The organism is Nocardioides zeicaulis, assembly GCF_042432345.1.
GTDB lineage: Bacteria > Actinomycetota > Actinomycetes > Propionibacteriales > Nocardioidaceae > Nocardioides > Nocardioides zeicaulis.
In genome coordinates, this window is the sequence record NZ_JBHLXH010000002.1 from 797,995 (window position 1) to 849,495 (window position 51,501).

General features: G+C 73.8%; 50 protein-coding genes, 1 pseudogene and 1 riboswitch. Of the genes and pseudogenes, 25 read left to right on the forward strand and 26 right to left on the reverse strand.

The window, feature by feature from the left end:
• Nucleotides 1-41 precede the first annotated feature (41 nt).
• The 7 genes from ACFFJG_RS18405 to ACFFJG_RS18435 form a co-directional block, all read right to left on the reverse strand.
• The gene (locus tag ACFFJG_RS18405; RefSeq protein ID WP_378520231.1) at nt 42-401 is read right to left on the reverse strand and encodes a DUF3017 domain-containing protein; all 360 of its coding nucleotides are present in this window, start codon (nt 399-401) and stop codon (nt 42-44) included.
• The gene (locus ACFFJG_RS18410) at nt 398-1,252 is read right to left on the reverse strand and encodes a bifunctional methylenetetrahydrofolate dehydrogenase/methenyltetrahydrofolate cyclohydrolase (RefSeq protein ID WP_378520232.1); all 855 of its coding nucleotides are present in this window, start codon (nt 1,250-1,252) and stop codon (nt 398-400) included. Before ACFFJG_RS18410 ends, ACFFJG_RS18405 begins: the two co-directional genes overlap by 4 nt.
• 24 nt (nt 1,253-1,276) lie before the next feature.
• Complete coding sequence (locus tag ACFFJG_RS18415; RefSeq protein ID WP_378520233.1) at nt 1,277-2,458, reverse strand: MFS transporter; 1,182 nt, start codon at nt 2,456-2,458, stop codon at nt 1,277-1,279.
• Nucleotides 2,459-2,702: 244 nt separating this feature from the next.
• Nucleotides 2,703-4,271, reverse strand: coding sequence for a bifunctional phosphoribosylaminoimidazolecarboxamide formyltransferase/IMP cyclohydrolase (purH, locus tag ACFFJG_RS18420; protein ID WP_378520234.1), 1,569 nt, complete (start codon nt 4,269-4,271; stop codon nt 2,703-2,705).
• A 31-nt stretch (nt 4,272-4,302) separates the two neighbouring features.
• Nucleotides 4,303-4,380: riboswitch (ZMP/ZTP riboswitch) on the reverse strand.
• 2 nt (nt 4,381-4,382) lie between these two features.
• Nucleotides 4,383-5,015: a phosphoribosylglycinamide formyltransferase gene (gene purN / locus ACFFJG_RS18425; protein WP_378520235.1), complete on the reverse strand. Its 633-nt coding sequence runs from the start codon at nt 5,013-5,015 to the stop codon at nt 4,383-4,385.
• A gap of 10 nt (nt 5,016-5,025) precedes the next feature.
• Nucleotides 5,026-6,222: a YibE/F family protein gene (locus ACFFJG_RS18430; RefSeq protein ID WP_378520236.1), complete on the reverse strand. Its 1,197-nt coding sequence runs from the start codon at nt 6,220-6,222 to the stop codon at nt 5,026-5,028.
• 3 nt (nt 6,223-6,225) lie between these two features.
• Entirely contained in the window at nt 6,226-7,536 is a 1,311-nt protein-coding gene (locus ACFFJG_RS18435; protein WP_378520237.1) for a cell division protein PerM, read from the reverse strand.
• 101 nt (nt 7,537-7,637) lie between these two features.
• On the opposite strand from ACFFJG_RS18435, the gene ACFFJG_RS18440 reads away from it, so the two are divergent.
• From ACFFJG_RS18440 to ACFFJG_RS18455, 4 genes are all read left to right on the forward strand, one after another.
• On the forward strand, nt 7,638-9,515 hold the full coding sequence (locus ACFFJG_RS18440) for a hypothetical protein (protein ID WP_378520238.1): 1,878 nt from the start codon (nt 7,638-7,640) through the stop codon (nt 9,513-9,515).
• A gap of 37 nt (nt 9,516-9,552) precedes the next feature.
• Entirely contained in the window at nt 9,553-10,245 is a 693-nt protein-coding gene (locus tag ACFFJG_RS18445; RefSeq protein WP_378520239.1) for a hypothetical protein, read from the forward strand.
• A gap of 56 nt (nt 10,246-10,301) precedes the next feature.
• On the forward strand, nt 10,302-10,973 hold the full coding sequence (locus ACFFJG_RS18450; protein ID WP_378520240.1) for a hypothetical protein: 672 nt from the start codon (nt 10,302-10,304) through the stop codon (nt 10,971-10,973).
• Between the two features lie 183 nt (nt 10,974-11,156).
• Nucleotides 11,157-11,348: a hypothetical protein gene (locus ACFFJG_RS18455; RefSeq protein ID WP_378520241.1), complete on the forward strand. Its 192-nt coding sequence runs from the start codon at nt 11,157-11,159 to the stop codon at nt 11,346-11,348.
• A 6-nt stretch (nt 11,349-11,354) separates the two neighbouring features.
• On the opposite strand, the gene sucD is transcribed toward ACFFJG_RS18455, so the two are convergent.
• Both sucD and sucC read right to left on the reverse strand, forming a co-directional pair.
• Nucleotides 11,355-12,236 (reverse strand): succinate--CoA ligase subunit alpha, encoded by an 882-nt coding sequence (gene sucD, locus ACFFJG_RS18460; RefSeq protein ID WP_378520242.1) that lies wholly within the window; start codon nt 12,234-12,236, stop codon nt 11,355-11,357.
• 17 nt (nt 12,237-12,253) lie between these two features.
• Nucleotides 12,254-13,423 (reverse strand): ADP-forming succinate--CoA ligase subunit beta, encoded by a 1,170-nt coding sequence (gene sucC / locus ACFFJG_RS18465; RefSeq protein ID WP_378520243.1) that lies wholly within the window; start codon nt 13,421-13,423, stop codon nt 12,254-12,256.
• A gap of 119 nt (nt 13,424-13,542) precedes the next feature.
• Here sucC and ACFFJG_RS18470 point away from each other — a divergent pair, with 119 nt between their 5' ends.
• Nucleotides 13,543-14,865 (forward strand): cryptochrome/photolyase family protein, encoded by a 1,323-nt coding sequence (locus ACFFJG_RS18470; protein ID WP_378520244.1) that lies wholly within the window; start codon nt 13,543-13,545, stop codon nt 14,863-14,865.
• 137 nt (nt 14,866-15,002) lie between these two features.
• The gene (locus ACFFJG_RS18475) at nt 15,003-15,839 is read left to right on the forward strand and encodes a M23 family metallopeptidase (RefSeq protein ID WP_378520245.1); all 837 of its coding nucleotides are present in this window, start codon (nt 15,003-15,005) and stop codon (nt 15,837-15,839) included.
• Between the two features lie 240 nt (nt 15,840-16,079).
• Here the strand turns inward: ACFFJG_RS18475 and pcrA are convergent, their stop codons facing one another.
• From pcrA to ACFFJG_RS18505, 6 genes are all read right to left on the reverse strand, one after another.
• Complete coding sequence (pcrA, locus tag ACFFJG_RS18480) at nt 16,080-18,479, reverse strand: DNA helicase PcrA (RefSeq protein WP_378520246.1); 2,400 nt, start codon at nt 18,477-18,479, stop codon at nt 16,080-16,082.
• 69 nt (nt 18,480-18,548) lie between these two features.
• On the reverse strand, nt 18,549-18,908 hold the full coding sequence (locus ACFFJG_RS18485; protein WP_378520247.1) for a hypothetical protein: 360 nt from the start codon (nt 18,906-18,908) through the stop codon (nt 18,549-18,551).
• Nucleotides 18,909-18,934: 26 nt separating this feature from the next.
• Nucleotides 18,935-19,378 (reverse strand): universal stress protein, encoded by a 444-nt coding sequence (locus ACFFJG_RS18490; RefSeq protein WP_378520248.1) that lies wholly within the window; start codon nt 19,376-19,378, stop codon nt 18,935-18,937.
• A 1-nt stretch (nt 19,379) separates the two neighbouring features.
• Nucleotides 19,380-20,792: an APC family permease gene (locus ACFFJG_RS18495; protein ID WP_378520249.1), complete on the reverse strand. Its 1,413-nt coding sequence runs from the start codon at nt 20,790-20,792 to the stop codon at nt 19,380-19,382.
• A 66-nt stretch (nt 20,793-20,858) separates the two neighbouring features.
• Entirely contained in the window at nt 20,859-21,536 is a 678-nt protein-coding gene (locus ACFFJG_RS18500; protein ID WP_378520250.1) for a LuxR C-terminal-related transcriptional regulator, read from the reverse strand.
• Complete coding sequence (locus ACFFJG_RS18505; RefSeq protein ID WP_378520251.1) at nt 21,533-22,840, reverse strand: ATP-binding protein; 1,308 nt, start codon at nt 22,838-22,840, stop codon at nt 21,533-21,535. The genes ACFFJG_RS18500 and ACFFJG_RS18505 overlap by 4 nt, the downstream gene beginning before the upstream one ends.
• 144 nt (nt 22,841-22,984) lie before the next feature.
• Here ACFFJG_RS18505 and ACFFJG_RS18510 point away from each other — a divergent pair, with 144 nt between their 5' ends.
• Nucleotides 22,985-24,289 (forward strand): PspC domain-containing protein, encoded by a 1,305-nt coding sequence (locus ACFFJG_RS18510; RefSeq protein WP_378520252.1) that lies wholly within the window; start codon nt 22,985-22,987, stop codon nt 24,287-24,289.
• A 10-nt stretch (nt 24,290-24,299) separates the two neighbouring features.
• Nucleotides 24,300-24,575, forward strand: a complete 276-nt coding sequence (locus ACFFJG_RS18515) for a hypothetical protein (protein WP_378520253.1) — start codon at nt 24,300-24,302, stop codon at nt 24,573-24,575.
• On the opposite strand, the gene ACFFJG_RS18520 is transcribed toward ACFFJG_RS18515, so the two are convergent.
• Nucleotides 24,564-26,255 (reverse strand): aminotransferase class V-fold PLP-dependent enzyme, encoded by a 1,692-nt coding sequence (locus ACFFJG_RS18520; protein ID WP_378520254.1) that lies wholly within the window; start codon nt 26,253-26,255, stop codon nt 24,564-24,566. The two genes, ACFFJG_RS18515 and ACFFJG_RS18520, sit on opposite strands and share 12 nt — an antisense overlap.
• A 34-nt stretch (nt 26,256-26,289) precedes the next feature.
• Nucleotides 26,290-27,315, reverse strand: coding sequence for a glycerophosphodiester phosphodiesterase family protein (locus tag ACFFJG_RS18525; protein WP_378520255.1), 1,026 nt, complete (start codon nt 27,313-27,315; stop codon nt 26,290-26,292).
• Between the two features lie 66 nt (nt 27,316-27,381).
• Here ACFFJG_RS18525 and ACFFJG_RS18530 point away from each other — a divergent pair, with 66 nt between their 5' ends.
• From ACFFJG_RS18530 to ACFFJG_RS18565, 8 genes are all read left to right on the forward strand, one after another.
• The gene (locus ACFFJG_RS18530) at nt 27,382-27,924 is read left to right on the forward strand and encodes a YbaK/EbsC family protein (RefSeq protein ID WP_446686240.1); all 543 of its coding nucleotides are present in this window, start codon (nt 27,382-27,384) and stop codon (nt 27,922-27,924) included.
• Nucleotides 27,925-27,973: 49 nt separating this feature from the next.
• Nucleotides 27,974-28,639: an alpha/beta hydrolase gene (locus ACFFJG_RS18535; protein ID WP_378520257.1), complete on the forward strand. Its 666-nt coding sequence runs from the start codon at nt 27,974-27,976 to the stop codon at nt 28,637-28,639.
• 270 nt (nt 28,640-28,909) lie between these two features.
• Nucleotides 28,910-30,250 (forward strand): hypothetical protein, encoded by a 1,341-nt coding sequence (locus ACFFJG_RS18540; RefSeq protein WP_378520258.1) that lies wholly within the window; start codon nt 28,910-28,912, stop codon nt 30,248-30,250.
• 155 nt (nt 30,251-30,405) lie between these two features.
• The gene (locus ACFFJG_RS18545) at nt 30,406-32,118 is read left to right on the forward strand and encodes an ABC transporter ATP-binding protein (protein WP_378520259.1); all 1,713 of its coding nucleotides are present in this window, start codon (nt 30,406-30,408) and stop codon (nt 32,116-32,118) included.
• Entirely contained in the window at nt 32,115-33,863 is a 1,749-nt protein-coding gene (locus ACFFJG_RS18550; protein ID WP_378520260.1) for an ABC transporter ATP-binding protein, read from the forward strand. The genes ACFFJG_RS18545 and ACFFJG_RS18550 overlap by 4 nt, the downstream gene beginning before the upstream one ends.
• A 17-nt stretch (nt 33,864-33,880) precedes the next feature.
• Nucleotides 33,881-34,834 carry a hypothetical protein gene (locus ACFFJG_RS18555; protein WP_378520261.1) on the forward strand — a complete coding sequence of 318 codons (954 nt, stop codon included), beginning with the start codon at nt 33,881-33,883 and terminating at the stop codon, nt 34,832-34,834.
• 41 nt (nt 34,835-34,875) lie between these two features.
• Entirely contained in the window at nt 34,876-35,262 is a 387-nt protein-coding gene (locus ACFFJG_RS18560) for an EVE domain-containing protein (protein WP_378520262.1), read from the forward strand.
• A gap of 24 nt (nt 35,263-35,286) precedes the next feature.
• Nucleotides 35,287-36,327 carry an LLM class F420-dependent oxidoreductase gene (locus ACFFJG_RS18565; RefSeq protein ID WP_378520263.1) on the forward strand — a complete coding sequence of 347 codons (1,041 nt, stop codon included), beginning with the start codon at nt 35,287-35,289 and terminating at the stop codon, nt 36,325-36,327.
• An 8-nt stretch (nt 36,328-36,335) separates the two neighbouring features.
• On the opposite strand, the gene ACFFJG_RS18570 is transcribed toward ACFFJG_RS18565, so the two are convergent.
• Nucleotides 36,336-36,857: a hypothetical protein gene (locus tag ACFFJG_RS18570; protein ID WP_378520264.1), complete on the reverse strand. Its 522-nt coding sequence runs from the start codon at nt 36,855-36,857 to the stop codon at nt 36,336-36,338.
• 73 nt (nt 36,858-36,930) lie between these two features.
• On the opposite strand from ACFFJG_RS18570, the gene ACFFJG_RS18575 reads away from it, so the two are divergent.
• Nucleotides 36,931-38,079: an acyl-CoA dehydrogenase family protein gene (locus ACFFJG_RS18575; RefSeq protein ID WP_378520265.1), complete on the forward strand. Its 1,149-nt coding sequence runs from the start codon at nt 36,931-36,933 to the stop codon at nt 38,077-38,079.
• Nucleotides 38,080-38,092: 13 nt separating this feature from the next.
• Here ACFFJG_RS18575 and ACFFJG_RS18580 read toward each other — a convergent pair whose 3' ends face one another.
• Both ACFFJG_RS18580 and ACFFJG_RS18585 read right to left on the reverse strand, forming a co-directional pair.
• Nucleotides 38,093-38,785: a hypothetical protein gene (locus tag ACFFJG_RS18580; RefSeq protein ID WP_378520266.1), complete on the reverse strand. Its 693-nt coding sequence runs from the start codon at nt 38,783-38,785 to the stop codon at nt 38,093-38,095.
• Nucleotides 38,782-39,312: a SigE family RNA polymerase sigma factor gene (locus tag ACFFJG_RS18585; protein WP_378520267.1), complete on the reverse strand. Its 531-nt coding sequence runs from the start codon at nt 39,310-39,312 to the stop codon at nt 38,782-38,784. The genes ACFFJG_RS18580 and ACFFJG_RS18585 overlap by 4 nt, the downstream gene beginning before the upstream one ends.
• Before the next feature lie 170 nt (nt 39,313-39,482).
• Here ACFFJG_RS18585 and ACFFJG_RS18590 point away from each other — a divergent pair, with 170 nt between their 5' ends.
• The gene (locus ACFFJG_RS18590) at nt 39,483-40,409 is read left to right on the forward strand and encodes an oxidoreductase (protein ID WP_378520268.1); all 927 of its coding nucleotides are present in this window, start codon (nt 39,483-39,485) and stop codon (nt 40,407-40,409) included.
• A gap of 1 nt (nt 40,410) precedes the next feature.
• Here ACFFJG_RS18590 and ACFFJG_RS18595 read toward each other — a convergent pair whose 3' ends face one another.
• Entirely contained in the window at nt 40,411-41,271 is an 861-nt protein-coding gene (locus ACFFJG_RS18595) for a helix-turn-helix transcriptional regulator (RefSeq protein ID WP_378520269.1), read from the reverse strand.
• Nucleotides 41,272-41,381: 110 nt separating this feature from the next.
• On the opposite strand from ACFFJG_RS18595, the gene ACFFJG_RS18600 reads away from it, so the two are divergent.
• The 3 genes from ACFFJG_RS18600 to ACFFJG_RS18610 all read left to right on the forward strand — a co-directional run bounded on the left by ACFFJG_RS18600 (nt 41,382) and on the right by ACFFJG_RS18610 (nt 44,262).
• Complete coding sequence (locus tag ACFFJG_RS18600) at nt 41,382-42,173, forward strand: DinB family protein (protein WP_378520270.1); 792 nt, start codon at nt 41,382-41,384, stop codon at nt 42,171-42,173.
• A gap of 39 nt (nt 42,174-42,212) precedes the next feature.
• On the forward strand, nt 42,213-42,578 hold the full coding sequence (locus ACFFJG_RS18605; RefSeq protein ID WP_378520271.1) for a nuclear transport factor 2 family protein: 366 nt from the start codon (nt 42,213-42,215) through the stop codon (nt 42,576-42,578).
• A 79-nt stretch (nt 42,579-42,657) separates the two neighbouring features.
• Entirely contained in the window at nt 42,658-44,262 is a 1,605-nt protein-coding gene (locus tag ACFFJG_RS18610) for a RecQ family ATP-dependent DNA helicase (protein ID WP_378520272.1), read from the forward strand.
• On the opposite strand, the gene ACFFJG_RS18615 is transcribed toward ACFFJG_RS18610, so the two are convergent.
• The 3 genes from ACFFJG_RS18615 to ACFFJG_RS18625 are packed head-to-tail and all read right to left on the reverse strand — an operon-like array spanning nt 44,255 to nt 46,757.
• Nucleotides 44,255-45,202, reverse strand: coding sequence for an NAD(P)/FAD-dependent oxidoreductase (locus ACFFJG_RS18615; RefSeq protein ID WP_378520273.1), 948 nt, complete (start codon nt 45,200-45,202; stop codon nt 44,255-44,257). The genes ACFFJG_RS18610 and ACFFJG_RS18615 overlap by 8 nt on opposite strands.
• Nucleotides 45,199-46,443: a flavin monoamine oxidase family protein gene (locus ACFFJG_RS18620; RefSeq protein WP_378520275.1), complete on the reverse strand. Its 1,245-nt coding sequence runs from the start codon at nt 46,441-46,443 to the stop codon at nt 45,199-45,201. The genes ACFFJG_RS18615 and ACFFJG_RS18620 overlap by 4 nt, the downstream gene beginning before the upstream one ends.
• A gap of 38 nt (nt 46,444-46,481) precedes the next feature.
• A complete protein-coding gene (locus tag ACFFJG_RS18625) occupies nt 46,482-46,757 on the reverse strand; it encodes a hypothetical protein (protein ID WP_378520276.1) in 276 nt (91 codons plus the stop codon).
• 40 nt (nt 46,758-46,797) lie between these two features.
• Between ACFFJG_RS18625 and ACFFJG_RS18630 the strand changes: the two genes are divergently transcribed.
• A complete protein-coding gene (locus tag ACFFJG_RS18630) occupies nt 46,798-47,325 on the forward strand; it encodes a metallophosphoesterase family protein (RefSeq protein WP_378520277.1) in 528 nt (175 codons plus the stop codon).
• Here ACFFJG_RS18630 and ACFFJG_RS18635 read toward each other — a convergent pair.
• Complete coding sequence (locus ACFFJG_RS18635; protein WP_378520278.1) at nt 47,273-47,800, reverse strand: DUF2243 domain-containing protein; 528 nt, start codon at nt 47,798-47,800, stop codon at nt 47,273-47,275. The two genes, ACFFJG_RS18630 and ACFFJG_RS18635, sit on opposite strands and share 53 nt — an antisense overlap.
• 47 nt (nt 47,801-47,847) lie before the next feature.
• Nucleotides 47,848-48,150 (reverse strand): hypothetical protein, encoded by a 303-nt coding sequence (locus ACFFJG_RS18640; RefSeq protein ID WP_378520279.1) that lies wholly within the window; start codon nt 48,148-48,150, stop codon nt 47,848-47,850.
• Nucleotides 48,151-48,276: 126 nt separating this feature from the next.
• Between ACFFJG_RS18640 and ACFFJG_RS18645 the strand changes: the two genes are divergently transcribed.
• The 3 genes and pseudogenes from ACFFJG_RS18645 to ACFFJG_RS18655 all read left to right on the forward strand — a co-directional run.
• Nucleotides 48,277-50,130 (forward strand): AMP-dependent synthetase/ligase, encoded by a 1,854-nt coding sequence (locus tag ACFFJG_RS18645; protein ID WP_378520280.1) that lies wholly within the window; start codon nt 48,277-48,279, stop codon nt 50,128-50,130.
• Nucleotides 50,127-50,960: a glycerophosphodiester phosphodiesterase family protein gene (locus ACFFJG_RS18650; protein ID WP_378520281.1), complete on the forward strand. Its 834-nt coding sequence runs from the start codon at nt 50,127-50,129 to the stop codon at nt 50,958-50,960. The genes ACFFJG_RS18645 and ACFFJG_RS18650 overlap by 4 nt, the downstream gene beginning before the upstream one ends.
• A gap of 72 nt (nt 50,961-51,032) precedes the next feature.
• Nucleotides 51,033-51,501 (forward strand): annotated as a pseudogene (locus tag ACFFJG_RS18655) (hypothetical protein); the annotation flags it as partial.

Genomic DNA, 51,501 nt, shown 5'->3' on the forward strand with positions numbered 1-51,501 from the left:
AGCGCCGACTCGCGGCGTTTCCGGGGGACGTCCGCGCCGGGTCAGAAGCCGCCGGGCTGGTCAGGGATGGAGCCGGCCAGGAAGAGCAGCGCCCCGCCGAGGAGGGCGAGCACGAGCGCGTCGAGCACCTTGTGGCGCACGGCGAGCATGCCGGCGTCGCGACGACGCAGCACCAGCCGGACGAGCGCCGCGAAGACCAGCGCCCCGCCCATCAGGCGGATGCCGGCGCGCCAGTCGCCGAGCGAGACCACGACCAGCGCCACGGCCACCACCGCGAGGACCAGCAGGTAGAACGCGCCGCCGATGGTCGAGGGGTAGCGGCGCGGGTCCTCCGGGTCGACCGGCTCGGCGGAGACCGGCTCCACGGAGTCCGGCGGCTCGAGCGGCTCGGGCGCGCTCATCCTGCGGCCCGGGCGGCCTTCTCGGCGATCTCGACGATGTTGCTGAGCAGCATCGCGCGCGTCATCGGGCCGACGCCCTTGGGGTTCGGCGAGACCCAGCCCGCGACGTCCCAGACGTCGGGCGCGACGTCGCCGGTGACCTTGCCGTCGACGCGGGACACGCCCACGTCGAGCACGGCTGCTCCGGGCTTGACCATGTCGGCGGTGATGATGCCCGGCACGCCGGCTGCGGCCACGACGATGTCGGCCCCGCGGACGTGCGCGGCGAGGTCACGGGTGCCGGTGTGGCAGAGCGTGACGGTGGCGTTCTCGGAGCGACGGGTGAGCAGGAGGCCGAGCGGGCGGCCGACGGTGATCCCGCGGCCGACGACCACGACCTCGGCGCCGGCGATCTCGACACCGTGGCGGCGCAGCAGCTCGATCGACCCGACCGGCGTGCAGGGCAGCGGGCCGGCCTCGCCGAGCACGAGCTTGCCGAGGTTGACCGGGTGCAGGCCGTCGACGTCCTTGTCGGGGTGCACGCGCGAGAGCAGCGCGAACTCGTCGAGGCCGGTGGGCTGCTGGACGATGAAGCCGGTGCAGGCGTCGTCGGCGTTGAGCTCGTCGATCACCGCCTCCACCTCGGCCTGCGTGGCGGTGGCGGGAAGGTCGCGGCGGATCGAGGTGATGCCGATCTCCGCGCAGTCCTTGTGCTTGGCACCGACGTACCAGTGCGAGCCGGGGTCGTCGCCCACGAGCACGGTGCCGAGGCCGGGGACCACCCCCTGCTCCTTCAGCACGGCGACCCGCTGGGCGAGCTCTGCCTTGATGGTCCGCAGGGTGGCTGCGCCGTCGAGGGTCTGTGCCGTCACGCGAGGCAGTCTAGGGGCTGCGCACTACGCGGCGACCGGCGCGCCGACCCGGACGAGGTGGCGCTCGGCCGCGCGGGCCGCGGGGTGCGCGACGACGGCGGCCGCCACCCCGATGAGGGCGATCACGATCCAGCCCGGGGTGCCCACCGACAGCGCCAGCCACGTGTAGAGGGCCGGGAAGACGATCGGCTCGACCTGGTAGCCCAGGCCCCACACGCCCTGGTAGTCGCCGAGGCGCCGGTGGTCCGACAGCTCGCTGGTGAAGCACCAGTCCGCCGCCGACTGCCAGAGCTCGGCGCCGGTGATGGTGACGTGCCCGGCCCAGATCAGCACGATCGAGACCCACCCGACCGTCTCGTGGGTCCAGGCGATGAGCGCGCAGGAGGCGATGAACGCGTAGCCCGACCAGCGCACCGCGCGCAGCGAGCCGTCGACGGAGTCCGCGACGCGGCTGGCCCGCACCTGGAGCAGGACCGCCAGCACCGTGTTGGTGCCGAAGAGCCAGGCGATGAGCGTCTGCGGCGCGTCGGTGCGCTCGACGAGCCAGAGCGGGACGACGACGTTGAGCAGCACCTGGTTCGACGACAGGACGCCGTTGCAGATGCCGAGCACCACGAAGCCCGGGTTGCGCCAGGCGGGGGGCGCGGCTGTCGCGGGGTCGTCGGCGGCACCGGTCGGCACCTGGCGCGCGATGACCGGCAGCACGGTGGCCACGAGCAGGGCGTTGAGCACGAGCAGGAGGCCGGTCACCAGCGGGATCAGGCGTACGGCGTCGAGGCCGATGCCCAGCGCGACGCCGCTCGCACCGGCGCCGAGGGTGTAGCCGACGTTGCGGGCGGCCCGCATGTAGGCCAGCGCCCGCACGCGCACCTCGCGCGGGAAGACCGCGATCCGGTAGACGTTGCGCGCGTTGCGCCCCGCCGTCTCCACGACGGCCAGGACGCTGAGCATGAGGACGAAGGTGACCATCCCGCCGATCAGCGGCCAGGCGAAGTAGAGCGCCGCCTCCGCCGCACTGGCCACGGCCCACAGCGGCTTGGCGCCGACGCGGTCGGACAGCCGGCCCATCGGCAGCTGGAGCAGCAGGGTGACGCCGGCCGCGACCGACATGCCGAGACCGACCTGCGCGCCCGAGAGCCCGACCACCTGCGTGAAGTAGACGGCCGTCCCGGTGAGGAACGTGCCCGTCGCGAAGGCGGACAACACGCACTGCCACACCAGGTCCCGCTCGAGCTTCGTCGGCGGGAGGATCCGTTGCCACCAGCGCACGTCGTACCCCCGGAGATGTTGTCTTGACGTCAAGATATCAGGGGTGGGCGGTGTGGAGCGCAGGGTTTTCGCACCCCGAACCTGCGTGGCTCACCGCCGCTGGGGCCGGGCGGTGAGCAGCGCACGGTCTGCGACCGCAGAAGCTGCGCCACTCACCGCCCGCGGACCGGCCAGCCCGTCGTCAGTGGAAGAAGTGGCGCGCGCCGGTGAGGTACATCGTCACGCCGGCCGCCTCGCAGGCCGCGACGACCTCGGCGTCGCGGACCGAGCCGCCGGGCTGCACGATCGCCCTCACGCCGGCGTCGATGAGGATCTGGGGGCCGTCGGCGAAGGGGAAGAACGCGTCGGAGGCCGCGACGGCCGAGGCGGCCCGCTCCCCCGCCCGCTCGACGGCGAGGCGGCAGGAGTCGACGCGGTTGACCTGGCCCATGCCGACGCCCACCGAGGCACCGCCCGCGGCGAGCAGGATCGCGTTGGACTTCACAGCGCGACAGGCGCGCCACGCGAAGGCGAGGTCGGCGAGCAACTCCTCGGACGCGGCCTCGCCCGTGGCGAGGGTCCAGGTGGAGGGGTCGTCACCCTCGGCGTCGACGTAGTCGCGCTCCTGCACCAGCAGCCCGCCCGAGACCGGTCGCATCTCCACCTCGCCCCGGACGACGGGTTCGCTCACGAGGATGCGGATGTTCTTCTTGGCCTGCAGCACCTCCACGGCGCCGTCCTCGTAGCCCGGCGCGACGATCACCTCGGTGAAGATCTCCGCGACCTGCTCGGCCATCTCGACCGAGACCGGCACGTTGGCGGCGATCACGCCACCGAAGGCGCTGACGGGGTCGCACGCGTGGGCCTTGCGGTGGGCCTCGGCGACGTCGGCGCCGACGGCGATGCCGCACGGGTTGGCGTGCTTGATGATCGCCACGGCCGGCTCGTAGAAGTCGTACGCCGCCCGGCGGGCCGCGTCGGCGTCGACGTAGTTGTTGTAGGACATCTCCTTGCCGTGGAGCTGCTCGGCGCGCGCCAGCCCGCCACCCGTCGGGTGCGTGTAGAGCGCGGCGGCCTGGTGCGGGTTCTCGCCGTAGCGCAGCTCGCCGACCTTGTCCCAGGTGCCGCCCATCCACGCCGGGAAGCCGCTGCCGTCGCTCGTGTCGGTGAGCACGTTGCCCATCCACGAGGCGACGTGGACGTCGTAGGTCGCGGTGTGCACGAACGCCTCGGCGGCCAGGCGCTGGCGCTCGGCCAGGGTGAAGCCGCCGGCGGCGACGGCTGCGAGCACGGCGTCGTACGCCGCGGGCGAGGTGACGATCGCGACGCTCGGGTGGTTCTTGGCGGCCGCGCGCACCATCGACGGCCCGCCGATGTCGATCTGCTCCACGCACTCGTCGGGGCCGGCGCCCGAGGCGACGGTCTGGGTGAAGGGGTAGAGGTTGGACACCACGAGGTCGAAGGGCTCGACGCCGAGCTCCTCGAGCTGCGCGACGTGGGAGTCGAGGCGGCGGTCGGCCAGGATGCCGGCGTGCACGCGCGGGTGCAGCGTCTTGACGCGGCCGTCGAGGCACTCGGGGAAGCCGGTGAGGTCCTCGACCTTGGTGACGGGCAGGCCGAGCGACTCGATCAGGGCGGCGGAGCCGCCGGTGGAGACCAGCGCGACGCCGGCCTCGTGCAGCCCACGCACCAGGTCGTCGAGACCGGTCTTGTCGTAGACGGAGACCAGGGCACGCCTGATCGGGACGCGGTGCTCAGCAGAGGGGGACACGGGACTCCTCGGAGATCGATCTCGGTAGAGGGCGGGGCACCCAGGCGTTCGATGCTCCCGCGCGTCACTCCCTGGTGGTGGCCCACCTGCGCCAGTCGTGTGACCCGCAGACTACCGAGCCGCGGCGCCGATGCGAACCCGGCGGCCCTCGACCTCGATGCCGCCGCGCGCGATCCGGCCCACCGCGTCGACGAGCATCGCCCGCTCGGCGGCCTTGATCCGCTCGTGGAGCGCCTCGACGTCGTCGTCCTCGTGCACCTCCACCGGCACCTGCGCCACGATCGGGCCGGTGTCGACACCGGCGTCGACGACGAAGAGGGTCGCGCCGGTGACCTTGACGCCGTGCTCGAGCGCGTCGCGCGGGCCGTGCATCCCCGGGAACGCCGGGCAGAGCGCCGGGTGGGTGTTGAGGGTGAGGAAGCGGTCGAGGAACTCCTGCGAGAGCAGCTTCATGAAGCCCGCCGAGACCACGAGGTCGGGCTCGAAGCGCTCCACGACCGTGGCCAGCGAGGCGTCCCAGCCCTCGCGGGTCTCGAACGCCGACACCGCGCGCACGAAGGTCGGGATGCCGGCCCGCTCCGCCCGGGCCAGGCCCTCGATGTCCTCACGGTCGGCGCCGACGGCCACCACGCGGGCGCCGTACGCCGGGTCGGCGCAGGCGTCGAGGAGGGCCTGCAGGTTGGTGCCCGACCCCGACACCAGGACGACGAGGCGGGCGGGCTGCGATCCGGCGGGGAGGGGCACGCCCCGGATTCTAGGCGCGGTGCGACGGGGCCCTCTGCGCGGCGCCGCGCTCGCGGACGAGCACGCCCGCCACGAGCGCGGCGACGGCCGTGGTCACCGGGACGGCGGCGATGATGCCGAGCCCGCCCACCAGGCCGCGCACCACCTCCTGGGCGACGACCTCCTGGCTCACGGCGATGCCGAAGGGCAGCTGCAGCGCCGAGAACACCAGCATCAGCGGCAGCGTCGCACCGACGTAGGCCAGCACGAGGGTGTTGACGGTCGAGGCGACGTGGGAGCGCCCGATGCGCATCGCCCGCACGAACAGTCCCCGGGCGGTCGCCTCGGGGTCGACGTCGGCCAGCTCCCAGACCGCCCAGGTCTGGGTGACGGTGACGTCGTCGAGCACGCCGAGCGCGCCGATCACCAGTCCCGCGAGCAGCAGGCCGCGCAGGTCGACCTGGGCCGCGATGGTGGCGATGTACTGGCTGCCCTCGTCGACCTGCCCGGTGAAGCGCACGACCGTGGTGAACACCCAGCCGATGCCGCCGATCAGCACGAGCGAAACGAGCGTCCCGAGCATCGCCACGGTGGTGCGGACGGTGAAGCCGTGGGAGAGGTAGAGCGTCACCACCATGCTCGCCGAGGCCGTGACGATCGCGACGAGCAGCGGTGACGAGCCCGCCATGATCGCCGGGAGCGTGAAGACCGCGATCAGCACGAGCGTGGCGGCCAGGCTCACCAGCGAGCCGATCCCGCGCCACCGCGAGAGCAGCAGCACGCCGACGGCGAAGAGCACGGTGAGGGTCAGCAGCGGCGGGCCGCGGTCGAAGTCCTGGAAGGCGTAGCGCTCCCCGTCGGGCGAGTCGCCCACGTAGGACACGATGATGCGGTCGCCGACCTCGACCTGCGGGGCGCCGGGGCCGTAGGGCAGGATCGCGCGGTCCGTGCCGGGCGCGCCCGGCCCGCTCAGCAGCTCGACCTCGGCCGCCCGGCAGCCGTCGCTGTCACGGGCGCAGGGGACGAGCGCCTCCACCTTCGCGGTGCCGCGCTGGACGTCGGCCCCGGGCGTGGTGATCTCGAGGTCGCCGGTCGGCCACAGCACCCACAGCCCCACCAGCGTCGCCAGCACCAGCGGCCCGACGACGAGCGCCACCACCACGCGGACGCGGTGGGGCGCCGGTCCCAGCGAGGAGTCGCCCGGGACGTGGCTGTGCCCTGCTCCCACCCGTCAGGCCTCGGGGCCGACGGGGGTCGTGTCGGAGGGCTCGTCGGCGCGCTCGTCGGCGAGCTCGTCGGCGAGGGCCGCGGCCGCAGCGCGGCGCTCGTCACCGCGGCGCAGCAGCGCCAGCACCCCGGCGCCGAGCAGGGCGCCGACCCCGCAGGACGTGACGGCGTGGACCAGGACGTCGGGCACGAACGGGCCCACGAAGCGCATCCGCCCCGGACCCGCGGCACCGCCCGAGAGCGCGGCCAGCACGGCGAGGGCGAGACCGGCCACCAGCCCCCCGCCGCACCCGGCGAGCGCGATGCGGTCCCAGGTGAGGACGCGGGTGCGGAGCGTGCGGTAGGCGACGACCGCCGAGAGCAGCGGCGGCAGCAGCATCAGCGCGCCCGCCCAGCCGGGCGGTGTGCCGACCGCGGGCAGGGCGGCGAGCAGGGGGAAGACCGGGAGCGGTCCCAGCACGACGGCGGCGGGCGACACGACGGTGGCACCACCGACCGCGAAGCCGGGCCCCAGCAGCCAGGAGCCGGCGAACAGCGAGGCGTTGGGCAGGAACAGCGCGTTGGCGACCGCGTAGAGGGCCGACTCCCCCGGGCTGGGGTGCAGCCGGGCGGTCATGGTGGCGGCGTCGCCGAAGGACACGGCCAGCGAGACCAGCACGAGCAGCGCGCTGACGACGAGCAGGCGCGACAGCACCGCTCCGGCGACGGCCGCACCCGCGCGCACGCTGGCCGGTACGCCGGCGGCCCAGATCGCGGCGCGACCCGACCCGGTCGCGATGGCGGGGGCGCCCACGAACGCGGTCAGCAGGAGCGTCCAGCCGAGCACGCGGGGCACCGAGGGGTCGACGGTCGTGCCGGCCGCGAGCGTGGCGGTGAGCACCGCCACGACGGCGTAGCCGGCGAAGAAGAGGGCGACGGCGGTGGGCACGGTGAGGTCGCGCTCACCGTCGGAGATCCGGTCGGCGTCGGGACCGTGGCCCGACACCGCGTCGCCGACCCGGTGGCCAAGGCGCCACATCGACCACGCCGCGACGGCGGTGATGCCCAGCGGGACGATCGTCACCCGGACACCCTCCACGGTCAGCCCCGAGCCGTGGCCGGCCAGCCAGGCCAGGGCGCCCATCCGCATCCCGCCACGCGGCGCGCCGTGCGCCCCGGCGTCGCTGACGAACCACCCGATCACGCCTGCGGCGAGCAGCACCACGAGGGGCCCGGCCGCCGCCATCGCGCCGCCGAGGGTCGCGATCAGGACCAGCGGGCGCGGTCGGGCAGCGTCGGTCCGGGCGGTGTCGGGGCGGGTGAGCAGCGACGTCATGGCCGAGCCATCATCACCCGGCGGCAGGCGGCGTTCGCGCTCCCACGCCGCCCCGGGAAGGATGTGCGCCACGTGCCCCCCTCCCGTACCGTGGAGCGGTCATGAGGAGCCCGGAGACCTTCGACGCCTACTACGTCGAGACGCGCACGCGACTCCTGCACGAGGCCTTCGCCCTGACCGGGGACGCCCCGGCGGCGCGCGCCGCGGTGCGGGACGCCTTCGTGGTCGCGTGGCACCACTGGCGCAAGGTCGCGCTGCTCGAGGACCGCGACGCCTACGTCCGCCCGCTCGCGCTGCGCCGGGCGCGGCGCCGCCACACCGCCCGCATCTGGCACCGTGACAAGTCGCTGGAGCCCGAGGCCCGGCTCACCCTCGACGCCCTCTCGCGGCTCACCGCGCGCCAGCGCGAGCTGCTGGTCCTTAACGGCCTCTCGGCGCTGACCCTCACCGACATGGGACGGATCGTCGGCGTCCCCCGCTCCGACGCCGAGCGCGAGCTGCAGACCGCCACCGCGCAGTTCGCCCTGCACCGCGACGTCGCGACCACCGAGGTCGCCCGCCTGCTCCACGACCTCGCCGGTCCGCTCGAGTCGACGCGGTGGCCCCGCGCGACCGTCGTACGACGCGCCGGTGCGGCCCGGCGTCGCACCCACACCGTGATCGGGGCCGGCCTGGCCACAGCCGCACTGGTCGTGTCGGGCTCCCTGGTGGCGACCGGGTCGGGCGCGGAGGCCACCAGCCTGGCGGAGGAGAAGGGCGGGTCCGGCATCACCGTCCACTCCCCCAGCCCCGACACCACTGGCACCGCCGTCGTCGACGACGCGCGACTGCTCACCGCCGACCAGGCCACCCGCTTCGGACGCGGCCTCGACTGGCGGGAGAAGGCCACCACCCCCGGCGGTCCGGACGGCGACCTCCTCGCTCCCTGCCAGCGCGAGCCCCTGGCCGACCCGGGTGCCGTCGCCTCGCTCGCCCGCACCTGGGTGGGTGCGCCGGCGAGCGGCACGAAGGCCGGCAAGGGGTCCGGCGCGGGGTCCAGCGGGGCGCGGGCCACCGCGGTGCAGCTCGTCGAGCGCTCGGCCGACCCCCGGGCCGCTGGGTCCGCCTTCGACGCCGCGTCCCTGTGGTTCGCCGGCTGCGCCGACCCACGCACCCAGCTGGTCGCGACGCGCACCGTGAAGCGGGTCGGCGACGACGCGCGGCAGTTCCGGCTCCGCACGTGGGGCAAGCGGCCCTCCGACGTGTCGGTGGGCCTCGCCCGCACCGGCAGCCTGCTGGTGGCCACGGTCGTGACGAGCCGGGGACGCCCGGTCACCGACCGCGACGCCACCACCTCGCTGGCCGCCGCCGTCAACGCGCTGTGCGGCGCCGACGGCGCGGGCGCGTGCGCGGGGCGGGCCCGCACCCGCACCGACGCGCCGCTCGACGTCGGCGCCGGGCCCGGCCTGCTCTCGGTCGTCGACCTGCCGCCGGTCGCCGCGGTCCGCGGCCCGTGGGTGGGCACCGACCCGGCGCGGGCCCGCACCAACGACGCCGCCACCCGCTGCGACAACACCAGCTTCCAGGGCAAGGGCATCAGCCGCGCCCTGACGCGCACCTTCGTCTTCCCCGAGACCCGCAACTCCGGGCAGCTCGGTCTCACCCAGACCGTCGGCGCGATGAACGAGCCGGCGGCCCGGGCCTTCGTCGAGAAGGTCCGCGACCGGATCCGGCAGTGCGGCCAGGCCAACCTCGGGACGTCGGTGACACCGTTGGCCTCGTCGTCGACGGCCGGCACCGACCTGCAGGCCTGGGCGCTGTCGATCGAGCTCAACGACAAGCAGTCGTTCCCCTTCCTGATGGCCATCGTCCGTGACGGCCGCGCCGTGTCCCAGCTGGGCTTCGCGCCCGAGGGCGCGATGACGATGTCGCGCGACGACTTCGTCGCGCTGTCGCGCCGCGCGCTCCAGCGGCTGGCCACCCTCGACGCGCGGGGCTGAGCGACAACCTCGCGGTCGCAGCCCGCGTCCCACCCCCGTGAGACGCCCCACCCCCTCGTCCGCCCCCTGGTCCGCACCGCTCGCCGTGCTCGTCACGCTGGTCCTCGCCGGGTGCGCCGGGACGCCTCGACCGGCCGCCCCCGCCGACCCCGCGCCGTCACCGACCTCCGCCGCAGCCGTCGACCGGGTCGAGACCGCCGGCAGGATCCCGAACGACTTCCCGCTGACCTCCGGCTGGCGGGCCGGGCTGAAGGCCCCGCGGCGCGGCAACGCCGACCTCCCGCTGTGCGGGGACGGCAGCGGGGACCCGCCCAACGCGAACGCCACCGACCGCCTGGCGGCGCGCTGGGCGAAGCGGGCCCGGACCCGCCAGGTCACGCTCTACCCCGACGGGGCGGCCGCCCGTCAGGCGGTGGGCGCGCTGCTCGCCTACTACCGCGGCTGTCCGGTCGCCGGCTGGGGCGAGCTCCCGTGGCGCTCCACCACGACCGTCCGGCCCACCGGCACGGGCACGCCGGGCGAGTCGCGCTGGCAGGTCGTCCAGGCGCTCGCCGACGCCGACGGCGTCTTCGGCGGCTCGGTCGTGCAGGTCGTGCGGGTGGGACGCGCCGTCCTGCTCGACGTCGCCGGCGCCACGGTCGACGGACGGTGGACCGCCCGAGCCCGCGCGATCGCGGCCGACCAGGTCACCTGGGGCGCCGCCGTGGTCGAGGCGATGGACGGGCTCTGAGCAACATCTTCGCCGTCGGAGGCAACCTTTTCGTCCCCCGCGGTGTCTCACAGGGCGTGAGGTCACGCGCACGGCTCCCGTACGCGGCCCTGGCGTGCCTGCTGGCGCTCGCCGGGTGCCGAGGTGCCGACGCGCCTGCCGAGGCACCGGCGCGACCCGTCGCAGCCGCCACCGGCACCGTCATCCCCGACGACTTCCCCCTCGCGGCGGGCATGGGCGCCACGGGCGACGCCGTCCCCACCGCCCGCACCGGCACCGGCCTGCGCGGCCTCGAGCTGTGCGGCGAGACGCCGCTGCGCGGGCTCACCGTCCGCGACCGGATGGTGGCGGACAACAGCGGCGGCGAGGCCGCCGACACGCGCGAGCTGGTGCTGCTCGGCAGCGCGGACGAGGCCGCCGAGGTGGCGCGGACCATGCGCACCCTCGTCGAGGAGTGCGACCGCCCCACCCTCTCCGACAGCGACGCCCGCACCCGCACCGAGGTGCTCGGATCGCCCTTCGGGCCCGCCCCCGCCGTCGCGCTGCAGCAGACCTGGACCTTCGACGGCCGGCCTGCCGACGGCTCGATGCTGGTCCACGTGGTGCCGGACGGTGCCGCGCTGCTCGTCGCCTCGACCTACGGCGCGTGGTCCCGCGAAGAGGCCGACCAGGCGGTCGCGGAGACCTCCGACGCGCTGCGCGACACCGTCACGGCGCTGGCGCGCCTCGAGGACGGGGGGACGCCGTGACCCTGGTCACCACCCTCGTCACCAGCCTCGTCACCGGAGATCTCGATGCGCGGCAGGGGGCCGCGGCGTCGTACGGTGGGTGCTTGCGCAGTCGCGGGACGCGCCGCCCACCGAGGCCCTCGGGGCCACCGCAGGGACCGTCCCACGCGATTCGCTTGCTCATCTGAACGGGGAGAAAGAACCATGTCCATTCCTTCGACGCTGGCCAGCTCGGCCTGCCCGACCCTGCCCTCGCCGCGGCGTGCCTCGGCCACCGCGCCGGTCCGCCTGCTCGGTGCCCACGTCGTGTGGCGCATCCTGTGGGAGGCCCGTCCTCCGGCCCGCCCGGAACGCCAGACGGCCCCGCAGGTGGACCTGCGGGGCCGTCTGGAGTGAGGCTGCTCAGAGGTCCTGCAGGATCTCCCGCATCAGCGCGGCGGTCTCGGACGGCGTCTTGCCGACCTTGACCCCAGCGGCCTCGAGGGCCTCCTTCTTGGCCTGCGCGGTGCCCGAGGAGCCCGACACGATGGCGCCGGCGTGGCCCATGGTCTTGCCCTCGGGAGCGGTGAAGCCAGCGACGTAGCCGACGACCGGCTTGGTCACGTGCTCCTTGATGTACGCCGCCGCACGCTCCTCGGCGTCGCCGCCGATCTCGCCGATCATCACGATCGCCTTGGTCTCCGGGTCGTTCTCGAAGGCCTCGAGGGCGTCGATGTGGGTGGTGCCGATGATCGGGTCGCCACCGATGCCGATGGCGGTGGTGAAGCCGAAGTCCTTGAGCTCGTACATCATCTGGTAGGTCAGGGTGCCCGACTTGGACACCAGGCCGATCGGGCCCTTGCCGGCGATGGTGTGCGGCGTGATGCCGGCCAGCGACTCCTCCGGCGTGATGATGCCGGGGCAGTTCGGGCCGATCATGCGGGTCTTCTTGCCCTCGAGGTACTGCACGACCTCGGCGGTGTCGAGGACCGGGACGCCCTCGGTGATGACGACCAGGAGCGGGATCTCGGCGTCGATCGCCTCGAGCGCGGCGTCCTTGGTGAAGGCCGGCGGCACGAAGGCGACGGACACGTCGGCGCCGGTCTCCTTCATGGCCTCCTCGACGGTGCCGAAGACCGGGAGCTCCTTGCCGCCGAGCTCGACGGTCGTGCCGGCCTTGCGGGCGTTCACGCCGCCGACGATGTTGGCGCCGGACTCGACCATGAGGGTGGTGTGCTTGGCACCCATGCCGCCCGTCATGCCCTGGACGATGATCTTGCTGTCCTTGTTGAGGTAGATGCTCATCTTCTCAGTTCTCTCTCTCAGGCCTGGTGGGCGAGCTCGGCGGCCTTGTCGGCCGCGCCGTCCATCGTGTCGACCTGGGTGACCAGCGGGTGGTTGAGCTCGTCGAGGATCCGGCGGCCCTCCTCGACGTTGTTGCCGTCGAGGCGCACGACCAGCGGCTTGGTGGCCTCGTCGCCGAGGATCTCCAGCGCGCCCTTGATGCCGTTGGCGACCTCGTCGCACGCGGTGATGCCACCGAAGACGTTGACGAAGACGCTCTTGACCTGCTCGTCGTTGAGGATCACGTCGAGGCCGTCGGCCATCACCTGGGCGTTGGCGCCGCCGCCGATGTCGAGGAAGTTGGCCGGCTTCACGCCGCCGTGGGCCTCGCCGGCGTACGCGACGACGTCGAGGGTGCTCATCACGAGGCCCGCGCCGTTGCCGATGATGCCGACCTGGCCGTCGAGCTTGACGTAGTTGAGGCCCTTGTCCTTGGCCTTCGCCTCGAGCGGGTCGGCCTCCTCGCGGATCTCGAACTGCTCGTGGTCGGGGTGGCGCACCTCGGAGGCGTTGTCGTCGAGCGACACCTTGCCGTCGAGCGCCTCAAGCTTGTCGCCCTCGAGACGGGCCAGCGGGTTGACCTCGACGAGGGTGGCGTCCTCCTCGACGTAGACCTTCCAGAGCTGCTGGACCATCTCGATGGCCTGGTCGCGCAGCTCGGCGGGGAACTTCGCGTCGTCGACGATCTCGGCGGCCTTCTCGGCGGTCACGCCCTCGAGCGCGTCGATCCGGGTCTGGCGCACGGCCTCGGGGTTGGTCTTGGCGACCTCCTCGATCTCCACGCCGCCCTCGACCGAGGCGATGCACAGGTGCGAGCGGTTGGAGCGGTCGAGCAGGAAGGAGAAGTAGTACTCCTCCACCGGCGGGGTGGCCGGGGTGACCAGGACGCGGTTGACGCGCAACCCCTTGATCTCCATCCCGATGATGTCGTTGGCGTAGGACTCGGCCTCGTCGGGGGTCTTGGCGATCTTCACGCCACCCGCCTTGCCGCGCCCGCCGGCCTTGACCTGCGCCTTGATGACGGTGACGCCGCCCATCTCCTCCGCGGCGGCACGAGCGGCCTCCGGGGTCTCGGCGATGACGCCGATGGTGGTTGCGACTCCGTGCTTGGCGAAGAGCTCCTTCGCCTGGAATTCCATCAGGTCCACGAGGTGACCAGTCCTTTTCGTCTGCGAGCAGGGGTACTTCGGCACCCTAGACCTCCGCGGTCGGGTCGCACGAGGTCGGGTGAGCGTGGTGGTGGTCACCCCCCGGCTACGTTGAGGCCATGGCTGAGCACGAGTCCTCGGTGATGTGGTTCCGGCGCGACCTGCGGGTGCGCGACAACCCGGCGCTCCGCGCAGCCCTGGACGAGGGCCCGGTCACCGCGCTCTTCGTCCTCGACCCGGCGCTGTGGGCCTCGGCCGGTCCGGCCCGGCGGGCGTGGCTGGCGGCCAACGTGCTCGCACTCGCCGACAAGGTGCCGCTCACCATCCACCACGGCGACCCCGCCGACGTCGTGCCGCGGGTGGCGCAGGGACGTCGGGTGCACGTCGCCGCGGAGACCACGCCCTACGGCCGGCGCCGCGACGACGCGCTCGCCCAGAGGGTCGAGCTGGTCGCCACCGGGTCGCCGTACGCCGTCGGCCCCGGCCGCATCACCAACGGGAGCGGCAAGCCCTACCAGGTCTTCTCCGCCTTCGCCCGTGCCTGGCGCGAGCACGGCTGGGCCGAGCCGGCCGCCTCGCCCCGCTCCCCCGACCTGCAGCCCGCGGACTCGCACCAGAAGGCGCTCGACCTGCTCCACCGCGCGGTCGACGACGCGCCGTTCGACCTGCCGGGTGCCGGCGAGGACGCCGCGTGGCGCCGCTGGCGTGCCTTCCGCGAGGGCGCGCTGGCCGACTACGCCACCGAGCGCAACCGCCCCGACCACGACGGCACGTCACGGCTCTCGCCGTACCTCCACCTCGGCGTGCTCCACCCGCGCTCGCTGCTCGCCGACCTCGACCGCGCCTCCACCTACGCCACCGAGCTGGCGTGGCGCGACTTCTACGCCGACGTGCTCTGGCACGAGCCCGCGTCGGCGTGGAAGGACCTCAAGCCGGCGCTGGCGGGCATGCGCTACGACGACCCGGAGGACGCCGTCGAGGCGTGGCGCACCGGCACCACGGGCTACCCGATCGTCGACGCCGGGATGCGGCAGCTGCGCGAGATCGGCTGGATGCACAACCGGGTGCGGATGATCACCGCCTCCTTCCTCACCAAGGACCTCCACGTGTGGTGGCCCGTCGGCGCCCGCCACTTCCTCGACCTGCTCATCGACGGCGACGTCGCCTCCAACAACCACGGCTGGCAGTGGGTGGCCGGCACCGGCACGGACGCCTCGCCGTACTTCCGCGTCTTCAACCCCGTCACCCAGGGCATCAAGTTCGACCCGCGCGGTGACTACGTGCGGCGCTGGGTGCCCGAGCTCGACCACCTGCCGGGCAAGGCCGCGCACGAGCCGTGGAAGCACGACACCGGCTACGAGCAGGACTACCCGCGCCGGATCGTCGACCACACCGAGGAGCGCCAGGAGGCGCTCGACCGGTACCAGGCCGTGCGCGGCTGACGTCCGGAATCCGACCAAGATCCACAGTTCAACCACCAATCGTCTCGAGGGTTGCGCTTTACCGTGATGCTTCCGTTACAGTCGTGCGCGGTCTTGCCGACCCGACCCCCCTGACCCGGCAGATTGGTGACTCCTCCATGGGCAACCACCGAGCGGAGCGCGCTCCCAAGCGCCGCACCACCTCGGCAACGGCTGCGCCCGCGACCGGAAGGCGACGGGCCTCCACGCCCCCGCGCCGGTCGCCGCTGGCCAGCCTCCCGTCCCTGCCGCTCGTCGCCGGGGTCGCGGTCCTCGCGATCTCCGCCGGCGGCGCCGTCGCTGCCGGGGGCGCGGGCGCCACGCGCCTGGCCGCCTCGGGCTCCACGATCGACGCCGCGAGCGCGGTCGGCTCGGCCGGCACCGCACTCGCCCGTCGCGGCGAGGTCGTCAGCCGCGACTACACGCGCGACTCCGACGTCACCGCCGAGGAGAGCGACCCCGAGCTCGTCGCCCTCGCCGAGAAGCAGATGGCCGAGCGTGCGGCCAAGCTCGACGAGATGCGCAAGGCCGCCGAGGAGCAGGCGGCGAAGATCAAGGAGAACAAGTGGGTTCTCCCCCTCGCGCACTACCAGATCACCGCGACCTTCGGCCAGGTCGGCCTCTGGGCCAGCTACCACACCGGCCTGGACTTCAACGGCGAGACCGGTGACCCGATCATGGCGATCGCCAACGGCACCGTGACCTCCGCCGGCTACGACGGCGCCTACGGCAACAAGACCGTCGTCACCCTCGACGACGGCACCGAGATCTGGTTCTGCCACCAGACCTCGATCTACGTCTCGGTCGGCGACCGCGTCAACGGCGGTGAGGTCATCGGCACCGTCGGCGCCACCGGCCACGTCACCGGCTCCCACCTCCACGTCGAGGTCCGCCCCGGCGGCGGTGGTCCGGTCGACCCGTTCCAGGCCTTCGTCGAGCACGGCGTCGTTCCCTGATCGACGCCCCCTCGCTCTGCCGGAAGATCCGCGTCACCTGGTGACGCGGATCTTCCGCGTCCTGGCCCTGCGGCGTGCGCCGACCGCGACCCGAGCGGTGGCCCAGCCACGTTTCCGGCGCTCGAAGTGTGGCTCAGCCACCGCTCCGGCGACGTACGCGACCCGGGCGGTGGCACAGCCACGTTTCCGGCGCTCGAAGTGTGGCTCAGCCACCGCCCACCGCGGCGTACGCCGGCGGGGTCAGAGCTTCTCGACCGGGGCGTAGCGCAGCAGCAGGCGCTTGACGCCGTCGGAGCCGAAGTCGATCGAGGCGACGGACTTCTCGGCGACGCCGTCGACGGCCACGACGGTGCCCATGCCGAACGAGTCGTGGACCACCCGGTCGCCGGGCGAGAGGCTCGGGATCTCGCGCGCCGGCTTGGCCTTGCTGGCCGCGTCGGCGCGGAGCGCGGCGGAGCTGAAGTTGCGGCGCCCGGCCGCCGTGGGTGAGCCGAGGCCCGTCGAGCCGTAGCCGCCGGTGACGTCGGGGCGGGTCCAGCGGGTCTGCTCGGCCGCGGTGCGGCGCCAGTCGACGAGGTCGACCGGGAGCTCGTCGAGGAAGCGGCTGGCGGGGTTGTGGGAGGGGGCGCCCCAGGCCGAACGGACGAGCGCGCGGGAGACGTAGAGGCGCTGCTGGGCGCGGGTCAGGCCGACGTAGGCCAGCCGCCGCTCCTCCTCGAGCTCGGGCTGGTCGCCCAGCGAGCGCTGGTGGGGGAAGACGCCGTCCTCGAGCCCGGTCAGGAACACGACCGGGAACTCGAGGCCCTTGGCGGTGTGGAGGGTCATCAGGGTGACCACGCCCGAGTCGTCGCCGTCAGGGGTGTCGGGGATCTGGTCGGCGTCGGCCACGAGCGCGACCCGCTCGAGGAAGTCGCCGAGCCCGACCGCGACCGTGCCGGCCTCGACCTCCGCCGGGTCGGCGCTCGGGCCGGGCTGGGGGTCCTCGGCGAACTCGCGTGCCACGGCGACGAGCTCGGCGAGGTTCTCCACGCGGGTGCCGTCCTGCGGGTCGTCGCTGGCCTCGAGCTCGGCGAGCAGCCCGGAGCGTTCGAGCACCGACTCCAGGATCACGTCGGGGCGCTCGTCGGCGGCGACCATCGACTGGAGCTCCTGGACCATCGCCACGAACGCCTCGATGTTCTTCAGCGAGCGGGTCGCCAGGCCCGGGGCCTCGGCGGCGCGCGTCAGGGCGTCCCAGAAGGTGATCCGGTCGCGGTCGGCGAGCGCCGCGACGCACGCCTCGGCGCGCTCGCCGATGCCGCGCTTGGGGGTGTTGAGCACGCGGCGCAGCGAGATCTCGTCGGCGGTGTTGACCAGCATCCGGAGGTACGCCAGCGCGTCGCGCACCTCGCGGCGCTCGTAGAAGCGCACGCCGCCGACGACCTTGTAGGGCTGGCCGGTGCGGATGAACACCTCCTCGAAGACGCGCGACTGGGCGTTGGTGCGGTAGAAGACCGCGACGTCGGCGGGGCGCACGCCGTGGGCGTCCACCAGCGTGTCGATCTCCTCGCTGACGAAACGGGCCTCGTCGTGCTCGTCGTCGGAGACGTAGCCGACGATCCGCTCGCCCTCCCCCGCCTCGCTCCACAGCCGCTTGGGCTTGCGGGAGCGGTTGTTGCCGATGACGGAGTTGGCCGCGGTGAGGATCGTCTGCGTCGAGCGGTAGTTCTGCTCCAGCAGGATCGTGGTGGCGTCGGGGAAGTCCTGCTCGAAGTCGAGGATGTTGCGGATGTCGGCGCCGCGGAAGGCGTAGATCGACTGGTCGGCGTCGCCCACCACCATCAGCTCGCTCGGCGCGACCTGCTCCCCCGCGACCTCGGTCTCGGGCTCCTCCATCGAGACGCCGCACAGCTGCTGGATGAGGCTGTACTGGGCGTGGTTGGTGTCCTGGTACTCGTCGACGAGGACGTGGCGGAAGCGCCGGCGGTAGTTCTCGCGGACGTCGGGGAACGCCTGGAGCAGGTGCACCGTGGTCATGATGAGGTCGTCGAAGTCGAGCGCGTTGGCCTCGCGCAGGCGGCGCTGGTAGGCCGAGAACGCCTTGGCGTAGGCCTCCTCGAAGGAGTTGCGCGCCTCCTTGGTGGCGTCCTCGGCGTCGCGCAGCTCGTTCTTCTGGTCGGAGACCCAGTTGAGCACCGCGTTGGGCTGGTAGCGCTTGGGGTCGAGCTCGAGGTCGCGCAGCACGATCGTCATCAGCCGCTTGGAGTCGGCGGCGTCGTAGATCGAGAAGTTGGACTTGAAGCCGACCCGGTCGATCTCCTTGCGCAGGATCCGCACGCAGGCGGAGTGGAAGGTCGAGACCCACATGATCCGGGCGCGCTTGCCGACGAGCTCCTCGACGCGCTCCTTCATCTCGGCCGCGGCCTTGTTGGTGAAGGTGATCGCCAGGATCGAGCCCGGGTGGGCCTTGCGCTCCTGGATCAGCCAGGCGATGCGGCGCGTCAGCACGCGCGTCTTGCCCGACCCGGCGCCGGCGACGACGAGCAGCGGGGCCCCGGCGTGGGTGACGGCCGCACGCTGGGGGTCGTTGAGGCCGGCGAGGAGCGGGTGGTCGCCGTGCTCGAAGAGGGCCTGGTCGGCCGGTGCGTCAGTGGGGCTCATGTCGGGTCCAGCCTATGCGCCGGGGACGACACCCGCCGCCTCGGCGCCGGGGCCCTGTGGACGGGTCGGTCAGGCGTGCGCCGGCGACCAGAACACCGCGACGGCGATGTTGGCGACGGTCAGCGCGAGGATCCCGTAGTAGAGCCCCTGCGGGATGCTCGGCTTGCGCATGTTGGCCATCACCAGCACGAGGATGACCAGGCCGATCGCGAACTTCACGGCGATCTTGGCGTGGTCCGGCCCGTCGCCGTCGAGGCCCTCGAGCACCCCGACCAGCAGGAGGCCGGCGAGGAACGCCGTGCCGGCTCCGTCGCGCATGAGGGAGTTGACCACCTTGGGCTCGGTGCGCAGCTGCACCAGCAGGCCGCCGAGCAGCGCCGCGAAGCCGAGGATGTGGACGAAGAGCAGCACCAGCCGCAGGGTCTCCATACGCCCACCCTAGGGCGGGCGAGGTGCTACTTCTTCCTCCGGGGCGCCGGTCGCACCACGAGCACGGGGCACGGCGCGTAGTGCTGGACGCGCTGCGCGGTGCTGCCCACCAGGACGCTGTCGCTCAGGCCCCGACCGCCCGCCGCCACCACGACCAGGCCGGCGTCGTACTGCTTGGCGGCCTTGATGATCTCGTTGGCGGCCGAGCCGCTGCGGATCCGCTTGTGGACCTTCGGTCCCCACCCGTCGAAGACGGCCGCGACGGCGTCGACCGCGCCCTGGGCCGCCTCCCGGAAGGAGCCGTCGAGCCGGCCCTCGGAGAGGTCGTCGGCGAACGCCACCGAGGCCAGCGGCCGGATGACCGCGACGACCGAGACGTCGGTGACCTTGGTCGGGTCGGCGAACGACTTCAGGTGCTTGGCGGCGGCCAGGGACTGCTTCGAGCCGTCGGTGGCGACGATGACGTGCACGTCAGGCTCCCTTGACCGCGCCGGTCCCGGACGAGTCCGGGTTCTTGGTGCCGAAGACGATCTCGGCGACGTAGAGCAACCCACCGAGCCCGACGAGCGCGGCACACCAGATGAGCGAGCTGGGGTCGGTGGCGACGACGTAGCCGAGCAGCACCACGTTGCCCACCAGGCCCAGGCCGAGCAGCACGGTGGGCGCACGGAACGTGTCGTCGGTCTCGTCGCTGCCGCGCAGCTTGAGGCAGGAGATGATCACGCCTGCGTAGACGGCCAGGAGGAGGGCCACGGTCACCGACGCGAGCCGGCTGACGATGTCGATGTCGAGCCCGATGCGGCCGAGCAGGTCACCGACGACCACCAGGCCGATGACCACCGCGGCGCTGAAGACGAGTGCGACGTAGGGGCTGCGGCGCGAGGGGTGGATCTTGGCGAAGGCGCCGGGCACGACGTCCTCGCGGGCCATGCCGTAGAGGATCCGCGACTGGGTGACGACCTGCACCAGCGTGGTGTTCGTGATCGCGACCATCGCGATGATCGCGAAGACCACGGTCATCACCGTGACCGAGAGCGGCAGGATGCCCGCCTTGACGACCTCGAGCAGCGCGGCGTCCGAGCTGGCGAGGGTGTCGACCGGAACCGTGAGCGCCGCCGACATGGACACCAGCACGTAGATGACGCCGGCCGTGGCCATGCCGCCGATCAGGGCGATCGGGAAGTTCTTGCTGGGGTCGACGGTCTCCTCCGCGACGTTGGCGACGTTCTCGAAGCCGGTCATCGCGAAGAACGACAGCGCCACGCCCGCCACGATCGCGAAGATGACGTTGTCGTCGGTCGTGAAGTCGCCGAGCGCCGAGAAGTCCGCGTTGCCCTGGCCGATGTAGATGACGGCGATCACCATGACGATCACCAGGCCGGTGATCTCCACGAACGTCATCACCATGTTGGCCACCACCGACTCGGTGATGCCGATGAAGTTGAGCACGGCGAGCAGCAGGATGAACGCGATCATCACCAGCAGCGCGGGCGGCCACTCCCAGACCTCCGCGACGTACTGCGAGAAGCCGGCAGCCAGCGACCCCGCCGCTGCGAAGGTGGCCGAGAGGTAGGTCACGGTGGTGAGGAAGGTCAGCGGCTTCTTGCCGAACGCCTTGTTGACGTAGAGCGAGGCACCCGCCGCCTGCGGGTACTTGGTCGCGAGCTCGGCGTAGGCCAGGCCGGTGAACCCGGCCACCGTGACGCCGACGGCGAAGGCCGCCCAGAAGGCGCCGCCCACCTCGCCGGCGACGGAGCCGATGAGGACGTAGATGCCGGAGCCGAGGACGTCACCCAGCACGTAGAAGTAGAGGAGACGACCGGTGATCGACCGCTTCAGGCCGCCCTCGTCCTCCCGGTCGGGACTGGTCGCCGTGTCTGCCATCCTCCGACCACACCGCGTCAGGCAGGGCTTGTCAAACCTCTCCCACCCGCCCGGGGGACTCCCGCGTCAGAGCAGGCGGCGGTCCGAGGCCCACTTGGTCAGCTCGTGGCGGCTGGAGAGCTGGAGCTTGCGGAGCACCGACGACATGTGGGTCTCCACCGTCTTCACCGAGATGAAGAGCTCCTTGGCGACCTCCTTGTAGGCGTAGCCACGCGCGATCAGCCGCATCACCTCGCGCTCGCGCTCGGTGAGCCGGTCGAGGTCCTCGTCGACCGCGGCCACGTCGATGGACCCGGCGAAGGCGTCGAGCACGAAGCCGGCCAGCCGGGGCGAGAACACCGCGTCGCCCCCCGCCACGCGGGTGATCGCGTCGACCAGCTCGGGCCCCGTGATGGTCTTGGTGACGTAGCCGCGGGCGCCGCCGCGGATGGTGCCGATGACGTCCTCGGCCGCGTCGGAGACCGACAGCGCGAGGTAGAGCGTCTCCGGCGACGGCTGGCGCCGCATCACCTCCACCCCTCCCCCGCCCGGCAGGTGCACGTCGAGCAGCACCACATGGGGGCGCTCGCGGTGCACCACCTCGATCGCGGCGTCGGCGTCGGCGGCCTCGCCCACGACCTCCACGACGCCTGCGCCGCTGGCCGCGAGCTCGGCGCGCACCCCGGCCCGGAACATCGCGTGGTCGTCGACCAGGACGACCCGCACGGGTCCTGCGGCGCCGGTCGGGGTGGCGGTCTCGGTCATCGGTGCTCCTGCTCGGTGGGGTGGGGGGAGGACGTGCGGGGCATGTGCAGCCGGACCTCGGTGCCCTCGCCGGGAGCGGAGCGTACGTCGGCCCGCCCGCCGTGGCGCACCATCCGGTCCACGATGCTGCTGCGCACCCCCCGGCGGTCGGTGGCGACGGCCTCGAGGTCGAAGCCCGCGCCGCGGTCGCGGACGAACACGTCGACGGCGCCGTCGGTGGTCTCGGCGAACACGTCGGCGCGCTGGGTGCCGGCGTGCTTGGCGACGTTGACGACCGCCTCGCGGGTGGCCAGGACGATCGGGCGCAGCGCCTCGTCGAGGTCGCAGTCGCCGACCGTCACCACGTCGACGACCACGGGGTGCTGGGACTCCACGTCTGCGGCCATCTCCTTGAGCGCGCCGGCGAGGGTGGTGGCGTCGGCGGTGTCGGCCTCGAAGAGCCACTGGCGCAGGTCGCGCTCCTGGGAGCGGGCGAGGCGGGCCACCGTCGTGGCGTCGTGGGAGTTCTTCTGGATCAGCGCCAGCGTCTGGAGCACGGAGTCGTGCAGGTGGGCTGCCATGTCGGCGCGCTCCTGGGTGCGCACGCGCTCGGCGCGCTCGGCGCCGAGGTCGTCGACCAGCCGCACCACCCAGGGGCCCACGACCAGCGCGAGGCCGAGCAGCCCGAGCAGCCCGGCCACCAGCACCGGCACCGCGAGCCGGGCCTGGCCGGCCACGACGGCGAAGACGATCAGCGCCGTCAGGACGAGCCCGAGCCCGGCCGCGATGCGGGTGTAGGCCGCCCAGCCACCGTTGCCGAAGACCGCGCGGAACGGGTCGATGCGCCCCGAGGAGTCGACCCAGCGCTCGCGCTGCGCCTCGTCGGCCTGGCGCCACAGCAGCCCGATGCCGGCGACGCCGAGCACGACCGGCCAGAACAGCACGCCCTGGCCGAAGATGCCCTCGAACCCGAGGACGACGCCGAAGAACAGCGCGCCCAGCGCGACCGCGGGGCCGGCGTCGCGCAGCCGGCCCCGGCGTCCGGGGCGCTTGCCGGTGCGCGTCGCGCTCTCCAGGCCGGGGGCGCCGACCTCGAAGACCTGGCCACCGGGCAGGAACACCCACAGCCCGGCGTAGAGCAGCAGCCCGAACCCGCCGAGGAACGCGGTCGCCACGAAGAACACCCGCACCCACAGCACCGGGACGGCCAGGTGCTCGGCGAGGCCCGCCGCGACCCCGCCCGCGATCGGGGCCGTGGTGTCGCGCCGGGCTCGGCGTGGCCAGGCCGGACGGGGTCCGGCGGCGCTGGAGGAGGTCTGGGTCATCGTGGCTCCATCGTCGCAGGCGCGCGGGGGCGCGACCATGAGGAGCGACCCCGAGCGACCCCTGACTCCACCCCGGCGACGACCGGGGCGCGTCAGGGCTCTCCCCGATGGTGGCCGGCCCGGCGAGCGACCAGAGTGGATGCCATGGACGAGACCACCACCACGACCGGCAGCCCTGCCAGCAGTGCCGCCGGCAGCCCCACCGGGGAGCAGGCGCCCCCGGCCGCCGGACCGCGCGTGACCCGCGACGAGGTGAAGGACCTCTCCCGGCTGCGCCGCAGCGTGACCGACCGCCACGTCGCGGGCGTCGCGGGCGGGCTGGCCCGCCACCTCGACGTCGACCCGATCATCGTGCGCGTCGTGCTGGTGGTCGCGATCTTCTTCGGCGGCGCCGGGCTGCTGGCCTACATCGGCGCGTGGGTGCTGGTGCCGGAGGAGGGCACCGACGACCAGCCGCTCGGCCTCGACCAGCGCAACCGCTCGATCGCGCTCGCCGGCGTCGGCGTGCTGGCCGTGCTCAGCGCGGTCGGCGACTGGGCCGGGGCGTCCTGGTTCTCCTGGCCGCTGGCCGTCCTCGCCGTGGTCGTGGCGTGGTTCCTGCACCGCAAGGGCAGGTCCGCGACCGCCGACCCCTGGGCGGCACCGGCCTTCGGCCCACCCGCCGCGGCCGCACCGACCCACCCCGAGGCCGGCCCGGCCGACCCGACGTACGCCGACCCGGCGTCCGCAGCGTCGACCTACGCCGACCCGACCTACGCCGACCCGACGTACGCCGACCCTGCAGGGGGCGTGCCCGGCGGCCCGGGCCAGTGGGCGACGTACGCCCGTCCCCCGCGGCCGCGTCACCCGCGCAAGCGCGGACCGATCCTCTTCTTCTTCACCCTGGCGCTGATCGCGCTCGCCGAGGGCGTGCTCGGTGTCGTCGACCTGGCCGGCGCGCACGTCGTGGACAGCGCCTACCCGGCCCTCGCGCTGGGCACCGTCGCGGTGATGCTGCTCGTCGGCGCCTTCTGGGGCCGCGCCGGCGGCCTGGTGCTGCTCGGCCTGGTGGCCGCGGTGGCGACCGGGGCGACCTCGGTCGGCGAGGACGTGCGCGACACCCGGGTCGAGCACGCGCCGACGACCGCGTCGGCGGTGCGCGACAGCTACGACTTCGGCGGTGGCACCTTCACCCTCGACCTGTCGGGGGTGGCGGACGTGGAGGCTCTCGACGGCCACGACATCGACATCAGCGGGGTGGGCGGCCGGATCGTGGTCGTGGTGCCCGACGGCATGGACGTCGACGTCACCAGCAGCATCGTCGGCGGCCACAGCGAGGTCTTCGGCCGCAGCAGCGACGGCTTCGACGTCACCCGGGACGGGTCGCTCGACGGGGGCGCGGGCGCTCCCGACCTGTCCATCAACATCGACCTGGTCGGCGGCGAGATCCTCGTCCGCGACGCAGCCTGAGGAGCGCGAGATGAACGACGACACCTACGCCCCGCACGACACCTACGACGAGCCCATGGTCGGCCCCCTCGACGCCCCGGCGCGGCGCTCGGGCTTCCACCCCGTCAACGTCGGGCAGCTCGTGATGGGCATCGCCTTCGCCGGCCTGGTCACGGTGTGGGCGCTGCTCCAGGCCGACGTGGTCGACGCCGGCGAGCTGCGCTGGATGATGCCGATCCCGTGGATCGCCGCCGGCGCGGCCGGCCTCGTCGCCACGACGTGGCGGCGGGCCGGCTCAGGCGAGTGAGACCGCTGGCAGCGCGAACCAGCGCAGGTCGTCGAAGTCCGCGCCGAGGTGCGCGGAGTCGGCCCAGTCGGGCGGCGACGCGGCGGCCATGATGGCGCGGCCCTCCTCGAGGTGCTCCCGGAGCACCTCGACGGGGGCCGTCGTCACGTGCGACGGGTACGTCATCGTCCCGTCGGCGGCGTAGGAGACGTCGGCCAGGCGCAGCGGCGGCTCGACCGCACCGGTGCGGTGGTGCCACAGCCCGGTCAGCGGGTCGAAGCGGTAGTCGCCGAGCAGCCGCCAGCCCTCGCGGGCGACCAGGCGCACCGCCTCCACGACGTAGGAGAAGACCTCCTCGTCGACGAAGTAGTTGAAGTTGACCCGCACCCAGCCGGGCTTGATGCCCTCGCAGCCGGTCGCGATCTGCTGCTCGAACTGGTGGCTGCGATCGAGGTCGATGTCGAGCAGCCGGTGGCCGTAGGGGCCGGCGCACGAGCAGCCGCCCCGGGTCTGGATGCCGAAGAGGTCGTTGAGCAGCGCGACGACGTAGTTGTGGTGGAGGTAGGTGCCGTCGGGCGCCTTGACGACGAAGGAGACGATCGAGAGGCGCTGGGAGTCGAGGTTGCCGAGGATCTGCAGGGTGGGCTCGGCCCTCCACGTCTCGACGGCGCGGCGGAGCAGCTGCTCCTCGTGGGCCTGGATCGTCTCGACGCCGACGGCCTGCTTCAGCTGGAAGACCAGGCCGGCGCGGATCGACTCCACGATGGCCGGGGTGCCGCCCTCCTCGCGGTGGGCCGGGTCGTCGAGGTAGCGGTGCTCGGTGGGGTTGACGTACATGACGGTCCCGCCGCCGGGCACGACCGGCACCCGGTTGGTCATCAGCTCACGGCGCACGACGAGGACGCCGGGCGTCCCGGGGCCGCCGATGAACTTGTGGGGCGAGATGAAGATGGCGTCCTTGTAGGAGGTGCCGGGGCCGTGCATCTCGATGTCGACGTAGGGCGCGCACGCCGCGAAGTCCCAGAAGCTGAGCGCGCCGTGCTCGTGGAGGAGGTCGGCGACGCCGGCCGTGTCGGTGACGATGCCCGTGACGTTGGAGGCGGCGGAGAACGACCCGATCAGCAGCGGCCGGTCGGCGTGGCGCTCGAGCTCCTCGCGCAGGTGGTCGAGGGAGACCCGGCCGTCGGCGTCCTCGTGGATGGTGACGACGTCGGCGATCGTCTCGCGCCAGCTGACCTCGTTGGAGTGGTGCTCGAAGGGACCGATGAACACGACGGGGCGCTGGTCGGCGGGGATGGCGGCCGTGAGGTCGTAGGCGTCGTCGAGCCCGGCCGGCACGCGCAGGCCGAGGATGCCGATGAGCTTGTCGATGGCCGCGGTGCTGCCCGAGCCGCAGAACACGACCACGGTCTCGTCGTCGCCGCCGACCGCGTCGCGGATGATCCGGCGCGCGTCCTCGCGCAGGCGCGTGGTCTGCAGCCCGGTGCCGCTGGCCTCGGTGTGGGTGTTGGCGTAGGCCGGGAGCACCTGGTGGCGGATGAAGTCCTCGATGAAGGTGAGGCTGCGCCCGGACGCGGTGTAGTCGGCGTAGGTCACCCGCCGGGGGCCGTAGGGGCCCTCCATCACCTGGTCGTCGCCGATGACCGAGGCGCGGATGCGCTCCAGCAGGGCCTTGGAGGCGTCGGTGCACTCGTGCGTCACGGGGTGAGCGTACGCCGGTGCGAGGGCCTGCCTCTCACCCGAGCGCCGCGACCTGCCGGACCTCGGGGCCGACCTCGCGGCGGGCCGCGAGCGCCTGCTCGGGGTGGTCGGTGATGATCCCGTCGACGCCTGCGTCGAGCAGCGCGCGCACGTGCGCGGCCATGTCACCGAGCGCATCGGGTGCGGTGCCGCGGCGGTGGCGCACCGGCAGGAAGCGGTTCTCCGCGCGCAGCGTCCACACGTGCACGGTCAGCCCGCGGCGGTGGGCCTCCTGCACCAGCGGGGACGCGGCCCCGGCGCCGCCCGGGCCGCCGCGAGGCAGCACCATCGAGGTGTGCGGGCCGATGCCGTCGGCGTACTCGTCGATGTCGTCGAGGTCGTCGGGGCCGACGGGGTCCCCCGGCTCCAGCAGCCGCACGAGCGGCAACCGCGTGCGCCCGGCCAGGCGGCGCAGGACCGGCGCCTCGAAGGCCATCGGCGTGACCCGTGCCCACGGGTGGTCGAGGCCGTGGCGGGCGAGCTCGCGCAGCAGCGGCTCGTCGAGCGGCAGCCCGGCGCGGTCGTGGTGCGCCGCGTGCTTGAGCTCGAGGAGCAGGCCGACCGGGCGCCCGCGCCGGACGCCCTCGGCCGCGGCCATCGCGAGCACCTCGGTGAGGGTGGGCACCCCCTCGGCCCCGTCGTACGCCGTGTTGCGCGGACGGGTCCGCGGCATCCGCTCGCGGGCGGTGAGGGTCTGGAGCTCGGCGAGGGTGAGGTCCTGCGCGAACCAGCCGCGCTGGGCGACCCCGTCGACGGTGCGGGTGCACCGCAGGTGGGCGAGGTCGGCACGCGACGCCACGTCGGTCGTCGTGCTGAGCTCGAGGTCGTGCCGGGCGACGAGCACCCCGTCCCGGGTCGAGACGAGGTCGAGCTCGATGTCGTCGACGCCCATCCGGATCGCGGTCCGGTAGGCGTCGAGGGTGTGCTCGGGACGGTGCCCGCTGGCGCCGCGGTGCGCGACCACGGCCGGGGTGAGGACCAACGACGGGGCCATCTCGAGCCGCTCGCGGGTCACCGTCATGGCAGCAGCCTGACCGGCCGACAGGACCGAGCGGTGACGTCAGGGTGAATGACGCATGATGACCGCGTGACGCTCCCGAGCCTCCCCCGCCTGGACTCCCTGCCCGCCGCCGAGCACCCCGAGCTGGTCGCGCCGCCGGTGGCGCGGGCGCTCGCGTCGTGGCCGGGTGCGGCGGAGGTCGCCGTGGTGGAGATCGACCCCGACCTCGCCGACACCGCCGCGATGAGCGAGGCCTACGACGTCCCGATGACGGCGGGCGGCAACTGCGTGGTGGTGGCCGGGTCGCGCGGCGGCGACGAGCGGGTCGCCGCGTGCGTCGTGCGCGCCGACACCCGCGCCGACGTCAACACCCTCGTGCGCAAGCTCCTCGACGTGCGCAAGGCGTCGTTCCTGCCGATGGACCGCGCGGTCGCGGAGTCCGGCATGGAGCACGGCGGGATCACCCCGCTCGGCCTCCCGGACGGGTGGCGCGTGCTGGTGCACGACGCCCTGCTCGACGAGCCGCTCGTCGTCATCGGCAGCGGCGTGCGTCGCTCCAAGCTGCTCGTCACGGGGCGCCTGCTCGCCGACCTGCCGGGTGCCGAGGTGGTCGAGGGCCTCGGCCGGTGAGCGGGCTCGCCCGGGGATGGGCCGCGGTGCGCCGGGTACGGGAGCGACCGTGACCGCGCGCCTGCTCCCCGTCCGCACGCCGCGACGCCCCGAGGGCGTCGTCCTGGTGCTCCACGGTGGGGCCGGGCGCGACGCGACCGCGGTGAGCCCCACCCAGCTGTCCGTGCTGCGCATGGTCCCGGTGGCACGCCGGGTCGCCCGGGCCGGGCGGCGCCGTCTCGCGGTGCACCGGCTGCTCAACTCCCACCGCGGCTGGGACGCCCGGACCACCCCGGTGATGGACGTCGCCTGGGCGCTGGAGCGCGTCCGCGAGCAGCACGGCGACCTCCCGGTGGCGCTGGTCGGGCACTCCCTCGGCGGCCGGGCCGCCCTGCTCTCCGCCGGCGACCCGGCCGTACGTGCCGTCGTGGCGCTCAACCCCTGGCTGCGTCCCGACGACCGGGTAGCAGCCGGCGACGCGCAGGTGCTCGTCGTGCACGGCACCGACGACCGGGTCGCGCGGCCGGAGGCGTCGGCCGCGCTGGTCGCCCGCGGGCGCCCGTCGCGCGAGGTGGGCCGGATCGAGGTGGTCGGCGGGCGCCACGCGATGCTGCGGCACGCGCGCACCTACGAGTCGCTCGCGGCCGACTTCGTCACCGCGGTGCTGCTCGGCTCGCCTCCCCGCACCTCCGCCGTGGCAGCCGTGCTCGCCGGCGAGCGCTGGGTGCAGGCCTGACCCAGGCGTGCAGTCCCGTCGCGGCCGGGCACGCCCAGCCGCCCCTCGTCAGCTCGGTGACGGGTTGCTCGACGCGTCGGTGCGCTGACGCTGCAGGCGGCGACTGCGTCAGCCTCCGTGCCTCTGGAAGGATCCCCGGGCAAACGGAGAAGGAGATCTCGGGGAATGCTGCGAGGAACGCCGCAGACGCGTCTCAGCGTCGACAGGGTGACGACCTGGGTACTGGTCCCGGCCCTGCTCGTCGTCGTTGCTCGCCAGGCCGCTGTTGCCATGAGTGATCCCGACTCGTTCTGGCACCTCCGGCTGGGAGACCTGTTGCTGCAGCAAGGATCGCTCAGCACGCCCGACTGGGACACACAGGACCACAGGCACTGGGTGCTGACGCAGTGGCTGCCCGAGCTGGCTTCGGCCAAGGTCGAGGCGTGGTTCGGGCTGCCCGGCGTCATGTGGCTGTTCGGCGCGTCGCTCGTGGCCCTCACGCTGGTGGTGCACGGCACCGCTCGAGCGCACGCCGGCACGCTCGCCAGCGGGTTCGCGACCGCGCTCGGCCTGGTCGCCATGAGCGGAAGCCTGTCTCCGCGACCTCACATGCTGACCTACGTCTTCCTGGCGATCACGGTGGGCGTCTGGCTGGCCGTGGAGCGGGCGGACCAGCTCCCCCGACCTCCCTGGCTCCTGGTTCCGCTCACCTGGGTCTGGGCGATGTGCCACGGGATGTGGTTCACAGGACCGCTGGTCGGCGTGGCCGTCTGCATCGGGTTGGCCCTCGACCGTCGAGCCGAGCGCCGCGTCCTCGGCCGGATGCTCGCGGTCCCGCTGCTGTCCGTCGTCGTGGCCGCGTTGACCCCGGTGGGACCCTCGCTGCTGCTCGCACCGGTCGAGGTGGGCGGCATCGGGCGCTACATCACCGAGTGGCAGGCACCGTCGTTCCGGACCGTGGGCCCGGCTGCAGGTGCCCTCCTGATCGTGCTCGTCGCAGGCACGTGGTCGAGAGCCCGGGAGCGGACACCGTGGACCCAGATCCTCCTGCTCGCCCTCGCTGCGGGTTGGACCGTGCTCGCCGCCAGGACAGTGACACTCGGCGCGATCATCGCGGTTCCACTGGCAGCGGCCGTCATCCAGCGATGGCTCGACCGCCCTGCCGACGCCAGGACGCGAGCTGAGTGGACCGTCATCGCTGGTACGACACTGGCGACACTCAGCGTCCTTGCCCTGGTCGTCCCCCACACCTCGTCCGAGCCCGGGGGCGTCCCGGACGGGTTGAGCCCGCAGCTCGCGGCCCTACCTCCTGGGACAGCTGTGCTCAACGACTACGCGGTCGGCGGCTGGCTGCGGTGGTCGCACCCTGATCTCGATCCACTGGTCGACGGCCTCACCGAGGCCTACTCGATCGACGAGCTCGAGGACTACGGGAAGATGACCACCGCCTCGCGTGGCTGGGAGGACCTCGTCGACGAGACCGGTGCAGAGGTGGCACTCCTGCCGAAGGACTCACCTCTGGCCGTCGCGCTCGAGCAGACGATGGGATGGTGCGTCGCCGGGATCGACGCCGACTACGCCGTGGTCCAGGCCCCGACCACGGCCGGCGGAACTGGCTGTCGGAGCACCTGACAAGGCACGCACCGACTCGACGCCATCGGTCGCGTGGCGGGTCGCACGCGTCGTCCAGGGCATCCGACGCCTGCTCAGCCGACCGAGACACGCGAGGATCGCCCCGCCGGCGAAAACCGGTCGAGCCCTGACCGCGCCGAACCTAGGATCGCGTGGTGCGCAGCCTCCCCGTCCCCGATCCCGGAGTGGCGGACCACCGCACACCCGACCGCTTCCTGTGGTGGCTGGCCCGCGGCCAGCAGGCCACCCTCCTCGGCGGGATGCTCTTCGGCATCGTGTGGATGTCGTGCCAGGCGGTGCTGCCGGCCGTGCTGGGCCGCGCGATCGACCGCGGCGTGGCCGCGCGCGACGAGCGCCAGCTGCTGCTGTGGGCGGGCGTGATGCTGGCCGTCGGCCTGCTCCAGGCGGTCACCGGCATCATGCGGCACCGGTTCGCGGTGACCAACTGGCTCACCGCGTCCTACCGCGTCGTCCAGCTCACCACGCGCCAGGCGGTGCGGCTGGGCGGGTCGCTGCCGCGCAAGGTCAGCACCGGCGAGGTGATCGCGATCGGCACCACCGACCTCAGCCACATCGGCAACGTGATGGACGTGACCGCACGCTTCGCCGGCGCGATCGTCTCGTTCCTCCTGGTCTCCGCCATCCTGCTCACCACCTCGGTCGAGCTCGGCCTCGTGGTGCTGGTCGGGGTGCCGCTGCTCATGCTGGTGATGGGCCCCCTGCTCAAGCCGCTGCAGGCGCGCAGCGCGACCGAGCGGCAGATGCGCTCCGACCTGTCCAACACCGGCACCGACATCGTCGGCGGCCTGCGGGTGCTCCGCGGGATCGGCGGTGAGGGGGTCTTCCTCGAGCGCTACCGGCGCGAGTCGCAGGCCACGCGCGCCGCGGCGGTCGAGGTGGCGCGGCTGCAGTCGGTGCTCGACGCGCTGCAGGTGTTCCTCCCGGGCACCTTCGTGGTGCTGGTGGTGTGGCTGGGCGCCCGCTCTGCGGTGGCCGGCGACATCACGGCCGGCGAGCTGGTCGCGTTCTACGGCTACTCGGCCTTCCTGCTGATCCCGCTGCGCACGGCCACGGAGTTCGCCAACAAGCTGATCCGCGGCCGGGTCGCGGCCGGTCGGGTCTGCCACGTGCTGTCGCTGGACCCCGACGTGGTCGAGCCGGCCTCCCCCGCGCCCGCACCCCCTGCCCTGTCCGAGCTGTACGACGCCCGCTCGGGGCTCCGGGTGCGACCGGGCTCCCTCGTCGCCGTCGTCAGCGAGCAGCCGGACGACTCCGCCCACCTCGCCGACCGCCTCGGCCTGTGCGCCGCCGAGCAGGACGACGAGGTCTCCCTGGGCGGCGTGCCGCTCACCTCGCTCCCCCACGCGCTCGTGCGCGAGCGGGTGGTGGTGTCCGACACCGGCGCCGCGCTCTTCGCGGGGCGGCTCGGTGACCGGCTCGACGAGCACGGACGCGGTGGCGTCGAGGAGGCGATCGCCACGGCGTCGGCCGACGACGTGCTGGCCTCGCTGCCCGACGGCCTCGACACCGTCGTCACCGAGAGGGGCCGCTCGTTCTCGGGCGGGCAGCGCCAGCGCCTGGTGCTGGCCCGCGCCCTCGCGTGCGACCCGGAGGTGCTGGTGCTGGTCGAGCCGACCAGCGCAGTCGACGCCCACACCGAGGCGCGGATCGCCTCGCGCCTGCGCGCGCACCGGGCCGGCCGCACCACCGTGGTGACGACCGTCAGCCCGCTGCTGCTCGACGCGGTCGACGAGGTGGCGTTCCTGGTCGACGGCCGGGTGGTCGCCACCGGCACCCACGAGGAGCTGCTCGCCTCGGTCCCCGCCTACCGGTCCGTCGTGGTGCGCGACGTGGAGGTGTCGGCATGAGGGTGACGACCCGGCTCCCCATCGCCGACGGCCGCGCCGTGCGGAGGTACGTCGGCCAGGTGGCGCACCGCCACCCGTTCCTGCTCTGGTCGGCGCTCGGGCTGCACGTGCTGGCCGCCGTCACCGCCCTCGCCGCGCCCCGACTGCTCGGAGACCTCGTGCAGGCCGTCGAGCAGGGCACCACCCGCGCCCACGTCGACCGCGTCGTCGTGCTGCTGGCCGTCTTCCTGCTCGCCCAGACGGTGCTCACCCGCTACGCCCGGCTGCGCTCGCAGGTGATGGGTGAGCTGGTGCTGGCCGAGCTCCGCGAGGACTTCGTCGCCCACACCCTCGCGCTCCCCGTCGGCACCGTGGAGGCGGCCGGCTCGGGCGACCTGCTGACCCGCACCGGCTCCGACATCGACCAGCTCGGCTGGTCGGTGCGCTTCGCCCTGCCGGAGTCGACCATCGCGGTCGTCACGGCGGTCCTCACCTTCGCCGCCGCGCTGTCGGTCGGCGGGTGGGTCTTCCTGCCCTGCCTGCTCGCCGTGCCGCCGCTCGTGGCCGGCCTGCGGTGGTACCTCGCCCGCGCGAAGGACGGCTACCTCGCCGAGACGGCGTCGTACTCCCAGATCACGACCACGCTCTCGGAGACCGTCGAGGGCGCGCGCACCGTCGAGGCGCTCGGGCTCGGCGCGCAGCGGGTGCAGCAGGGCGACGACGACTGCCGCGCCTCGTTCGCGGCCGAGCGCTACACCCTGCACCTGCGGACCCGCTTCTTCCCGAGCATGGAGCTGAGCTACCTGCTGCCGGTCGTGGGCACGCTGCTGTTCGGCGGCTGGCTCTACGCCCGCGGCGACGTGTCGCTGGGCGAGGTGACCACGGCGACGCTCTACGTCCAGATGCTCATCGACCCGGTCGACCGGCTGGTCTCGATCCTCGACGAGCTCCAGCTCGGCGCCGCCTCCCTCGCCCGGCTCCTCGGCGTCGCGCAGGTGCCCGACGACCGGGAGGTCACCGGCCGGGTGCCCACCTCGGAGAAGCTCGACGCCGAGGACGTGCGGTTCGCCTACGTCGAGGGGCGCGACGTGCTGCACGGCGTCGACCTCGACGTGGGCGTCGGCGAGCGGATCGCGATGGTCGGCCCCTCGGGTGCCGGCAAGTCCACCCTGGGACGGCTGCTCGCCGGCATCCACCCGCCCCGCGCGGGCCGCGTCACCGTCGGCGACGTCGGTCTGGTCGAGCTGCCGCTGGGCGACCTGCGCGGCCACGTCGCGCTGGTCACCCAGGAGCACCACGTCTTCGTCGGGACCCTGCGCGAGAACCTCGTGCTCGCCCGTCCCGAGGCCGACGACGAGCAGGTGGTGGCCGCGCTGCGGGCGGTCGACGCGCACGAGTGGGCGCTCGCGCTGCCCGCGGGCCTCGACACCGTCGTCGGGTCCGGCGGGCGCAGCCTGAGCGCCGCGCAGGCCCAGCAGGTCGCGCTGGCGCGGCTGGTGCTCGCCGACCCCCACACCCTCGTCCTCGACGAGGCGACGTCGCTGATCGACCCCCGTGCCGCCCGCCACCTCGAGCGCTCCCTCGCCGCCGTGCTTGAGGGCCGCACGGTCATCGCGATCGCGCACCGGCTGTTCTCGGCGCACGACGCCGACCGCGTCGCGGTCGTGGAGGACGGCGTGATCGCCGAGCTCGGCTCGCACGACGACCTGGTCGCCGCGGGCGGCTCGTACGCCTCGCTCTGGGAGTCGTGGCACGGCAAGGGCTGATCCGTCATGCTCGACACGTGAGGGGACGGGGCCTGCTCGTGGTCGGCGCGCTGGCGCTGGTCGGCCTGGTGCTGCCCGCCGTCGCGCTCGTGGCGGCCCTGGGTGCGGACCGGCCCCCGCCACCGCGCTCCGACGTCGACCTCGCCTACGCCATCGACGGCGAGCTGGGCTGCGACACCGAGGTGCAGCAGGTGCCGGTGCTGCCGCTCGACGCCGAGCCCCTGGCGATGCTGGTCTGCGCCGACGGCCGGGGGTCGATGCCCTGGACGGCGCCCGCCGACCTGGTCGACGGCGACCTGTCCCGTCTGCGCTCAGTGCTCGACGGGCTCGACGAGGCACCCGTCGGCGACGTCGCCTGCACGCGGCAGGCCGGGCCGGCCTTCGACCTGCTCCTGCGCTTCTCCCGCGACCGCTACGCGCGGATCCAGGGCGACACCAGCGGCTGCGGGTTCGTCACCGTCGCGTCCGGGCGATGGTTCGGGGCCGGCGAGGTGCTCGACACCGCGCTCGCCCTCGTGGAGGAGCAGCGGGAGGCACGGCCCGCCCCGACGGCGCTGCCGGACCCGCCCGACTGCGCCGCCGGCGACCCGCGCGGGCCGGCGTACTCGCTCACCGGGTCCGCCGCGGACATGGTGGTGGCCGTGTCGTGCTGGGCGCCCGACGCCCCGGAGCCGTCGTACCGGCCCTCCGTGCGCGTGCCGGCTGCCGACCTCGAGGTGCTTGTGGCCGACCTGGCGGCGCGGGCCGAGCCCCTCGTCAGGATCGGCCGCTACGACTGCCCCGGTGGGGACGACGCGCTCTACGCCCAGAGCGTCGTGGGACGCACCGCGTGGGGCGACCTGGTCTCGGTCGACGGCTGGTGCCACGAGCTCGTCGTGCGCGAGCCGTGGGCGGCCCCCGACGACGCGGGACCGCTGGTCTGGCACCCGTCCGGCCGGGCCCAGCGGGTGCTCGACGAGCTGCGCCGCTGAGGCCCGTCGCGGTGTCGGACCCTCCGCCTAGCGTCGCCGCCATGACACGCACCTGGGTCCTCGTCGCCTCCCGCGACCACGCACGCCGCGGAGCCGCGGAGGGCTTCGTGATGGCCAACCACGGCAAGCGCGCCCCGGTGGCGCGGATGGGCCGGGGTGACCACGTCCTGGTCTACTCCCCCACGACGACGTTCCCGCGGGGCGAGCCGCTGCGGGCGATCACCTTCGTCGGCGAGGTGACCAGCGACGAGCCCGAGCCCAGCACCGTGATCGAGGGTGGCTGGAAGCGCGCCGCGCGGCTGCGCGAGATCGAGCCGGTCCCGCTCGCCGCCGTCCGCGACCACCTGCCGACCAGCAGGATCAGGTTCGGCTTCTTCGAGCTCCCTGCCGCCGACGCGAAGGCGATCGGGGGCCTCTTGCCATCGTGACAGTGCCACTGTCACGATTGGGGCATGCGCCTCGCGACCCTCCTGATGTACGACGGCAACCCGCGCAAGGCGGCCGACGACGTGGTCGCGCTGGAGCGGGCCGGCCTCGACAGCGTGTGGGTCGCGGAGGCCTACGGCTTCGACTCCCCCACGCTGATGGGCTACCTCGCGGCGAAGACCGAGACGGTGCAGATCGGCTCGGCGATCCTCAACATCTACTCCCGCACGCCCGGCGCGCTGCTGCAGACAGCCGCCGGGCTCGACAACGTCAGCCAGGGCCGCGCGATCCTCGGTCTCGGCGTCAGCGGGCCGCAGGTGGTCGAGGGCTTCCACGGCGTCCCCTACGCCAGGCCGATGGCGCGCACCGCCGAGGTCGTCGACCTCGTGCGCCGGGGCCTGAAGCGGGAGCAGCTCACCTCCGACGGCGTGTTCCACCTGCCGCTGACCAAGGAGCACGGCGCGGTCACCGGGCTCGGCAAGCCGCTCAAGATCCTCACCCAGGTCGAGCGCGACACCATCCCGATCTGGATCGCCTCGCTCGGCCCGAAGAACGTGGAGCAGACCGCGGAGATCGCCGACGGCTGGATCCCGCACCTGTTCCACCCCGAGCGGGCCCACCTCGTGTGGGGTGAGGCGCTCGCGGCCGGCAACGCCAAGCGGCTCGACGGCCTCGGGCCGCTGCAGGTGATGGCCGGCGGCATGGTCGCGATCGGCGAGGGCCCGGAGACCAAGGCGCTCCTCGACCTCGCCCGGCCGCTCTTCGCCCTCTACGTCGGCGGCATGGGCGCCAGGGGCAAGAACTTCTACAACGACGTCGCGCGTGCCTACGGCTACGAGGAGGAGGCGGAGAAGATCCAGGACCTCTACCTGTCGGGGAAGAAGAGGGAGGCCGAGGCGCTCGTGCCCACCGAGTGGCTCGAGGCCGCCAACCTCGTCGGCCCCGCGTCCTACGTCCAGGAGCGCATCGCGGCCTTCCGCGAGGCCGGCGTCACCGACCTCAACATCACGCCGGTCAGCGACGACCCGGCCGCGACGGTGGCCCAGGTCAAGGATTGGGTGTCGTGACCCGTCCCTCACCAGGGGCGGTCGAGGAGGCCCGCCGTCCCGCGCTGCTGCTCGCCGAGCGCCGCGTCGAGGACCAGCACGGCGCCGGTCAGGGCGGGCGTGGCCCACTGAAGCCAGACCAGCTTCCGGCGGGCGTCCTCGGCGACCTGCGGGTCGCGCGGGTGCCCGTCCTCGCCGGACGCGTCGCCGAGGCGCTCGCCGTAGACGTACGCCGCGGCCGACGAGGCCACGGCAGCGCCGGTCAGCAGCGTCTTGGCCAGCGTGACGACCGTGGTCGGCGGGTGGCCCGCGACGCGGCGACGGTTGTCGGCGGTGATCGCGAGGCCGCTCAGCAGGTGCAGCGCGACGGCCGCACCCTGCACCGGTCCCCAGCGCTCCCACCCCGTGCCCGACACCTCGACGCGCTCGCGCTCGGTGTCCGGCTCGCGTGCGGCCGGGTTGAGCCCGACCGCGCCGAACAGCGACCCGCCGAACCAGGCGGCGTTGGTGACCAGGTGCGTCGCGCGCACCGACGTGCTCATCAGACCCATCGACCCACGGTAGGTGCGGCGTGGCCGCACCGCCTCACCCCGCGGGACCCCCGCACCGACAGGAGCCCGCACCATGCCTGAGCGCCCCAGCATCCTCGAGCAGGAGCACGAGGACTTCCGCGCCGTCGCCCGTTCGTTCCTCGAGAAGGAGGTCGTGCCCCACCACGCAGCGTGGGAGGCGGCCGGCGTGGTCGACCGCGAGGTGTGGCGCAAGGCCGGCGAGCGCGGGCTGCTGTGCTTCGACGTCGACGAGGCCTACGGCGGGGCGGGCATCAAGGACTTCCGCTACAACATGGTGCTCGCCGAGGAGGCCGCGCGCGCGGGCGCGTCGGGTCCCGGCTTCGCCGTGCACACCGACATCATCGTCCCCTACCTCTCCTCCCTCGGGACCGAGGAGCAGAAGCAGCGCTGGCTTCCCGGCTGCGTCTCCGGCGACCTCGTCACCGCCATCGCGATGACCGAGCCGGGCGCCGGCTCCGACCTCCAGGGCATCCGCACGACCGCGGTCGACGCCGGCGACCACTACGTCCTCAACGGCTCGAAGACCTTCATCTCCAACGGCATCCTGTCCGACCTCGTCGTCGTGGTGTGCCGCACCGATCCCGAGGCCGGCCACCAGGGCATCTCGCTGCTCGTCGTCGAACGTGGGATGGAGGGCTTCGAGCGCGGCCGCAACCTCGCCAAGATGGGCCTGCACGCACAGGACACCGCCGAGCTCTCGTTCACCGACGTCCGCGTGCCGAAGGCGAACCTGCTGGGCGAGGAGGGGCGCGGCTTCGTCTACCTCATGGAGAACCTGCCGCAGGAGCGCGTCTCGATCGGCTGCATCGCCGTCGCCGCCGTCGAGCACGTCCTCGACCTCTGCCTGGCCTACGCCAAGGAGCGCGAGGCCTTCGGCAAGCCGATCGGGAAGTTCCAGCACAACCGCTTCGTCCTCGCCGAGATGGCCACCGAGGCGCACATCGCCCGCGTCTTCATCAACGACTGCGTGCTGCGGCTCAACGCCGGGACCGTCGACACCGCGCTCGCGTCGATGGCGAAGTGGTGGACCACCGAGCTGCAGAAGCGCGTCGTCGACGCCGGCGTCCAGCTGCACGGCGGCTACGGCTACATGGACGAGTACCCCATCTCCAAGGCCTACACCGACTCCCGGATCCAGACCATCTACGGCGGCACCACCGAGATCCAGAAGGAGATCATCGGCCGCATGCTGGGGCTCTGAGCCGCCTGCGCGATCAGCCGACGCCCGGCACGGCGCCCGCACCCACCCGGACGCTGGAGAGGAACGTCAGCGCCGTGTCACGGGTCCAGCCGAGGTCGGCGGGGAACTGGATGCGCACGGTGCCCTGCGGCTCGCCGTCGCGCGTCGACACCGAGGCGGTCAGGTAGCCGTCACCGTGGTCGAGGAACGCCATCTCACGACCGTCGCGCGTGACCCGCTCGCCGGTGCCGAGGGACGCCTCGTCGAACATGATGACCAGCTTGCCGACGAACGAGTCCGGCTCCTGGTCGGGGTCGCCCACGCGTGCGATGGTGACGGCGGACGGCCCGTTCTGCTGCACCTCCCACCCCTGCGGAGTGGTGTCGAACGTGTAGGGGCCGGCCTCGAAGGCGGCCGCGACCAGGCGCACCTGCCCGCCCTCCGGCGACGGGGCGGTCGTCGCGCCGGGGTGCGGCGAGGGCGCTGCCGTGGTGCCGCCGGGGTCGTCGGTGCCGGTGACGACGACCGCGGCGCCCGCCCCCAGCACGGCCAGGGTGGTGAGCGCGCCGAGGCCGGCCGAGAGGGTGCGCCGGCGGCGGTGCCGCAGGGCGGCCCGGGCCCGCCCGAGGTCGGCGGCGGCGCTGGTCGTGGCCCTGCCCGCGTCGCCCGGTCGGGCCACGCGGTCGAGCAGGTCGTGCAGGTCGGGGGTCGGGTCCAGGTGGTTCATCGGGTCTCCTCCGGGGTGGGGCGGACGGTGGGGGCCAGCGCGTCGCGCAGGGTGGCCAGCGCGCGGGCGTTCTGGGACTTGACGGTGCCGGCGCTGCAGCCGAGCACGCGGGCGGTCTCGGCGACGTCGAGGTCGAGCCAGTGGCGCAGCACGACCACCGCGCGCTGCCGCGGTGCCAGGGAGGCGAGGGCCTCGACGACGACGGCGCGGAGCTCTCCGTCGTACGTCGTCACCTGCGCGTCCTCGCGCTCGCCCACCGCGCGCTCGACCGTGGTCTCGCGGCGACGGTGCGCCCGCCGGGTCTCGTCGACGTAGGTGTGCGTGAGGCTGGCGCGGGCGTAGCCGAGGCGGTTGTCCGCCCGTCGTACGTGCCGCCACTTCACGTAGAGCCTGGTCAGCGTCGTCTGCACGACGTCCTCCGCCGCAGCCTCGTCGCCGGCGGCGAGGAGGCGTGCGATGCGCAGCAGCGTGTCACGGTGCTCGGTCACGAACTCCGTGAACTCCCGGTCGCGTTCGGCGTCCCTCACCCGGTCCCCCTCCGTCGCGGCACCTCCGGCGGAGGCGCTCCACCCACCATGACGGGCGCGGGCCCTCGCACGGTTGCACCCGCGCGACGGCGCTCCCCGAGGGTGGTACGCCCGGTCCCAGGACAACCGTTCCACTGGTCCGCACGCACCGGCCGCGCGACGGTGGACCCATGACCACCCAGCCCACCCCCACCACCACCCCCACGGCGGTCCCCGCCACCGCCCTCCTCGGCGACGCCCCGGTCCACCGGATCGGCTACGGCGCCATGCAGCTCGCCGGTCCCGGCGTGTTCGGCCCGCCCGCCGACCCCGGGGCCGCGCGCGCCGTGCTGCGCCGTGCGGTCGAGCTCGGCGTCGACCACGTCGACACCGCGCAGTTCTACGGCCCCGACGTCGTCAACGAGCTGATCCGCGAGGCGCTCCACCCCTACCCCGACGGCCTCCGGCTGGTGACCAAGGTCGGCGCACGCCGCGACGGCACCGGCGCGTGGCTGCCGGCCGCCGAGCCCGCCGACCTGGTCGAGCAGGTGGAGCAGAACCTCCGCTCCCTCAACGTCGAGCGGCTCCACCTGGTCAACCTGCGCCGCTTCGAGCGCGACGACCCCGACGCCGCCGAGCCCGCGCTCCAGGACCAGCTCGAGGCCCTGGCCGGGCTGCGCGACGCCGGGAAGATCGCCCACGTGGGCGTCTCCAACGTCACGGCCGCGACCGTCCGGCGGGCCCACGAGCTCGTCGGCATCGGCGAGGTGCAGAACCCGTTCAGCATCCTCGACCGCAGCGACCAGCCGGTCCTCGACGCGTGCCGCGAGCTCGGCGTGGCATACGTCCCGTTCTTCCCGCTCGGCTCGGCCTTCGCCGGTGGCCCGGCCGTCCTCGCGGCCGACCCGCACGTGTCCGCGGTCGCGGCGCGCCACGGCGCGACGCCGAGCCAGGTCGCGCTGGCCTGGCTCCTCGCCCAGGACGAGCAGGTCCTCCTCATCCCCGGCACCGGTTCGGTGGCGCACCTGGAGGAGAACATGGCCGTCCTCGACCTCGCCCTCGACGCCGACGACCTCGCGCGGCTCGACCAGGTGCAGGAGCGACCGGTCGGCCACTGACCTAGCGCCCCTGCACGGCCTCCGTCGCCTCGAGGTCCTGGAGACCGACGACGACCGCGAGCGCCAGCGCCTCGGCGTCGGGGGTGCCGGGCTCCGCGGTGAAGACCACGATCTGCAGCTCGCCGTCGTTGATGGTCAGCTTGTCGCAGTCGAGGGTCAGCCAGCCGACCACGGGGTGGTGCAGCGTCTTGCGCTGGGCGCCCCGTGGCCGGGCCGGCGTGGTCTCCCAGAGCTCGGCGAAGCGGGGGCTGTCGCGACGCAGGTCGTGCACGAGGGAGGCGAGGTCGGGGTCGTCGGGCATCCGCACGAGCGCAGCGCGCAGGTCGGCCACCACGTCGCGCTCGACCATCGACCGGGTCTGCGGCTCGAACCGGCCCATGCCGGGCAGGTCCATGAACGTGCGCCACGCCCGGTTGCGGCCGCGCTCGGACTCGCCCGAGAGGTCACCGAACAGGGCGCTGGCGGCGCGGTTCTGCACGATCGTCTGCCACGAGGCGTCGATGACGGTCACCGGCGTGTCCCCCAGGCGGTCGACCAGCCGCATCACGCTGGGCGGCACGTGGCGGTCCATCCGCGACGGCGACGGGGGCAGGTGCCCGGCCAGGCGGTAGAGGACGTCGCGCTCGCCGTCGTCGAGGCGCAGCGCGCGGGCCAGGGCCTGCACCACCTGCACCGACGGGTGCCGGGCACGACCCTGCTCGAGGCGCACCAGGTAGTCGGCCGAGACCCCCGCCAGCTGCGCGACCTCCTCGCGTCGCAGGCCCGGGGCGCGGCGGCGCGCCTGGCTCGGCAGCCCCACGGCGGCCGGGCTGACGCGGTCGCGCCACATCCGCAGCTGCGAGCCGAGGGCGCTGGTGTCCACCACCTCAGTGTCCCAGCCGCGCCCCCGGCGGCGCGACCGCGAGGGTGGGACCCGTGGTCCCACCCGGGAACCGGTCGCGGAGCGTCCGCAACCGTCCCTACGGTGTCCCCATGACCGACTTCACCGAGCAGGACCTCAGTGGCTCGACCTTCCGGCGCGTCGACCTCTCGGGGTCGACGTTCGAGCAGGCGCACCTGCGCGGCGCCGTGCTGCACGACGTCGACCTCAGCGGCGCGCGGGTGCGCGCGACGTACCTCGACGGGGTGCGGATGACCGGGGTCGAGGTGCCCGACCTCGAGATCCACGGCGAGATCCGGCGGCTGGTGGTCAACGGGGTCGACGTCACGGCCTACGTCGAGGCCGAGCTCGACCGCCGGACGCCGGAGCGGGCGCTGATGCGACCGACGACCGTCGACGGCTTCCGCGAGGCGTTCAGCGTCCTGGACCGGCTGTGGGCCGCCACGGTCGAGCGCGCCCGCTCGCTGCCCGAGGACGCGCTGCACCAGCGGGTCGACGGCGAGTGGTCCTTCGTCGAGACGCTGCGGCACCTCGGCTTCGCCCACGCCTGCTGGGTCGGTGGCGTGGTGCGCGCCGACCCCTCCCCCTGGCACCCGCTCGACCTCCCGTGGGACGAGGCACCCACCGTCGAGGGCGTCCCGTGGGACCGCGACGTGCGCCCGTCCCTGGACGAGGTGCTCGCGGTGCGGGCCGAGCGGCGGTCGGTCGTCGCCGACGTGCTGGCCGACCTCGACGACGCCGGGCTGGCCCGGCCGGTCTCGTCGGCCACGCCGTTCATGGCCGACGCCGAGGGCCTCGACGTCGCCCAGTGCCTGCGCGTGGTCCTCAACGAGGAGTGGGAGCACCGGCTCTACGCCGAGCGCGACCTCGCCCTCCTCGCCTGAGCCTTCCCGGCGGCCCGTCGGCGGGCGCACACTGACCCCATGGCCGAGACCCTGGGGACCCGCTTCGCCCGCGCCGTCGCCGCCAAGGACCGCGACGCCCTGCGCGACCTGCTCGCCGACGACGTCGACTTCAAGGGCCTGACGCCCGGTCGCACCTGGGAGGCCACCGGACCCGACGCGGTCCTCGAGGTGGTGCTGGGGTCGTGGTTCGAGGACTCCGACACGATCGAGCGGGTGGTGGAGGTCGCCGACGGCGCGGACGTGGCCGACACCTCCCACGTGTCCTACCGCTTCGACCTGCGCAACCCCGACGGGTCGTGGGTGGCCGAGCAGCAGGCCTACTACCGGGGCGAGGAGGCGATCGCGCACCTCCGCGTGCTGTGCTCGGGCTTCCGCCGGAGGTGACGCACATCTCCCGCATGCTCACCGGGGCCCACGGGTACCCCCAGCGCTCGCAGGCGTGGTGGACGGGGAGGAGCCCGGGGTGGTCGGAGCGGACGAGGTGCGGGAGGCCGCGGAGCGGCACTTCGGCCACCGGGAGCTGCTGCCCGGGCAGGAGGACGCGGTGCGCGCCCTGGTCGGCGGCCGCGACGTGCTGCTCGTCGCCCCCACCGGGTCGGGCAAGTCGCTGGCCTACCAGCTCGCGGGGGTGCTGCTCGGGGGGTGCACGGTCGTCGTCTCGCCGCTGCTGGCCCTCCAGCAGGACCAGGTCGACTCCCTGCAGCGGGCCGGCCTGACCGCGGCCCGGCTGAGCTCGGCGGAGTCCGACACGGTGCGGGCCGAGGTGCTGGAGGGAGCCGCCTCCGGTGAGGTGCAGTTCGTGCTCCTCTCCCCCGAGCAGCTCGCCAACCCCGAGGTGCACGCCGCCCTCGCCGCCGTCGGACCGCGCCTGGTCGCGGTCGACGAGGCGCACTGCGTCTCCGCGTGGGGCCACGACTTCCGTCCCGACTACCTCCGCCTCGGCGAGCTCGTCGCCGGCCTCGGTGAGCCGCGGGTGATCGCGATGACCGCGACCGCCGCCCTGCCCACCCAGCAGGACGTCGTCGAGCGGCTCGCGCTCCACGACGCCCGCACCGTCCTCACCGGTTTCGAGCGCGACAACATCGCCCTCGCCGTCGAGCGGTTCTCCGACGCCGACGAGCAGCGCGAGCGCATCCTCGCGCTCGTCGACGAGATGGCCGGCGACCCCGGCAGCGGCGTCGTCTACTGCCGCACCCGCGCCGGCGCCGAGGCGTACGCCGAGGAGCTGGTCGCGCGCGGGCACCGCGCGGCGACCTACCACGCGGGCCTGCCCACCAAGCGCCGGACCGAGGTGCACGCCGCGTTCATGTCCGGCGAGCTGTCGCTGGTGGCGGCCACGTCCGCGTTCGGCATGGGCATCGACAAGCCCGACATCCGCTTCGTCCTCCACGCCGACGTGCCGGAGTCCCCGGACACCTACTGGCAGGAGGTCGGTCGCGCCGGGCGCGACCGCGCCACCGCCCGTGCCGTGCTCGCCTACCGCGCCGAGGACCTGTCCCTCGGCAAGTTCTTCGCGACGCCGGTGCCGAGTCGCACCGACGTCCGGGCCGTGCTGGAGGCGGTCGACGCCGCCGGCAGCGAGGACCCCCGCGAGGTGGCCGAGCACCTGTCCTTCGGGCACCGCAAGGCCGGCCGGCTGATCAACCTCGTGCACCTCGCCCGGGCGGCGGGCGACCTGCCCGACGACGCGCGGCCGGCGTCGGTCGTCGACGCCGTCGTCGAGCGGGCGGAGGCACACCGGCGGCTCGAGGAGTCGCGCGTCGAGATGATGCGCGGCTACGCCGAGACCGACCGCTGCCGCGCCGCGTTCATGCTCGGCTACTTCGGCGCCGAGGTCACCGAGCGGTGCGGCACGTGCGACAACTGCCTGGCCGGGACGGCCCCGGAGGAGGGCACCTCGACCAGCACTGCCTACGTCGTGCAGGCCACCGTCGAGCACCCCGAGTTCGGCAGCGGGACGATCACCGACGTGGAGCCCGACCGGGTGACGGTGCTGTTCGAGGAGGTCGGTTACCGCACGCTGGCGATCGAGCTGGTCGAGGAGCGGGGACTGCTCGAGGTCAGGTGAGCCGCCCGGCCAGCGCCCGACCGAGGCGCGTGCCGGAGAGCCATGCCGTCTCCACCTTCGCAGTGGGGCCCCAGCCGTCGCCGCACACCCCCACCAGCAGGCCGTCGCCGTCCTCGAGGGCGTAGGGCGCCTCCCGCTCGCCCACCGGGCGGGCGAACGTCCAGCGGTGGACGTGGACGTCGTCGGGCTCGGGCAGGTCGAGCAGGCCGCGCAGGGCCGCGGTCATGGCGGGTGCGGCCGCGGAGGGGTCGTCGAGGTGGCCGGCGGCGAAGCCCGGCGTGGAGTGCGCGACCAGCACCGGGGCGTCGTCACCGCGACGGCGGCCGTCGTCGGCCACCCACGCGAGCGTGTCGTCGTCGTTGACGAACGCCCCGTCGAGGCGCCCGGTCGGGCTGACGGCGTCCCAGGTGCGGTCCGGCCACCGGGCCGCGAGCGCGAGCACCGGCTCCCACGTGCGGTCGAGCAGGGCCGCCACCGGGTGGTCGCCGACGAGTCGCAGCGCCTGCGGGTCGGGCATCGCCAGGACCACCGCGTCCGCGCCACGGTTCACGTCCGCGAGGTCGGTCAGGTCGACCCGCACGACGTCGAGCCCGTCGGCGAGGTCCTCGACGAGCGTGCGCAGGCCGCGGGTGGCACCCCAGCGCACGGGACCCGACTTCACCTCGGGCTCCGCGCCGCCGAGCACGCAGAACGTGTCGGTCCACTCCCGGGCCAGGCCGCGCGCGGCCCAGTCGTCCACCACCGTGCGGAACCCGTCGTCGGACACGGTGAGGTAGGAGGCGCCGAGGTCGACCCGGCGGTCCCAGAGCGTCCGCGACGCCATCCGGCCGCCGGGCACGCGTCCGCGGTCGAGCACCCGCACGCCCACGCCCGCCTCGCGGAGGGCACGGGCGCACGCGACCCCCGACAGCCCCGCTCCGACCACCACGACGTCGCTCATGCGAGACCTCCCAGCACCGCGTCGGCGGCACGCTGGCCGCTGACCAGCGCGCCCTGGATGGACCCGGTGTCGCGGTGGTCGCCGCACACGACGAGGCCGTCGACGACCACCGGCCGGGCCTCGCTGTGGGGCGCCGGCTGCACCGGGAGCGCGTCGGGCACCTCGTGGCGCGCCAGCACCTCCCACCGCGCGGGGTCGGCCCCGAGCAGGTCACCCGCGTGCCGCCGCATCGCGGCCTCGTCGGGCACCCGGTCGGGCCCGAGGAGCGCGGAGGCCTGCACGAGGTGGCGCCCGGGAGGGGCGTACGACGGCGCCGCGCGCGAGACGACGGCGGCGTTGACGAGCGGTCCGGCCGCGGTGCGTCGGGCGTCGACGTGGAGCAGGTCGGTGGCGGGGGCGTCGGGCGCCGCCCACCAGGTCGTCACCACGCCCTTGGTCGCCACCCGCGGCACGCCGGCCAGGCCGGCGGCACCCGCGGCGCCGGTCGCGACGACGACCGTCCGCGCGCTCCACGTGCCGTCGTCGGTCTCGACCGACCTCGCGTCGGCGCGGCGCACGTGCTGGCCCAGGCGCACCCGGTCGCCCAGCGTGGCCGCGAGCTGCTCGGGCAGGGCCTGCATCCCCTCACGAGGGAGCGCGGGGACGCCCCGCACGAACATCCACGTCAGCAGCAGCGCGTACCGGTCGGCGGTGGTGCCGTCGTCCTCGAGCAGCACCCCGGCGAAGAAGCGGTCCACGACACGGCGCAGCAGCCCGTCGACGCCTGCGTCGTCGAGCGCGGTGCGCCGGTCGACGTCCGGCCGGCTCCGGAGCGTCGCGGACAGCCGCCCGCGGCGGGGGCGCAGCAACGGGCCCGCCCAGCGGGCGAGCGCAGCCACCTCGGCGGGACGCGCCGCCACCGCACGCAGCGTCTGCGGGAGCAGCCGCGGCTCGCGGACCGGGTGGCCGAGCACGCGCAGGTCGGTCTCGGTGCGCGCCGCCACGCCGGCCCCGAAGGGCTGCAGCCCCAGGGCGTCGACGTCGACCCACCTCGCCACCGCCGGGTAGGCAGGGTTGAGCAGCTGGAACCCCCGGTCGAGGAGGAAGCCGTCCACGCGCTCGGTGCGGATCCGCCCACCCACCGCGTCGGACGCCTCGAGCACCACCACGTCGCGCCCGGCGTCCGCCAGCACCTGGGCGCACCGCAGGCCCGCGAGCCCCGCACCCACGACGACCACGTCGGCTTCCCTGTCGACCCGCATGCCGCGAATCTAGGGCAGCGCGCCAACGACGGTCGCGGCTAGAGCGGCACGTCCTCCGGCAGCACCCGCAGCACGCTGAGCGTCCCGGCCTCCTCGCCGACCACCACCTTCGACCCGTCGAGGCGCCGCAGCGCGGCGCGCACGTCCTCCACGTCGAGGTGGGAGTCGACGGCGATGTCGGCGTCACGGACCGGCACGGCGGTCGCCGGCCACTCGGTGGACGGCACCTCGAAGGGGTCGAAGTCGGTCTGGGCGGCAGCCCAGAGCTGGAGCGCGGCCTCGGCCACGACCTGGTCGGTGTCGTCGTCGGTCATGTCCGGTGAGTACCCCGCGCCCGTGGAGTTCACTGGTCCCATGGCGACCCGACTGCTCCTGCTGGCCGACACGCACCTGCCGAGGCGGGCCAGGGACCTGCCCGCCGAGGTCTGGGCGGCGGTGGACGACGCCGACCTCGTGGTGCACGCCGGGGACTGGGTCGACGTCGCGCTCCTCGACGCGCTGGAGGAGCGCTCCGCGCGGCTGGTGGCGTGCTGGGGCAACAACGACCACGGCGCCCTGCGCACCCGGCTGCCCGAGGTGGCGCGCGTCGAGGTCGAGGACCTCCGGATCGGGGTGGTGCACGAGACCGGGCAGGCGAAGGGGCGCGAGGAGCGGATGGCGGCGATCCACGGCGACCTCGACGTGCTCGTCTTCGGGCACAGCCACATCCCGTGGGACACCACGGCGCCCGGCGGCCTCCGCCTGCTCAACCCCGGCTCCCCCACCGACCGCCGGCGCCAGCCGCACTGCACCTACATGACGGCGGTCGCCGACGCCGGGACGCTCGAGGTCACCCTGCACCGGCTCCCGCCACGGGCACCGGCTCCCAGCCGCGGTCGGTGAGCGCGCGCGAGCCCGACCGCGCGACCAGCCACCCGGCCAGCACGAGTGCCGCGCCCAGGGCGAGGAAGCCGAGGTCCCACGTGAGCGGACCGCCCAGGTCGTCGCGCACGTGGTGCACCCCCAGCAGCTGGTGGTCCACCAGCCCCTCGACCACGTCGAAGCCGCCCCACCCGCCGAGCACGCCGCCGAGGTGGAAGCGCCAGCTCGGTGGCAGGCGTCCCTGTCGCCACTGTGCCAGCGTGACGATCGAGGCGCCCACGACGACCAGCCACGAGAAGACGTGGAAGAAGCCGTCGGCGAGCGTGTTGACCTCCAACCCGGCGACCGTGGTAACCGGGTAGGACCCGGTCGCGCTCACCATGTGGTGCCACTGGAGCAGCTGGTGCAGGACGATCCCGTCCACGAACCCACCCAGCCCCACGCCGTACATGAGGCCGGCGGCGGCGGACGGACGTTCCCCGACGTGGTGCGACATGAGGTCCCGTACCCCGTGCCGGACCAGGTAGTGCGCCGCAGGACGGGTCAGTCGGCCTCGCGCCGCTCGTGCAGCCGCTGCTGCGCCTCGCCGAGGAAGGCCAGGCACGGTGCGTCGTCGCCGGGGTGCTTCTCCACGAGGTGGAAGGTCCAGCGGTCCATCGCGGCCATGAAGCCGTTGTCGCCGCCTGCCCGGTGGGTCGACCAGGGCCTGTCCTTGCGGGCCCGGCACGAGGTGCAGCTGATCCGGTAGAGGAGCTGCTGCTCGCCGTCGAGGTCGATCCGGACCCGGGCCAGCGGTCCGGCCTGCGCCGCGGCCTTGCGCTCGCGGGCCGAGCGGGTCGCCACCATGTCGTCTCCTGCCGTCGCCGTGGGCCGTGCACCTCCATCCTCGCGCACGGCTGGACCACCCCTAGCCACTGCCGGTCCCGGCGTCCATGATGTGACCCCCGCCACACCGCTCACCGAGGAGACGCCATGACCATCCCGGTCCCCGACGAGGTCGCCGCCGTCCGCGAGGACTACGAGGCCCGCATCCTCGGGCTCCACATGCCCGCGACCGTGCGCCAGGCCGCCGAGCGGTACGGCGACCAGCCCGCGTTCTCCGACCGCTTCGACGTGCCGGAGGGGCAGACGTGGTCGACGATCACGTGGCGCGAGACCTGGGAGCTGACCCAGCAGGTGGCGGCGGCGCTGATCGGCCTCGGCGTGGAGAAGGGCGACGCGGTGGCGATCATGGCCACCAACCGCACCGCCCACACCCTCGCCGACTACGGGGCGATGGCCGCGGCCGCGGTGCCGATGTCGATCTACAACACGCTCGCGCAGGACCAAGTGGCCTTCATCGCCGGCGAGGCGCGGCCGGTGGTCGTCGTCCTGGAGGACCACGACCGCTACCGCCGCTGGGAGCGAGCGCTCGCCGAGGTCGACTCAATCCGCCACGTCGTGCTGCTCGACGAGGCCGACCGGGTCGACGACCCGCGCGCGATGACCTGGGACGACTTCCTCGCCCGCGGCACCGACACCTCGGGCGTCGAGGACCGGATGGACCGGATCACCCCCGACATGCCCGCGACCTACCTCTACACCTCGGGCACGACGGGCAACCCCAAGGGCGTCGTGCTCACCCACCACAACGTGATGTACGAGTCGGTCTCCACCCTCGACGCCGCCGGGCTGCACGGGCAGCAGCGCACGATCAGCTACCTCCCCCTCGCCCACATCGCCGAGCGGGTGCTCGCCACCTACGGCCCGCCGTTCCTCGGCAACCACGTGCACGCGATCCCCGACCCGGCCGGCCTGCTCGGGGCGCTCGGTGAGGTGCACCCGACGGCGTTCTTCGGGGTCCCCCGGGTGTGGGAGAAGATCAAGACCGGCATCTCCGCCAAGCTCGCCGAGGACCCCGACCCGGCCAACCAGGAGATGGTGCGCAAGGCGATGGCCGCCGGGCTGGCGTGGACGCAGGCCCACGAGCACGGCAACGAGATGACGCCGGAGGTCGAGGCGGCCTACGCCGAGGCCGACACCGCCATCCTCGGCTTCCTGCGCCTGCTGCTCGGCCTCGACCAGGTGCGGTGGGCCGCCAGCGCGGCCGCCCCGATGCCGCTGGAGGTCGCAAAGTTCATGGGCGGCCTGGGCCTGCACGTCTACGACGTCTACGGCATGACCGAGACGACGGGCGCCTTCACCTCCAACGGCCCCGGCCACTTCAAGCTCGGCACCGTCGGCCGCGCGAACCCCGGCATCGAGGTGCGCCTCGCCGAGGACGGCGAGATCCTCGTGCGGGGACCGGTCAACACCCCCGGCTACCACCGCCAGGAGTCGGCGACGCGCGCGCTGATCGACGAGGACGGCTGGATCCACACCGGTGACATCGGCACGGTCGACGACGACGGCTTCTTCTCCGTCGTGGACCGCAAGAAGGAGCTGATCATCACCTCCGCCGGCAAGAACATCGCGCCGTCCAACATCGAGAACTACCTCAAGGAGTCGCCGATCGTCGGGCACGCGATGGCGCTCGGCGACGGCCAGCCCTACGTCGTGGCCATCTTGACCCTCGACGGCGAGATCGCACCGCTCGTGGCGGCCAGGATGGGCATCGAGTTCACCGACCTCGCCGACCTGTCCACCAAGCCGCAGATCCGCGCGATGGCGCAGGCGGCAGTCGACGCCGCCAACGAGCGCCTCTCGCGGCCCGAGCAGGTCAAGGCGTGGGAGCTGCTGCCGCACGAGTGGACGGCCGAGTCGGAGGAGCTGACCCCCACGCTGAAGCTCAAGCGCCGGGTGGTCAACGCGAAGTACTCCGACGTGGTCGACTCGCTCTACGCGTGAGCTTCGACCTCCAGGCCCACCGCGGTGGCGCGGGCCTGTGGCCCGAGAACACCCTGGAGGCCTTCGGCCACGCGCTCGCGCTCGGGGTCTCGACCCTCGAGCTCGACGTGCACCTCACCGCGCAGGACGACGTGGTGGTGGCGCACGACGCAGCCCTCGCCGACGCGCGCCTGATCCGGCGGCTGACGCGCGCCGAGCTGCCCCGCTCGATGCCGCTGCTGCGGCAGGTGGCGGCGCTGCTGGAGGAGCGCGGCGCCGACCCAGTGCGGCTCAACCTCGAGATCAAGTACGACGCCCTCGACGCCTCCGGGCTCACCTCCCGCGAGGCGTTCGTCGCGCGGGTGGTCGAGGCGCTGCACGTCGACGGCCTCGTCGCCCGCACCAGCATCCAGTGCTTCGACTGGGGCGTGCTGGCGCTGGTGCACGAAGCCGAGCCCGCCGTGCGGCGCAACCTGCTCGTCTCGCCGCGCTACCTCCGACCCGACCACGGCAGCGCCTCCCCCTGGTTCGACGGCATCCCGGTCGACGACGACTTCGTCGTGACGGCCGCCGGGCAGGGCATCACCGCGATCTCGCCCGTCCACGGCTCGCCCTACCTCTCCGGGGTCCAGGACCCCGGCTACCGGCCGTACGCCACACGGGCGATGATCGAGGAGGCGCACGCCGCCGGGCTGGGCGTCGTGCCCTACGTCGTCGATGACCCGCCGACCATGCGGCACCTCGTCGACCTCGGCGTCGACGGCCTCATCACCAACCGTCCCGACCTGCTGCGCGAGGTGCTGGACGGGCTCGGACGCCCGCTGCCGACGGCGTACCCCAGGCCACGCTGAGCGTGCTCCCGGTCTAGACCTCGGGGGAATCACCGATGCGGCATGTCGGTGGAGGCTGTTGTGCTGGTGTGCATGCATCGACAGATCGCCGGAGCCCTCACCGGGCGCGTGACCAAGTGGGTCGTCCTCCTCGCCGTCGTCGTCATCACCGGCGTCATGGCCACCTTCTCGGCCAAGCTGGCCGACGTCCAGAACAACGAGGCGTCGTCGTGGCTGCCCGGGTCGGCCGAGTCGACCAAGGTCCTCGACGAGCTCTCCGAGACCGTCGACCCCAACGACATCCCCACGCTGGTGGTCTACCACCGCGACGGCGGGCTCACCGACGACGACCTCGCCGCGATGGAGCAGGACGGCAAGGAGATCGCCGGGCTCGACGGCGTCACCGACCAGGGCGTCCTGACGCCTGCTGCCGCCCGGGCCGCCGCCGCGCAGGGGGCGCCGGTCCCGACGCTGGTCTCCGACGACGGCGACGTCGCCTACCTCTACTTCGTCCTCAACTTCGGCACCGACGGGTGGAACGCGATCCCTGCGGCCGCCGACG

Excerpts from the sequence above, each read along its gene's own strand:
- pcrA (WP_378520246.1), bottom strand. The coding sequence starts at position 18,479 with ATGAGCCCCACTGACGCACCGGCCGACCAGGCCCTCTTCGAGCACGGC.
- ACFFJG_RS18575 (WP_378520265.1), top strand. The coding sequence starts at position 36,931 with ATGCCTGAGCGCCCCAGCATCCTCGAGCAGGAGCACGAGGACTTCCGC.
- ACFFJG_RS18640 (WP_378520279.1), bottom strand. The coding sequence starts at position 48,150 with ATGGTGGCGACCCGCTCGGCCCGCGAGCGCAAGGCCGCGGCGCAGGCC.
- ACFFJG_RS18600 (WP_378520270.1), top strand. The coding sequence starts at position 41,382 with ATGACCGACTTCACCGAGCAGGACCTCAGTGGCTCGACCTTCCGGCGC.
- ACFFJG_RS18570 (WP_378520264.1), bottom strand. The coding sequence starts at position 36,857 with ATGGGTCTGATGAGCACGTCGGTGCGCGCGACGCACCTGGTCACCAAC.
- ACFFJG_RS18565 (WP_378520263.1), top strand. The coding sequence starts at position 35,287 with ATGCGCCTCGCGACCCTCCTGATGTACGACGGCAACCCGCGCAAGGCG.
- ACFFJG_RS18590 (WP_378520268.1), top strand. The coding sequence starts at position 39,483 with ATGACCACCCAGCCCACCCCCACCACCACCCCCACGGCGGTCCCCGCC.
- ACFFJG_RS18475 (WP_378520245.1), top strand. The coding sequence starts at position 15,003 with ATGGGCAACCACCGAGCGGAGCGCGCTCCCAAGCGCCGCACCACCTCG.
- ACFFJG_RS18560 (WP_378520262.1), top strand. The coding sequence starts at position 34,876 with ATGACACGCACCTGGGTCCTCGTCGCCTCCCGCGACCACGCACGCCGC.
- ACFFJG_RS18625 (WP_378520276.1), bottom strand. The coding sequence starts at position 46,757 with ATGACCGACGACGACACCGACCAGGTCGTGGCCGAGGCCGCGCTCCAG.
- ACFFJG_RS18510 (WP_378520252.1), top strand. The coding sequence starts at position 22,985 with ATGGACGAGACCACCACCACGACCGGCAGCCCTGCCAGCAGTGCCGCC.
- sucD (WP_378520242.1), bottom strand. The coding sequence starts at position 12,236 with ATGAGCATCTACCTCAACAAGGACAGCAAGATCATCGTCCAGGGCATG.
- ACFFJG_RS18470 (WP_378520244.1), top strand. The coding sequence starts at position 13,543 with ATGGCTGAGCACGAGTCCTCGGTGATGTGGTTCCGGCGCGACCTGCGG.
- ACFFJG_RS18505 (WP_378520251.1), bottom strand. The coding sequence starts at position 22,840 with ATGACCCAGACCTCCTCCAGCGCCGCCGGACCCCGTCCGGCCTGGCCA.
- ACFFJG_RS18495 (WP_378520249.1), bottom strand. The coding sequence starts at position 20,792 with ATGGCAGACACGGCGACCAGTCCCGACCGGGAGGACGAGGGCGGCCTG.
- ACFFJG_RS18615 (WP_378520273.1), bottom strand. The coding sequence starts at position 45,202 with ATGAGCGACGTCGTGGTGGTCGGAGCGGGGCTGTCGGGGGTCGCGTGC.
- ACFFJG_RS18550 (WP_378520260.1), top strand. The coding sequence starts at position 32,115 with ATGAGGGTGACGACCCGGCTCCCCATCGCCGACGGCCGCGCCGTGCGG.
- ACFFJG_RS18500 (WP_378520250.1), bottom strand. The coding sequence starts at position 21,536 with ATGACCGAGACCGCCACCCCGACCGGCGCCGCAGGACCCGTGCGGGTC.
- ACFFJG_RS18405 (WP_378520231.1), bottom strand. The coding sequence starts at position 401 with ATGAGCGCGCCCGAGCCGCTCGAGCCGCCGGACTCCGTGGAGCCGGTC.
- ACFFJG_RS18435 (WP_378520237.1), bottom strand. The coding sequence starts at position 7,536 with ATGACGTCGCTGCTCACCCGCCCCGACACCGCCCGGACCGACGCTGCC.
- ACFFJG_RS18635 (WP_378520278.1), bottom strand. The coding sequence starts at position 47,800 with ATGTCGCACCACGTCGGGGAACGTCCGTCCGCCGCCGCCGGCCTCATG.
- ACFFJG_RS18440 (WP_378520238.1), top strand. The coding sequence starts at position 7,638 with ATGAGGAGCCCGGAGACCTTCGACGCCTACTACGTCGAGACGCGCACG.
- ACFFJG_RS18485 (WP_378520247.1), bottom strand. The coding sequence starts at position 18,908 with ATGGAGACCCTGCGGCTGGTGCTGCTCTTCGTCCACATCCTCGGCTTC.
- ACFFJG_RS18645 (WP_378520280.1), top strand. The coding sequence starts at position 48,277 with ATGACCATCCCGGTCCCCGACGAGGTCGCCGCCGTCCGCGAGGACTAC.
- ACFFJG_RS18525 (WP_378520255.1), bottom strand. The coding sequence starts at position 27,315 with ATGACGGTGACCCGCGAGCGGCTCGAGATGGCCCCGTCGTTGGTCCTC.
- ACFFJG_RS18455 (WP_378520241.1), top strand. The coding sequence starts at position 11,157 with ATGTCCATTCCTTCGACGCTGGCCAGCTCGGCCTGCCCGACCCTGCCC.
- ACFFJG_RS18630 (WP_378520277.1), top strand. The coding sequence starts at position 46,798 with ATGGCGACCCGACTGCTCCTGCTGGCCGACACGCACCTGCCGAGGCGG.
- ACFFJG_RS18605 (WP_378520271.1), top strand. The coding sequence starts at position 42,213 with ATGGCCGAGACCCTGGGGACCCGCTTCGCCCGCGCCGTCGCCGCCAAG.
- ACFFJG_RS18620 (WP_378520275.1), bottom strand. The coding sequence starts at position 46,443 with ATGCGGGTCGACAGGGAAGCCGACGTGGTCGTCGTGGGTGCGGGGCTC.
- ACFFJG_RS18580 (WP_378520266.1), bottom strand. The coding sequence starts at position 38,785 with ATGAACCACCTGGACCCGACCCCCGACCTGCACGACCTGCTCGACCGC.
- ACFFJG_RS18515 (WP_378520253.1), top strand. The coding sequence starts at position 24,300 with ATGAACGACGACACCTACGCCCCGCACGACACCTACGACGAGCCCATG.
- ACFFJG_RS18540 (WP_378520258.1), top strand. The coding sequence starts at position 28,910 with ATGAGTGATCCCGACTCGTTCTGGCACCTCCGGCTGGGAGACCTGTTG.